Here is a 57,671-nt window from a genome sequence, read left to right on the forward strand (position 1 = left end):
ACCAGTTGAAAACTTTAAAAGAATACACCGTTGCATTGTCTTTTATATATCTGGTGGCTTTCCCTTTCTATATATTTACACCTGTAAAAGTCACAGGTTACACACTTCCGGGTATGACACCATTGCTTTACAATCTCAGTCCATTGATAGCGAATGGTATGAGAACCGTAGATCCTTTCTTTGATAATTGCTTCCCAAGTCTCCATGCAGCTCTTTCTGTTCTTGCAATGTTATTCATAATTCACAGGACAAATAGCAAGAGTCTCAAAGTTGTTGCGGCTTTCACGACACTGGCTATTCAGTTCACGATATTCTATCTTGGAATTCATTGGATAACAGATTTTATAGGGGGCATTATGCTGGCATTATTGAGTTATTATATTGCCACAAAGTATTATTCCCCAATGATCAACAAGTTTCACCATGTAGTTGGGTCGGATAAACAGTAATAGTTTATCCGGTATTTTATACTTTAAACAACAATCAGTGTTACATGAAGGATTCAGCATTGACAAAACCATCAAATACTCACGATAAACTGGATCCTGCACTGTATGTTTTGTCTCTGTCAAAATTATTCAAGGATCTAGGAACCGGAATGCTGGCATTCCTGCTTCCACTTTATATTGTTGGCATGGATAGTGATATCTTTTCAGGAACTCCAATAGTTTTCAGGGCCGGACTTATAGCAACTGTTTTTGGTCTTTCAAATGCTGTCTCTCAACCGTTCCTTGGTCGTTTGTCAGATAGCCTGGACAGAAGAAAACCTTTCGTGGTACTGGGAATAGCAGGCTTTACACTGATATCGTTTATCTATGCAAATACCAGCAATTTTGATTATATGATTTTATTGAGGATAGTTCAGGGAATCACCGTTGGTGCTACGGTTCCTGCCATTGTTGCCATGGTTACTCATCTTTCATCAAAGAGTACAAGGGGAACTGCAATAGGTATTTATTCCACGGTCCGGGGATTTGGATTCGGCACGGGGTCAATTGTAGGTGGTATAATAGCCAGTTACTTCGGCTATGTAACTGCATTTTATGTATGTGCACTACTCGGGCTTGCAAGCTTTATACTCATATCGTTCTTTGTATCCGAAACACATAATGGACAGTTATCATCTGCATCAACACAGGAACCTGCAAGAGGTTTCCAGTTCATTATCCTTTCCATTGCAATGTTCATGATGATGACGGGTATCATGATAATATTCGCCTTCCTGCCGGAGTATGAATCAAGACTTGGAACCGGTGAAATATCGCTGAGTATAGCAGTTTCCGCTTACGTTATAGTAAGAGTGCTGTTCCAGACTCCAATGGGCATCCTTTCCGACAGGTTAGGGAGGAAAAAAATAATTGCAATGGGATTATTGCTGAACATTCCTATTGTTATTGGTCTCGGTTATGTGGAAAACGTAACTCAGCTAATAATTCTGCGTGCGGTACAGGGAATATCCATGGCTTCGGTGGAAACACCTGTAATGGCTCTGGCAGTGGACCTTGCAGGAATATCAGTTAGTTCAAAGGTAAGTTCCATCACTGCATCCCAGGCAGCAGGAATGGCGCTAGGTCCCATAATGGGAGGTATCCTTGCCGGTTATATCTCATTTGAATTACCATTCTATATCTGTGCTGTAATGTTGCTGTTCGCACTCTTGCTTGTAATTGTGGGTATAAAAGAACCGGTGGACTCAGAGGTCAGCACAGCAGCTTAAATTTTGGTAAAACTGTAGGTTTAACTGCAGGATATATCATAACAGCGGAAAGACTGTTCTATCTCTTTTCTCTCTGTTATATCATAAAAGATAATAACGGCACCGATTATCTCGCTTCTCTTATTGGTAACCGGTGAGCCTATAATATCAAGTGGTATACGTGTGTTTTCCTTTGAGATGAGGGTGGTGTTTTCCTCAAGTCCGAAAAAAGCTCCCTCTCTGAAAACTTTTCTGGTCGGGTCTCCAACATCCTTATCACCTTCGCAGACAACCCTGAACACTTCATTGATCCTGCGCCCAAGTGCTTCTTTTTTGGTATATCCTGTAAGAGCTTCTGCAAGCGGATTTATGTATTTGATGTTTCCATTCATGTCTGTAGATATAACCGCATCACCGATATTATCCAGAAGTGAATTGATACAATTCTCATGATTGAATTGCTTTTCTTTTTCCTTTTCCCGTTTATAAAGTGCTATCTCTATATTTGTGCGAAGTTCTCTTTCATCAAAGGGTTTTAGTATATGTCCGAAAGGTTCAGTAAGTTTAGCTCTCTGAAGCGTCTTTTCGTCAGAATAAGCTGTAAGATAAATTACAGGTATACCATAATTTTTGTGTATGGTCCCCGCAGTTTCAATTCCATCCATCTTGCCTTTAAGGACAATATCCATTAAGATAAGGTCAGGTCGGCACTGGTCAATGAACTTGATGGCATCCTCACCACTATCAGCCATGTAGGGTACAGAGTATCCAAAATGTTCCAGACTATCTTTAATATCCAGCGCTACTATTTTTTCGTCTTCGACTATCATTATCTTTTCATTGGTCATCAGTAGTCCCTTCTTTTATAAGATAGTTCTTTATATTTTATTCTGAATTCCGTACCGTTGCCTCTGATAAGCTCTATGCTGCCTTCTATTTGTTCCACTAATGAAACAACTAGTTGCATTCCCAATGAGTCCGTGTTCATGAAATCCAGGTCTTCCGGGAATCCGATCCCGTTATCCCTTATTGTTAACATGTATTGACCATCTAAACCTGGAACTATCTCTATGAATATTTCCCCCTTATGGTCTTCAAAAGCATGTTTCAGGGAATTTGAAACGATCTCATTGATGATAAGCCCAAGAGGTATGGCTGTATCAATATCCTGTGTTACGTTTTTAATCTTTATATTAATTTTGATATTTTCCGGGTCGTAGTCATATGTATTTAGAAGATATTTACTCAGAGTTTCTATGTACGAGAAAAGTTCGATGTTTTCAAGGTCAGTAGACTGGTAAAGTTTCTCATGTGCAATTGCCATTGATTTTGCACGGTTCTGGCTTTTACGGAAAGCTTCAATAGTTTCCCTGTCAGTGAATTTTCGGGACTGAAGACGCAACATGCTGGATATTATCTGGAGATTGTTCTTGACACGGTGGTGAACTTCTTTTAGGAGGATATCCTTCCTTCGCATCTCCTCTGCCTGCTTGATCTCTGTGATATCCTTGACCACTGCAAGGACTTCGTCATCACCAATGACAACGAATCTAACCTCAAAATCTCTCATTTCTCTTTTTACAGGCATTGTATAATGCATTGTATGTGTTTTGTTTGTCCTGAGAGCTTCTTCGATAATATCGAGTTCCATTTCTGCAATGTGTGCCGGAAGCATATCCTCAAGTGTAATATTAAGGTCAGTTTCAGGTGATTCGTATATGCAATTGTCAGTGGAGAGTTTATAGTTGCATATGGTTCCATCCTGCTTTACCTGGAACATCATATCAGGCATGGCCTGCAAAATAGCATTGATGGTTGCATCCCTTTTGACAACAAGTCTCTGTGATTTTTCAAGTGATTCAAGCATTTTATTTATGGAGTCGCTGAGACTTGAAAGTTCGTCACTTCCGCCATTTGAGACTCTTTTTGCAATGTCACTGTTTTTAGCAATTTCTCCAACTTCATTCCGGAGTTTTTTAAGGTGTGAAATATGAGATCGCTCAAGAAGTAGGATAATCACAGCCCCGAATACGATTCCGGTAAGTACAAGAACCACAAGGAAATAGTTAATGGCATTTACTCCCTGCTGATGAATATTTCGAAGCATTCCAATTTCAATGGAAAATGCATTGTTCCCGTATACGTCATTGAAATTCACATAGGAATATATCCGGGTATCATCAGTGACAGTAACAATACTGCGATTTGAAAAATCCTCTCTCAGGAATGAAATGTTTTTGGTAATATTAGTGTTATTTGTGTTAGTTATGTTTTCCAGATTGACAATAAGGTTTGTAGTTTCATGCAGTCTTGTAATTTCATCCTGGTCAATGAACCTGCCCATAATTACAGTTCCGGCTATTGGACCACTTAAATCACTTTTCACAACAGGTTGTGATGTTATCATCAGAGGCTTTTTATCAAATACAAGAAAACCGGTTATTCTACTACTGTAATCAGTATGTTCCAGAAGATATGGATTGCTTTTCAGGTGCTCTTCCAGTTCTATTATTGCTGATGTATTATTGTTTTCAATTGATTTTTCAAAAACCAATGTTCCTGTTTCATTGTAGAAAAACATAAAATCAAGTCTTTGGTTATGAAATGTTTCATCCATGAGGTATTTTTCAGCATAATCGCTGCTGTTTCCCTGAATAAAATAGTATGTTTCATTCCACACAGACCAGTCTGCAGCTTTATTTTCAAGATCCTGACTGTCAAGTATTAACATGTTTTTGACGCAAATGGCGTTCTTAATAGCATCTTCCTCTTCCAGTTTATCATAACTGTCAATGACAATGGAATGTGAACTCAGATATATGAAGAGTATAAGACCGATAAGAGTTGCACCTATAATGCCAAGTGTTTTTTTCTGCAGTGTCGCCATTCGCTTGCCTTTTTAATTGAATACTAATTTTTCATTTATTTAGTATGCTCTGGTTTGTTATATAACTGCCTTTTAATTTATATGACTATATAATTGTTTCCTGCAACTGTGCATTTTTTGGAATGTATCTAAAATGCAGTGTCAATGCACATCTAAAATAAACCGTATTTTTCGTACAAATGCGCAATAATATCCTCAAAAACAGAAAATAATGTAACAAAAAATAGATGGCTTGCAGAAATATTATGTTCCCGCAAGCAGCTATTGAAGTAAGTATTCTAAAAAAACTTAACCAACTACACTCATGTCAGAGACTCTGATGGATGGAGTGATAGTTCCGCCAACCTTGCGAACATCGGTTCCGGCTCCGTTGATATTTTTCAACATATTAAATATATTGCCGGATATCATGAGTGATTTAATAGGCTTGTCCAGCTTTCCATCTTTAATGGTGAATGCATTACGTGCTTCCACTGAAAAATCACCGGATATGGCGTTGGCAGTGTGAGCACCAATTACTGTGTTTACGTAAACACCATTGTCAGTATCAGCTATTATGTCACAACTTGGGAAATCGATAATGAAATTCCTTGACCCTACGGAAGGTGTTGAAAAATATGAATTACGAGAAGCATTACCTGTGCTTTCCACACCATCTTTCCCTGCGGTGTAAGTGTCATACAGATATGACCTGAACACTCCATTATCAATAACAGTTGTTCTGCGTGATGCTACTCCTTCATCATCTGCAATTCCGGTGTCAATACCACCTTCAAGCAGTCCGTCATCGTATATGGAGAGTTTCTCGTTTGCGATGATCTCATCCTTGCTTCCAATAAGGTTCGAACGTCCTTTTTGTACGTTGTCAGCATCAATTGATGGAATGAATGCATTTTCTATGAGGTCAGAGAATGCAAATGGATGTATCACAACTTCTGTTTTATGAGGCTCAATGGAAATAGTGTCCTGTGACTTCTTTGCAAGTTCTGCGGCATTCTTTCCGATTGCTGCAAAATCAATGTCATTCTTACGTGATATTGCAAAGTCATATGCAGTAGACGTTTCACCTGAATTTGTGATCACATCCACAAATCCTGATATACCAGTGCCCTCTTCCGAAACTTCAATTCCGTTGCTGTTCAGTATGAGTCTCTCGCCATGGCTTCGGCTGAAACTTCCGGATGTAACTATGATTTCTGGTGTATTCTTTGCAGCTTCTATCATTTCCATTGTATGGCCGATGCATTCATCGAGTTCCATATTCTGGATATCCCTGTCAAGAATGCCTGCTACAGTTGGATATTTCTGGTTGGAAGGCAGTTCTTTCCAGTCAGGGTCAGCATCCTGTGTTTTTGCAGAGCTAACAGCATTTTTTGCAGCTTCATCAATGTAACTCATAATATTGGTACTGGAAAATCCCACTGCACCATCAACAATAGCACGAATGCCTATTCCAGTTGTGATATTTTCCTTCGCACCTTCTATCATATCTTTCTGGATACTGACAGAGGTCTTCTGGCTTTTCACAATATAAACTTCAGCTTCCTTCGCACCATATTTTGTGGCTGCTTTCAGAGCTTTTTCAGCAAGGTCGTACATTTCATGCACCTCCTACCATTGCTTCGGATATCATAAGGTGCGGGGAACCATCGGTGACAGGCACAAGCTGACCGCCTTTTCCACATCTTCCTGAGTTCATTTTCAGGTCATTACCAACCATTTTCACATTATTGAGAATTTCAAGGATCTTTCCGGAAAGTGAGACGTCCCTGATGAGTGTCGTGAGCTTTCCATCCTCAATAAGGTATCCTTTTTCAGCATTGAACTGGAACACACCTTCTCCAGTGTTCACCTGTCCACCCCTGGAACCGATAAGGTACATTCCGTTTCCAATTTCCTCAAGCATTTCTTCGAATTTTGAGTTTCCGTTGTCGATGTATGTGTTACTCATACGGACAATAGGTCTGGAGTGTCCCTGGGCACGGCAATGTCCTGGTGTTCCTCCAAGTTTTGCGGCTGTTTCTCTGGAGTGAAGGTATGATTTGAGTACACCACTATCTATAATGGTTGTTTTCTCAGTCTGTGAACCTTCATCATCAAATGGGAAATAACCATATTCATGCATGGTAGGATCATCTATAATAGTTACAAGTGGGGAAGCTATTGATTCACCTATGCGGTTCTCAAGGACTGAGCTTCCTTCAAGAACGAGGTCTGCTTCAGAAGCATGTCCAACAGCTTCATGGGCAAAAACTCCAGCGAGTTCAGGGTCAAGTATAACCGGCATGTTTCCACCTTTTGCAGGTTTTGCATCAAGGAGCTGTAATGCACTGTTTGCAGCGTCTTCTGCAAGTTCTGCGGCATTATATTTATCAAATATCTCATAGCCCGTAACACCAAAGCGGCTTTCTCTTCCTGCCTGGTACAGTCCTTCTCTTGAAGCCACAGCACTAATAGCGAATCCAGTACGCACGACATCATATTCTCCTTCAACTCCTGTGGAATCAGTGTACATGACCTTGTATGATGATTCGCTGTACACAGCACTTGTGCTGCTGATGCCTTCTTTTTTAGCATATTTCCCGAACTCTTTCAGGTTGCCGACCTTTTCTTCAAGAGAGATATCAAGAGGATTTTTCTTAACCTTTGGAGTATTAGAGACTACAGGGCTTGCTATATCCTGCATCTTCACCTTTTCTTTTGGTGATTTCTCATTCATGCTCACAGCAAGTTCAGAGGCTGCACGTATGGCTTTTTCAACATCGAAATCTCCGTCTGCGGAAGTGAATCCCCAGGAACCGCCCTTAAGTGCTCTGACGGCTGCTCCTTTTGTAAAATTGACAGATATCTGTTCTATCTTGCCATTATCAAGGACAATAGACGTTGTAGTCCCCTCAATGATCCTTGTATCAAAAAAGTCTACACTATGCATTATTAACTCCTCACTTTGTAAATGAAACAAAAATTTAAATAAATAAGTAACAGCCCCTGCTTACACAGGGACCACTTCAGGCATTTCAGTACCGGTCTTAAGGCTGCTGAGATTCTTAAGTTTCTCAAGGATTCTTTCCTTATCAGGACCGACAAGACTGTGTTCGATAACCTCTGCAATATTGGTTACCGGAATTATCTCTATCTTATCCTTGTATGCATCTTCGATCAGCACGTCATCCTTGTTGGATTCCGGAATAATTACCTTCTTTATGCCTGCTCTTGCTGCAGCTTCTATTTTATAGGTTGCACCACCGATAGGAAGTACATCTCCTCTGACAGATAGTGAACCTGTCATGGCTACAGACTGGTCAATTGGGATGTTCTCAAGAGCTGATATGACGGCAGTAGCAATAGATATGGATGCACTGTCACCTTCCACACCCTCATATGTTCCGATGAACTGGATGTGGATGTCATGGTTGATTATGTCCTTACCTGTTACATTCTTGATAACAGCAGACACATTCTGTACAGCTTCCTTTGCTATATCCTTCAACATACCTGTTGCAATAACCTTTCCTTCCGAGTTTGAAAGTGATGGTGCGACTCCTGCCATAATCGGAAGTACAATACCTGAATCTCCTCCCATTACTGCAAGACCGTTTACCTTTCCAACTTCGTTTCCGTATTTCTTGAAAAGCTGGTAATCGTTCTTGCGTTCAAGGTAACTGTCTGCAAGCTGCTGTTCGATCGACCTTGCCATCTTCTTTGCACCAAGCACATGATTTGCAGTAACAACAGGTGCATCTTCTGAGTGAGCAATGTCACCTGCAACTCTCACAAGACCACCAAGGTCACGGAGTTTCAGTGTGAGATGTCCTTTTCTGCCTGCTCTTCTCTGAGCTTCACGGATAACTTCATCAACAGCAGTCTGATCAAATGGTGGGATATGACCATCTCTCATGACTTCCTGCGCAACGAACCTGACAAGAGTCTTACGGTTTTCCGGATTGTCCTCCATGGATTCTCTCATGAAAAGCTCGTATCCGTAACCCTTTATACGGGATCTGAGCGCAGGATGCATCTTTTCCATTGCATCAAGATTACCTGCTGCCACCATGATAAAGTCACATGGAACCGGTTCGGTCTTGACAAGTGCGCCTGAACTCCTTTCGGATTGTCCGGTTATAGGATATTCCTTTTCCTGGAGAGCTGTAAGCAAGCTCTGCTGAGATTCAAGACTGAGAGTATTGATCTCATCAATAAACAGCACACCCTTGTGTGATTTGTGAATGTCACCGCTTTCTACCCTGTCATGGGCAGGTGTTTCAAGACCACCTGACTGGAAAGGGTCGTGCCTGACATCACCAAGGAGCGCACCTGCATGTGTGCCTGTTGCATCAAGGAATGGTGCATGCTCCTTCTGGTAGTTTGAAACAATGAGCTTTGGAATCATCATTTCTTCTTTTGGCATGAATTGGCGTGTAAGGAGCAATATCATGATCGCCGCAATAATACCCCACAGGAGCTGGCCGACGTAGAATGAATAGATAATGATACCAAATACAAGTATCATCATCAGCATATTACGTGACTGGGCCTTTTTCTGTGCTTCCAGCTTGTGCGCCATTACGATCTCCCTGCCTTTTCCGGCAGGAACAGAACGTATTTTCGGATTATTGTTATCTTCAGGATTGGGGTATGCGAGTATATCCTGTAGTTCTTCTTTTGGAAGAAGTTCAGCCATAGCCTTAGAAAGAAGGGATTTACCCGTACCAGGGCTTCCTATCATCATTACATGCCTTCTCTGGCTAGCTGCTTTTTTTACCACCTCCACCGCATGTTCCTGACCAATTATCTGATCTATTAAAAGTTCCGGAACATCTATGGAGTCTGTGGTTTCGAAATTGTCCTCGTACAGTTCAATCTCTTCACTAGAATCAGTAGTCTCTTTTTCCATAGTCTTCTCGCAAGTTTTGTGGTTTGTTCAAGTTGTACGTACAAAATATATACTTGACGGTTTTTATAATTATGTAAGCCAAATTTATTATATTTAATTGTGAGTAAAGTTAATATGACTATAGTGGCATCAGAATATAAGAAATTATGCCTTCATTTGTTGTTCTGGACTTGATATTATGAAGCTTACAGCATTTCTGATTATAGCACTTATCATGTCTTTGCTTTGGTTTTCGGCCAGCAATGACCTCATCTCTTATGGAGAAGGATATATTCATTTCAAGCAGGTCACAATGCGATTTCAGGATACAGATGTACTAATATCCATGTCCTATGATCTGGATATGTTTTCAAGTATGTATATATTTCTCTTTGGTTCACATAATTTGGAACCTGATATTGATAATTTCTTTTCGGATTTCGATGATTTTGAAGTGCTTGAAATTGACCGCAATAATGCTGTAATATTTGCAAGGAATGTTTCACGTATAAATGGTGCATATTATCTTTATGATTCTCATGAATTGAATGGAACAGTGGATGTTTTGCTCATGGTTCTTCCGAATGGGGACACGAATAGTTTTATAGATGCAAGTTCTACTGAAGCCACATTCTATGATGTATAAAGAATTACATTTTAATCATAGTCTGTCAATTAAAACCGTTGTGTTTGTAAGTCTGGAGTGCACAATTAATGTCAGGGCATAGATGTTCATTTACATGGACATGCCGCAGGTGCTTATTTGGCTAATCCGGTATAATATGAATTATCCTTCTGAATGTTTAATTTTCAAAAGCGCCCATTGATGGTGTATTTTTCAATAGGTTTCTTCAAATGATTCTGGTTTGTTTTGAATCAGACATTTTCTATTAACATCAGAAGATGTTCAGTTGGAGATATGAATTATTGTTGGTGTTGGTCATGGATGCCGTTCTTTATATATAATATCGGGAGTTCAGTCACTTTACCCAAAAGGTTTATTATCTATTATGCATTATGTGGGGTGCTGATAAGCGCCATGGCATGCGATAATAGCACTAAAGTGCTTTTAAGCAGCAAGGTGTTTACAGATATTTGCAAACTGCATAATGGGCTCGTGGTCTAGCTGGTTATGACGTCGCCTTGACATGGCGGAGGTCCGGAGTTCGACTCTCCGCGGGCCCACCAAAACAGTCTGCAACAGTTAAGTTTAAATCTAACAGCAGCATTTAGGTGCTTCGGGTCATCATGCCCAGGTAGCTCAGTTGGGAGAGCGCTGCCCTGAAGAGGCAGTTGTCCCCGGTTCAAGTCCGGGTCTGGGCACCTAAGCAAAAGCACACCAGTAGTGTAGCGGTTATCACCGGGCGTTGCCAACGCTCGAACCCGGGTTCGAATCCCGGCTGGTGTACTGAATACTTTTTTCAAACAAGGTTTTCTACAGAGCCAATGATTTTTGATTTAATATTTCCAGCATTTTCACGATATTTTTGATTTTATTTTCTCAATAGCTTTCTTCAACTCCGCAAGCTGAAGTGGTGCAATTCTAAAGGTCTCAACGATCTTGATATAAGACAGAAAATATGGCTCACATCCAGAACTTCTTCCTTTCCCCTAAGAAAAAGATATTGGCCATAAAAGAGCACATGCACAATTTGATAGGGGAATAAAGTCATCTGACATGCTAAAGCCTTCATCATTTGGACCAACAACAGAATTCACCGGGAAAAAACACTGTAAACGAAAGAATAATGAAATCTTTCTGGAATATGTGCGTAGTTATGACATGATGATTCAAAAAATACCAATCCAATGCATCATTTTGTACTGTAACATGCTGCACCATTTCTTTTCATATCTGTCTTAAGAAATAAATGGAAATTTTACAAAACCATGGCTTTCAGTAGGCATTAGGTGTAAAAGTGCCTCCTTGATGCGATACTGAACAAGAAGGTTCTATATGTACGAGTACTTCCTCGATGCCCTTAAAATTCTCCTTGATGCTATACTGGACAATATATGCAATAGTGTGGGATTTATATGTTGGCATTTCAGGATCAACCTGTATATGAAGGTCAACATAAACATTTCCATCAGGCCCTCTGCTTCTTATATTGTGGCAATTCTGCACTCCTTCTATCCTGCACACAATATCTCGTATATCTTCAGGCTCGATACGCGATTCATCGCAGAGTATTGAAACACTGCTAAACATTATCTCGAGTCCTGCATGCAGAATAACAATGGCTACAATAACTGAGATAATAGGGTCCAGTATGGGATAACCAGCTTTAATGAACACGAGCCCCATCAATACCGACAGAGATACGTATATATCGCTTTTCGTATGGGCAGAATCAGCAAGTAACACCTCACTATTTAATGCTTCCCCATTTCTGCGTTCGTAGGTTGTTACAGCAAAATTCACGATCATTGTGCCCATCATCACAAGAAAACTTATTATTGTGACTTCCGGGTTGGTTCCATTATCAAATCTCTGGAAAGCCGAATGGACGATTTCAAATGCTACTATTCCCAAAATGACTGCAATGAAGATGGATGCAACAGTCTCAAATTTCCTATGGCCATAAGGATGTTCTTTATCAGGGGGTTTGGAGGCGATTTGAATTCCAATTAAGCCCACTATATTGGATATACCATCAAAAAGAGAATGATAGCCATCAGACTGCATACTAAGGACATTTGTTAGCATTCCATAGGCAATCTTTGCAAAGGATACGGCAATGTTCAGAAAGAAGACATTGAGCATGACCTTTTTGATCATCCTGAATCTATTATCATTATCATCCATGACAAAAGGCATTACTCATAACAATATAAATTTTATCATAAACACATCTACTAAATGAAGATGCCTAAAACAGAATTAAATATTTAAAACATGATTATGCAATTCTAGTTTTCATATGTAAGTATATGTTTTTTCTAGTAATTTCTATAAAAAGTGATCAAGCACTCAATTGTCACTTAAATTACTTTTTGAATGCTTTATATGTGAAATTTTGCAAATATAGTGCATATTGATTTGGGTTTAAAACTAAATTCAAATTAAGGCCTGAATTAGTGACATTGCATCTTATATGGTAAAGTCTACTTTTATTGTTTTTATAGAAACGATTTCTAAACTCCTTTCACATCTCCTTTCCAGCACAACATGAAACATGCAATGTTTAAGAGTCCTTTAAACGATGTTAAGTCTTTCATCAACCATACGATGTGGAAAGAATCACAGTAATTTGATACGAATAAGTGTCCTCTAGTATTTAACTTTCTCAAGAAAATCTGTGGACAGATTATGGTACAGAAGAATAAATGTAGGGGGCTATTATGCAATATATACAATTTATAAAGCTAGAAGTTATTGTTTATGGAGTTTGTTGGTTTAATTTGAGATGAGCTTGTTTGCATAATAGCAAACATTATACTATATGTATAATATTTAAAATTTTGCTATGCCTAACAATGATAGTTAGACCTATTTAAAATTATTAAACACCTCTACATATGTTAAAACAAGGAGTGCCACATAAATTTGTTCTTAACTGTAATCATTCATATGGTCACAAAACAAGTAAAACATTGTAAAAGCCATAAGTGCAGGAATCAAAACACAGAGGCTGATTACCAATGAGTTTAACATTACCTAGGTGACTGTCAGCTGATGAGAATAACTTCATTTAGGATCGATTTTTGTTATCTATCACAGTATTTGCTGTGAGAGAACACTCTGGTTTTAGTCTGACCTGTATATCGTAATCTATATATCTGTTTACAATAAAAATAAAGTTAGGACTCGTTTTAGTCTGACCTGTATATCGTAATCTGCAATGAATAATGTAAAAACGAATACCCAATGTTGATAATGAATATTTCGAAATTAATGCTGGGTGCTGATGATACGAAAAAATTAGTTTACAAGCTATAGCAAGGAAGTCAATAGCTCACTGACACAGAGTTAATTTGTTATATCTGTTTTTGAATGCGTGTATGTAACAAAAGTAATAATTTATTTTTGTTTATTTCATTATGTGCATTTTAATATTCATAATGTATAATTTAGTGTTGGCTATTTTGTGTTATCATTTATCGTAATGTTTATTAGGTAGTTATTACGTTCTAATTTCTACGGTTATATTCTAACCGTTGAGATTTAACTCATTTGTCGTATTATCGACACTGAACTGTCAGTGATGAAAACAGATTAAATTAATTTCAGAAATCTAGAATATAGGCAATCGTTGCTATCATCATATTTCATTTACTGAAGATAGATAAAACTCCGGTTGGTGGTGAATCTAAATGAAAGAGATAACAGGAAAATTACTACTTATATTTGTAGTTTCATTTCTTATGTTGATACCTGCAAGTGCGTCAGATGTAACGTATCAATTAAGAAGCAGTGTTTATGACAATACCGATTCTTCTATAAAATCAGGGGACTTCTATTGGGATGCAAACAGTTTTTCAGGATTCTGGTACCAGATAAAACCTGGTCTTTCGAGTGAGGTCCTTTATTTTCATAATAGCGCAAATTCTTCATCCACTTTTCAGCTTGGTGATAAAGTTGTTGAAGATGATCTCTATTATGTGAGTAAACCCCAGCTAAAAACTAGAAAGATAGGTGGCTCGGACGATGCTGCAACTTATATTGTCGATGATGTTGACCTGGAAAAATACTATCTTATGGGTTTCTTTGGTTCCATGTATCTTGCAATGCCCGAGAATCCTTCAGTTTTGTCAGATGGATGTAAACCTGATAAGATTGCAAAAATATTGATGGAGCAGAAAAGTGAAGACAAAAAGCAGATGTTTACAGGGGAGGAATGGAAACTTGCCGGTGGATGGTCTCTTGTAGCACAACAAATAGATGTGGAAGGCAACAAGGTCTGGGTGGAGCTCAAAAAGAATGGTGAAACGATTGACTCTGATGTTATTTCAGCAGAAGTAAATCTCACAAGACCTCAAAGAACATATCTCTACAAGGACAGTGATGATTATCCTGTATTCTATTGTTATGTTGATTCCATATTCATGGGTCAGACTGATGAATTTGTGGTTTTTAAATATGCCTTCTTGAGGGGTGATATCACCTGTATCGAAAGCGGGGGTACCTATGGTGCATTCGATGTTACTGGTTTTGAGGTTCCTGCTGTAATGAACGGCACAAACTATGCCGGAAGTGGTAGTGGAACAGTTCTCAATACAGGTGATGCTGCATTGGTAATGTCCAGTAACAACGATATAACCCTGGATCCTGATAAGATCATCGACCTTTACGGTAACATGTATCTTAAGACGGAAAACACAAAGGGTTCCTGCTTGAAAATGACCCTCTGGAAAACATGCACTATTACAGTTGCAGATTCGGTTGCCAGTGAAAAGGATACTGAAGAAGATACCATTGAAGATGAGGCCGAGGATGTAGCGGTCATAGATATGGCTGCAAAAGAAAGTGAAACATCATCATTTACCTCCAAAGAAAATATCGACTCCGCAACTTCAGAAAAAGAATCTACATCTGATGTAGAAAGTTCCATGAAGCTACCAAGATTTGGATTATTAGTTGGTGCACTGGGGATAATTGCAGTATTGGTATTTAGAAAAAGGATATGAATTGAGGTGGCTAGATGAAATTGAACAAAAAAGTCATTTCATTTTTTTTATCAATGATGCTTATCATTTCTGTGTTCCTCTTGCCGGCAACGGGCTCAGAGAATGAAGAGAAGCAGAACAGAGTATTTACATCAAGCTGGAGTCAACTAACAACGGCAGACTCTGGCTTTCCATCCCCTTTTACATTCTACCCAAGAGGAGATGGTTACATTATGATGAGTTACTGTTTTGACACACTCATATGGCCTGATGAGAACGGCGAATTCATAGGATTGCTTGCGGATTCGTGGGAAAGCTCTGCGGATGGTATTGAATGGACCTTTTATCTAAGAGAAAATGTCACATGGCACGATGGAGAACCTTTCACGGCAAATGATGTTGTTTTTACTATTAATTATATGAAAGAAAAAGCCCATGTTAGTCCAGTCGGTTCAAGCTGGTATAACACAGCGATCATAGACAACGTTAAAGCACCTGATGACCACACTGTTATCATAACGCTCAAGCAACCCTATGCCCCTTTCATGCAACTGGTTCTGGATGTCATACCAATCATGCCTGAACATATATGGAAAGATGTCTCTGATCCCAGTACATACATGGAAGAGGATGCAGTTGTCGGCACCGGACCTTTCATTCTGGAAGACTATGATAAGGAACAGAAATCCTACAAATACTCTGCCAACAAAGATTATTTCCTTGGAGAACCAGTCATTGATACACTTATCTATGTACAGACATCTGATCCTATCCTTTCGCTAAAAACGGGAGAGGTCGATGAGTCCAGTCTTTCGTTTGACCAGGTGCAGGCTTTGTCTGACCAAGATAACCTGAAGGTTATCAGTGGGCCAGGATATCATGTTTACCGACTTAGGTTTAATATCCCTTCAAATGCGATACTCAATGATACTGATGTCCGCAAAGCCATCTATTATTCCCTTGACTGCGAAGATATAATGAGCAGAGTGCTTCATGGAGGAGGAGTTGTGGGCAATCCTGGATATGTACCACCCTACTCTAAATGGTATTATCCCGGTGTCACAAAGTATGCCTATGATCCTGAAAAGGCAAACCAGATGCTTGATGATGCAGGATATCAGAATAAAGATACGGATGGCATCAGAATTGATCCGGACGGTAACAGACTCGAATTCCAGTTATTGTATCCAACAGAACAGCAAAGCCAGAGACTGGCTGAGCTCATTCAGACTTACTTTAAAGAAGTTGGCATAGGTATCATCCTGAAACCCGGGGATAGGATGACAGTGGATGGTCTGGTCGGATCAGGCAATTTTGAAATGGCAATCTACACTCACGCTACAGCCACAGAACCAGGGAATATGCTGAACTCATTCCCCACATCAACTGGATGGAACAATTCTGAATTCATGTCCCTTGCGACTGAACAGATGGTAACAATGGATGAGGAAAAGCGTAAGGAACTCGTGGATCGTATGCAAGTCCTCATAGCAGATAATGTACCTACAATTCCCGTCTTTTACCGGGACATGTACAGCGCCTGCAATCAGGAAAAATTTGACGGTTTCTTCTATACACCTGAGGGTATAGCAGGCGGCATACCGGTAGAATACAACAAGCTTGCATTCATCTACGGAAATTGGAACGGCGAAAGTACTGAAGCTACAGAAGATACCAGCACCAATTCAGCAGACAGTATAGGCATTTTCGGTTCGGTGGCTGTACTTGCATCTGCTTTCTTACTAAGGAAATACAGTCAATCATGAAATAGAAAAATTCAGTAATTACAGGAGGATAAAAATGCAAAAAACTGAAAAAATTATCTCATTAGCACTATCTGTGCTAATTATCAGTTCAATACTCTTCTTACCGGCAACAGCTTCAGAAACCAGTGATGTGCAGCAGGAAAGAGTGTTTACGACAACCATGAGCGGATATACAACATTGGACGGAGGATTCCCCTCTCCTCTCGCATTCAATACAAGAGGGGGAGGTTATGTAATGACAAGCAATTGTTTCGATACACTTGTCTGGCCTGACCAGAATGGGGAATTTATAGGATTACTTGCTGAGTCATGGGAAAGCTCTAAAGATGGTATTGAATGGACCTTTAATCTAAGAGAAAATGTCACATGGCATGACGGAGAACCTTTCACGGCAGAGGATGTTGTTTTTACTATCGATTACATGAAAGACAAATCTCTGGCCACTTCCATTGAGGCAAGCTGGTACTATACACATTTAATAGAAAGTACTGAAGCTCTTGATGAACACACGGTCTTGATAACACTTAACCAGCCTTATGCTGCATTTATTCCATTGGTTGCAGGTGTCATACCCATCATGCCAGAACATATATGGAAGGATATCCCCGACCCGAAGAAATATACGGAAAAGGAAGCTGCCATTGGTACAGGTCCCTTCATTCTTGAAGATTATGATATGGATCAGAAATCCTACAAGTTTTCTGCTAACAAGGATTACTTCCTTGGAGAACCTATCATTGACACGCTTATCTATATTCAAACATCCGATACTTTGCTTTCTCTGAAAACCGGGGAAATTGATGAGTCCAGTCTTACATTTGACCAGGTACAGGCTATTGAAGAATCGGACAATTTAAAAGTTATTAGTGGCCCGGGATATCGGGTTTATCGTCTCAGATTCAATATTCCTTCAAATACCATACTCAATGATATAGATGTACGCAAAGCCATGTCTTATTCCCTTGATTGCGAAGACATAGAAAGCAGAGTGCTGCACGGAGGAGGAACTCCCGGTAATCCCGGATATGTAGCACCGTACTCTAAATGGTATAACCCAAATGTAATGCAATATGCATATGATCCTGAAAAAGCAAACCAGATGCTTGACGAAGCTGGTTATCAGGAAAGAGATAAGGATGGTATCAGACTTGATGCTGAAGGCAACCGTCTGGAATTCCAGTTGTTACATTCTTCTGATCAGCAAAGCCAGAGACTTGCAGAACTCGTACAAACGTATCTGGAAGATATTGGAATCGGTATAGTTCTTAAATCAGGGGATATGCAGACTGTTGAAGGCCTGGTTAGCGAAGGTAACTTCGATCTGGCAATTCATATGCACGGCACAACAAATTATCCTGGAAGAATGTTGAATCCCCTACCCTCAATAACAGGATGGAACAATTCTGAATTCGTGGCTCTTGCAGAAGAGCAAATCGTAACAGTAGATGAGGAAAAGCGTAAGGAACTTGTGAATCGTATGCAAGTTCTCATAGCCGATGAAGTACCCACTATTCCCATAATGTACAAGGACCTCTTTAGTGCCTGTAACCAGGATACGATTGACGGTTTTTTCTATACACCCGACGGCATAGCCGGTGGTTCATTTATGGAATGTAACAAGCTTGTCTTCATTTACGGAACCTGGAACGGCGAAAGTACGGAAGCTGCAGAAGACATCAGCACCAATTCTGCTGATGGCATAGGCATCCTCGGTTCGGCAGCTGTGCTTTTATGTGTCTTTTTATTAAGGAGAGACAAAAAACTGTAAAATGCAAAGGAGACATACGGCAATGAACAGGAAAAAAACAGGATATATATTGTCCAGAGGAATGGAATATGCCTTTACATTCTTTTTGATCATTGCCATTAATTTTTTTCTTCCACGTATAATGCCAGGTGGTCCGTTGCTCATCATCACAGGAAGCCAGAATGCAGATTTGCCGGTTGTTCTGGACGAAGAGACAAAGTACAAACTAATGGACTACTATAACCTCAACGACCCACTTCACATTCAATTCATACATTATCTGGCAGATGCTGCACACCTTGATTTTGGATATTCCTTTTTATACAATGTTCCGGTAATGGATATCATTCTTGGAAGACTGTCCAGGACAATCCTGCTTATGGGGTCAGCATTGGTTTTCTCAACGATTTTTGGCATAGTACTGGGAATTGAATCCGGATGGAAACGAGGAAGTAAACTCGATAATGCATTGCTTACGATAGTGCCCGTATTCAGGTCCATGCCTGCATTTTTCCTTGGAGCCATTATGATATTTATATTTGGATACAGAATGGGGTGGTTCCCATTGTCTGGTGCTCTCACCCCATACATGGATTATGCAGGCATGTTTGATCACGCAAGTGACATCCTTTCCCATCTAACATTACCCATGCTTTGTCTTTCGGCTTTCGAAATGCCAGGAACGTACCTGCTTATGAGGAATGTCTGTGTCCAGCAACTGGAAAGACCTTATGTCCTTATGGCTACTGCCAGAGGACTGAAGGACAGAAGTATCAAAAAACATGTGCTTATCAATTCTATTGCACCTGTGATAAATCAGATAGCTGCTATGCTGGGATTCATGGTAGGGGGTGCTGTGTTCATAGAAACTGTTTTTTCATACCCTGGCATGGGAATGCTTGTCTATAGCTCATTTATTGAGAGGGACTACCCTGTACTTCAGGGAGCTTTCATAGTCATATCACTTTGCGTGCTGGCTTGTAACTATGCTGCAGATATCACATGTTCATATATCGATGGCAGGGCAGGGCAGGGATGAAAATGCACAAAAGAATAATTTCAGAGGGAATTAAAAGTCCAAAAGGAACTGTCGGGCTCATCATGCTATCTTTATTTATTTCAATGGCCTTTGCAGCCCCAATGCTTGCACCCTATTCCCCTTCGGATGTATCAAGCAGCCCTTTACTTGCTCCTGACGGAGATCATCTGTTGGGTACTGACGATGTAGGCAGGGACATATTCAGCAATTTACTCTACGGTGCAAGGACATCACTTACTGTTGCTTTTGTAGTCTCTCTCGGAGTTTTGGTGATTGGTACTCTTGCAGGGGTATTTTCAGGATACACTGGCGGCAAAATTGACAGGGTGATGATGCGGGGAGTAGACATATTCCTGATGATACCTGACCTGCCACTCATCCTCATCCTTGCAGCCTACTTACGCCCTAGCATATGGAACATTATATTCATTCTCACTATCATGGGCTGGCCAGTGGGGGCCAGGATCACACGAGCACAGACAAGGACACTAAGGATATCCGGACACGTTGATTTTGCCAGGGTATCCGGAGCCATGGATTGGTACGTTATCAAAAAACACATAATTCCGGATCTTTACCCGATCATGATCACCACCGTTGTTATGCAATCTATCCGGGCCATTCTCTCGGAATCAGGACTTGCATTCCTTGGTCTTGGAGATCCTTCGTACCCGAGCTGGGGAACAATGATAAAATATGCAATTGCATACCCTTTAGTGTTCTTTACCGATGCCTGGATGTGGTGGCTGCTTCCTGCAGGGATATGCATTACAATGCTTGTTCTGGGCTTTGTTTTCATTGGACAGGCTATGGAAGGTGATAAATAATGACAGTACTTGATGTCCAGGGACTAACAGTAGATTTTTCAACAAAGGGGGGCAAACATCACATTCTAAAGAATGTAGCCCTCAATATTGGTAAAGGCGAGATCGTGGGTTTAATTGGTGAATCCGGCTCCGGTAAATCAACACTTGCTATGACTATTCTTGATATCAATTCCAAAAACAGGGAAATGTATGGAAATATTCGTTTCAGGGGTGAAGAACTCAGCAATATCAGCAAGGAAAGAATGCGAAAATTACGTGGCAAGCATATCGGTTTTGTTCCACAATCTTCTATGAACGCGCTCAATCCCCTTATAAAAATTGAAAAACAGTTCACTGAAACCATAAAAACTCATACGGAAATGCCTGCGCAACAAATGTTTGAGCTGACCAGCAAAACACTGGAAATGGTAGCAATTGATCCATCGAGAACAAACTCATTTCCCTATGAATTTAGTGGAGGGCAGCGCCAGAGAATAATGATAGCACTTTCTATGCTTCTTTCCCCGGAACTTATCATCGCAGATGAACCCACGACTGCCCTGGATGCAACAGTACAGTCAAGAATTATTGATTTGCTGAAAGAAGTTGTAGAGCAAAAACATACTTCAATGCTTGTAATATCTCATGACCTGCATACCATTTCCAGAATTTGTGACAGGATATATATCATGTATGGAGGAAGAATCGTGGAGGTTGGCAGTACGGAACAAATAATTCATCATCCAAAACATCCCTATACGCAAAAACTTCTTTCTTCTAGGATACCCTTGATGGCTGAGCCTGTGAAAGTAAAAGGCATATCCGGAAAACCACCGTCTACCCTGATAAAGCATAGCAGATGTGAATTTCTGGAAAGGTGTGACAGGGCTTCAGTCATATGCGAGGCAAAAAGACCCCCGGAATGCATAGGCAATGTAAGAGTAGCATGTCATTTTGGTGAAGGACATGAATGAGCAAGAACTTATAAGAATGGACAACCTCATCAAAGTGTTCAAAAAGAACTTTTTCTCCAGGAAAAGCTCAGATGTCGTAGCACTTGATGGAGTTTCTCTTTTGTTGAACAAGGGAGAGATACTTGGCATTATAGGGGAAAGTGGATGTGGCAAGACTACTCTGGCAAAATTGTTACTGGGACTTTTAAAGCCAGACTCTGGAACAATAACATTTGCAAATCTCAAGAATGCTGAATATGATGTTCGTAAACCTGTAGTTCAGGTTATCTTCCAGGACCCTTATGATTCTTTGAGTCATTTAATGACCATTGAAGAGATTGTGGCAGAGCCGTGTATCATAAAGCATGGAGAAGCATATGATGCCGATAAAGTGTGCAAGGCTCTTGAATCCGTGGGCCTTACACCGACAGATGAATATCTGAATAAATATCCTCACACCCTCAGTGGTGGGCAGCGCCAGAGGGTGGCAATCGCCAGGGCTATAGTTACTGAACCTGACATTATAATAGCCGATGAACCCATATCAATGCTTGATGCTTCAATTGGAGTGGATATCCTTAATCTCCTTCTTGATATGAATGAGAAAATGGGGGTTACTTTCCTGTTCATTACTCATGATATAGCCGCTGCTGCCTATATCTGTGACAATATCGCAGTGATGAAAGAAGGAAAGGTAGTCGAGTATGGCACACGAAAACAGATAATCTCTGGATGTAGGCATAAGTACACATGCACATTGCTCTCCGCAGCGAGAGGGGAAAATGCGGTAATTTGAAGAACAAAATCAAGTGCTATTATTGGAACAATATGCTGAAAAAGCAAATAGTGATTTTCAATGACACACTTTCTTAAATTGTGCAAATAGTTTTTTCAGGCATAAGATGTTGATTTGAATTAGTAATCTAGTAGGCTGTTTTGCCGGCTCCGTCAAAAAACAAATCTATTTTTCAAACAGAGATTTAAGATGTTATTGCAAATCGCAAGATTTATAATTAAGTTTGTCTATACAAAGCAATAGTTAGTTTCCAACCGTTTGTTTGCAACTGTTTAAGAGTATCAGATACTTTGACCGGCATTCACAAGGAACTATCAGATAAATGCTGAAACCGAACACTATAGCACAGAATCACTCTGGTAAACCTGTGCTATGTAACACTAAGGAATCAAAAAATAACATAAACATTAGATAAGGAAGGTACTATTATGAGTGAAAAAATTGGAATTTTGGCTATTGGACACGGAAGCAGATTACCCTACAACAACCAGGTTGTCACTGAGATCACTAATATGATATCAGAAGCTCACCCTGAATATATAGTAAAGACAGGCTTCATGGAAAACAGCAAACCTACAGTTGAAGAGGCACTAATGTCCTTTGAAGGCACAGGAGTAACAACAATAGCTGCTGCACCTGTATTCCTTGCATCAGGTATCCACATTACTATGGACATCCCTGCAGTTCTTGATCTGGATCCTGAGACAAATGAGGGGGAAGTCGAATTTGATGGACAGAAGGTCAAGATAGTCTATGCCAAACCCCTTGGAAGCGACAAGCTCATCGCAGATATTATCTTTAATAGAGTACAGGAAGCCCTTTAGTTGTGTCGCTTACGCGGCATTCTTTTTTGTTTTGATTATGGTTTTTATTGGAATTCAGATATCAAGGTCAAACAGACCTGATCTTGCACTGGCCATATTTTTCTTAATATTATAAGATTACGCGCAATATCAAGTCGTGTCTGTAATTCACTGACTTTTCTTATAGGACTGCAAAATTATTTTTAATAAGAGAGGACGCAAACACTTTCACAATAAATCAATCACAATTATGTTGCTTGAATTTAATTTGCATTATATTTTGAAAAGAACAAAACTGCTAATAATAATTACCAAAGAAGAAGAGCTTTCTGTAAAGCTGTTTTGCAGTCGATGTAAAAAAACAAACCTATTTTTCATACTGAGATTCAAGATGTTATCACAAATCGTAAGATTTATAATTAAGTATCTCTATACGCAGTAACAGTTAGATTCCAACCGTTTTGTTTTAAACTATTGGTGGATAATGAAAGATAATGTAAGATGCATTAACAAAGAGGCAGAAAATGACAAGTCCTACTCCGAATAATGGAAGAAACACACGTGACTCTGTAGAATTAGATAAGATGCAAGATTCAGATCCAGAATATAGTCTGGGGATTGACATCGGTTATTCATCAGTGAAGATTGCGCTCATTGATGAAGATAATGATGTTGTTCATACGGATTATGTCTTGCATAAAGGAAAGATCAAAGAGAAACTTAATCAAATTATTATAGAACTGTCGGAAAAGTATGATACTGGACCAATAGTAACCTGTGCAGTAACCGGTAGTGAAAGTAAGTTCTTATCTAACTATGGGGATGTAATTCATATAAACGATGTTTCTGCCCTTATCGAGGGTAGCATCTTAACGAATGAGAATATTTGCTCCATAATAGAAATAGGTGGAGAAACTGCGAGATACATCACCGGTTTTGGAAAAAATACCAAATCTAATTTAGAGATTTCAATGAATTCAAACTGTGCTGCTGGAACAGGTTCTTTTCTCGAAGAGCAAGTATCAAGGCTCGGTCTGGACATAGAGGATTATTCTTTTTATGCTGCCCAAAGCAAGTCCGTTCCAAGAATAGCCGGTAGATGCAGCGTTTTTGCAAAAACCGATGTTATTCATCATCAACAGGAAGGTGTTCCTGTAGAAGATATTCTGCAAGGGTTAGCTTACGCAGTGGTGAGAAACTATAAGGGAGCTGTTATCAAGAGACTACCTCTGGAAAAACCACTCATTCTGACAGGCGGTGTAGCATTCAATAGAGCAATTGCCAATGCGTTAAAGGATATCCTGAAGCTTGATGATGATGAGCTTTTCATATCAGAAAAATGTGGAAATATTGCTGCAATCGGTGCAGCAGTGATTGCTAAAGAAAAGGATTTGAGAATAGACATCTCCAAAATACTGAACATCCTAAAGGATATGAGGATTTCTTCTACGTCAAAAGTCCAAACTGTTAATCTGCCTGCATTGGGTCAATTTGGATTAGGTGACAGCGGGAACAAGCACATATGCAAAATCCCTGATAGTTGTAATGATATGACAAACTGCTATCTTGGTGTTGATATTGGATCGACCAGTACAAATCTTGTATTGATCGATGAAATGAACGATATAATAGCTTACAGATATCTGAAAACACTTGGGAATCCGAAAAAAGCTGTAGTTGAAGGTTTAAAGGAATTGAGAGAGGAGTATGGTGACAGAGTAAATATAATTGGGGCAGGTACCACCGGTTCAGGAAGGTATATGATTGCAAAACTTATCGGAGCTGACCTTATAAAAGATGAGATTACAGCACAAGCAAAAGCGGCAGTTTCTATTGATAGCTCTGTTGATACGGTATTTGAGATAGGTGGCCAGGATTCCAAGTATATCAGTTTGAATGATGGCATAGTTACCGACTTCCAGATGAATAAAATATGTGCTGCCGGAACAGGCTCTTTCATTGAAGAACAAACAAACAAGTTCGACATCAATATAGATGAATTCGGTGAGATTGCATTAAAAAGCAATAAACCGGTTTATCTTGGGGAAAGATGCACTGTTTTTATAGAAACAAGCATTGCCGCCCACTTAGCCAGCGGAACCCGGATAGAAGACATTGCATCAGGACTTTGCTACTCGATAGCAAAAAATTACCTCAACAGGGTCGTAGGTCAGAAAAAAATAGGGAACAGGATTTTTCTCCAGGGAGGTATTGCACACAACCAGGGAGTTGTAAACGCCTTCCAGGTGCTTACTGGAAAAGATATTGTCGTACCACCGTTCTTTAGTGTGACTGGTGCCTATGGAGTGGCTGTTTTGACAAAGGAGGAGATCGGATCGGCAAAGACCACCTTCAAAGGATTCAATATAGAGGAAAACTCCCTACAGGTAATTAATCCTGAAAAGCCAAATGTTGAATGCAAGGAGAAATCGGAATTTAATGAAATGGTAAATAAATTGATGTTTGAGGATTATGATGGATCAATAGATCAAAGTAAAAAGACCATTGGCCTTCCGAGAGCTCTTTTTACATATGGGATGTATCCGATGTTCAGTGCCTTTTTCAGGGAACTGGGTTATAATGTCGTTCTGTCTGATCCTACCAGTGAAGAAACGATAAGACTTGGTCAGGAATATTCACTTGATGAAATGTGTTATCCTGTCAAACTGATCAATGGGCATGTTGCAGAGCTGGTAAATAAGAAGGTGGATTATATTTTTTTCCCGGACCTGTATACAGTTGTGCATCCGGGATCTCACACACGTCTGGATTTTGGCTGCCCCTATATGCAACTTGCATTTAAAATAGTTAACAGGGCAATGGAACTTGATAAAAAGGGTATAGAAATGCTTTCTCCTACCATAGGTTTTAGTCTGGGAGAAGAATTCATGAGAAACAGTTTCATGGCTCTTAGTAATCAGCTTGGAAAGAGTCCTGATGATACCATTAGTGCTCTTCAGAAGGGAATGCAGGGATTCCATGATTTTGAGAAGAGGATGGAACAAATGGGAAAGGAAATTGTCAAAGGTCTCAAACCTGACGAAAAGGCGTTTATATTAATATCAAAAAGCTATGGAGTTGCTGATCCGGTATTGAATTTGTCCATCCCTGAAAAGCTTAAGGAGATGGGTTACAGGGCACTTCCATTTTACAACTTGCCCGAAGGCGATGTAGCTAATGAACATCCTAATATGTACTGGCCTTTCGGCCAGCATATCCTTGAAGCAGCACAGGTTGTCAGAAGTCATCCCAATCTTTATGCAATACTCCTTACTCATCATGGCTGCGGCCCAGATACGGTATTTTCCCACTATTTCAGAGAAATAATGGCTGATAAACCCTATCTTAACATAGAGGTCGACGAACATTCTTCAGGAGTAGGTGTTACAACAAGACTTGAAGCTTTCGTGAACAGTTTACAAAATATTCCTACGGAAACAGCAGAAGATATGGATACTTATCTGTCTCAGCTGTCCCATACCGATGCTCGTATAAAAACAAGTTTGTATGGCACTCCGAAAAATGCACAGTTTTATCTCCCTGATCTATACCCTTACTCCCAGCTTATCTGTGAGTTACTGAAAACATACGGGATAGATGCGAAAACACTACCAAAAACAAATGAAAAATCCATAGATGGAGGAAGAAAATACACTGTTACAAATGAATATTTCTCAATGGCTGCTCTGATTGGGGATGTACTTGCTATTCCCGGAATTCGTGATCGGGATGAATATCAGAAGTTTTTACTGGTCCCTCAATCAGAAGGGGCAGAAGTGGATGGACAGTATAACCGCTTTTTGCGAACTGTCCTGGACGAAGAAGGAATCAAAGACGTTAGTATCATCGCTCCGTTCATGGAAGATCTGCTCAATAAGGATGATGTTTTTCTCCAAAATGTTTTCCTTATTCTTATTGCAGGAGACATAATCAGGAACACTCCTTATGTTTCAAGGGATAGTTACATGAAAACAGTTCTTGACAAGATGAAAAGCGGTCAGCTGAGTATTGAAGTGCTGAAATCAGTGCTTAAAGTTGCCTCCGACGAATGCAGATCCAGAAACTTCGAAAAGAATATTTTTGCGATTGGGGAGCCAATGATCTTATATAACGATTTCCTGCATAACCACATTTTCGGGGAAATTGAATCCAGGGGTTATCGTGTAGTATGTGCTCCATTCAGTGAATACATGTGGCAATTATGGAAAGATTTTGCTGATCAGGCAAACGAGGAGAATAGACCAGTATTACAGGCAAAGCTGGATGTGTTCAAAGGCTTTATTTCGGACATCTCTAATTCAATATCTGGCTGTAGTCCCTTTGAAAAAGATCTTGATGATCTGATTGTAAGAGCAGATAATACAATGGGTTACTATGCAGGTGCCTTTGGGAGATATAGGGGGTCGAAAATCCTTGGAGAACTTGAGGGCATGGATGGAGTTATTACAGTTACTTCTATGTATGAGAATACGGGAATCTTGCTCAATACTCTGCACAAAGGGTTCGAGAACGAAAATAACAAGCCTGTCCTCAATTTGACATTTGATGGCAATAAAAACGAAAATGACGAGTCTAGGGTTGAATCATTCCTGTATTACCTGTAATGATAACTCTGAATAAACTGATTTCAAGTATGAATCCGGATATCCCGGATATAGCAGAGAACAAGAATCCAGTATAGTTGCCTGCATGCCAATTATGGATTTGTTCTCTGTTTTCCATTTTAACATATTTACATTCTTGATTGGCTTTTAAGAAAAATGTTTTTTCTCTACGATTATTATCAAGAAGATTCAGAGATGGAGAATAACGTGTGGAAGGGACATCATGAAGGTTAGAATATACAGAAGATACATCAATGATAAAAATATGATTTTGATAGCAAAAAAGATGGCACATCTTAGAAATGATAGCAAAGTTTATTACGCTTCACTACCTATAAGGAACAATGGTTAGATATCAACCGTTTGGTAAAAAACCGTAACCTTATAATATTTGGCAAGTAAGTGTTCAACATGAGTAATATATGGAAATTTACACCGGAAAGTGGGAAGGAAAGGGGACTACTTACAGCTCTGGTTCTTCATTTACTTGAGATGGGGCCAAAATCAGGTTATGATCTGCTAAAAGAAATAGCTGAAAAAACGGGTGGCTCCTGGACCCCAAATAAAGGTACATTGTATCCTCTCTTAAAATCCCTTGATGAAGAGGGAGTTATTCGGGTTAAAGAAATCGGCAAGCGTTCTAAAAGAATTTATGAACTAACGGATACAGGCAAAGAAACCATCACAAATATCAGGAACATGAAGAGTCAATCTACGGCACGCGTAAATTTTTTTAAAGACATGCATTTCGAAATATTTGGTACAGAAAATCAGTCTCTAGTTAGCCTCCTGATGGAAATGAGATTTTATGTGGAAGATCTTCCCCAAGAGAAAAAAGAAAGAGCAATAGAGATTTTGGAGGCTACTTTCGAGGAAATAAAGAAACTTTGAACATAATCACTTGATGTATTTTATTTGTAATGTAATGAGGATTCCAGTATGTCTGAAGAAATAAAGGATAATATGAAATTTAAACAAGATATTTTCATAGTACCTGTAGGGATAATTAAAAATGATCTTAAGGCCCCACCTCTTGTTGCTGGAGATGACGGGTTAAAACTGAATGATGCTTGTGATTCTGCAATTACTAAATTGAATGATTCCAGTGACAGGATATCTGAAATAATCCTTACAGACGTGTCTACTGACCTTCTGGAAGGTATTGAAGATTATTCTCATGCAATGATTATTTACTGGGGACATGAAATCACAGATGCTGCCCGGAAACTTAAGAAAGTCCATCCTGCTGGTCTAAAGGATTATCCATTAAAAGGTATTTATTCCACTTGCAGTCCAGCCAGACCAAATCCGATTCTCATGACAATTGTAAGGATTATAAAAATAACAAATAATGGGATACTTGTTTTTGGTCTTGATGCAATTGACAACAGCCCGGTTTTGGATATCAAACCATATGTGCCTGATTTGTATCCTCAGGAAGATGTCATGATTCCTGAATGGATGGAACAGATTATGGAGAAATTTAGATAAGAGCTTTTACAGGAAGGATTTTTAGTGGTCTATGGAACATACGAAAATACAGGAATGGCTTTTTGTTCAGGAATCTTTAATGATCAGGATATCGAAATTTTGAAAGACAAACCCCGTACTAACTTTACATCGGCGATTAAAAAAATGGATGCTACATCCTGTCTAATAAAAACCGCCGAAATACACGGTCATTTTTGTCCTGGAAGTGCATTGGGCGTAATGGCTTCATTGTATGGTCTGAGTCTTCTCGAAAATGAAGTGATCGAGTCAGATGGTATTATGGAAAACCTGCTTGCGATTGTTGAAGTGAATGCATGTTTTGCTGATGGGATCCAGGCGGTTTCGGGCTGTACGCTGGGGAATAATTCTTTGATTTACCGTGATCTGGGAAAACATGCAGTAACATTTGCAATCCGTGGAAAAGAGAAAGGTGTGCGTGTGAAGGTTCTTCCAGAGTTTAAAGAGTATATAGAAGACTCAGTTCCTGAGTTTTATCCTTTGATGGAAAAGGTTATCGTCAAACGTCAAGGAAGTTCGGAGGATGAAAAAAAATTCAAGGAAACAGCACGAGAGGCTGCATTTTCCATGACAAAAATTCCTTTTGATAAACTGTTTTCAGTTGAGACTACTGTACCGGATATACCAGACTATGCTCCTATAACCGATTCTGTAATATGCCCTGAATGTGGAGAAGTAGTAATGGCTTCGAAAGTTTGCAAGTCGGGATTAAAGAAAGGGATGTGTTTCATGTGCAGTGGGCACTACTCAGAAGTTGAAGGTAAAGGGATTGTTGAAAAATCCTCGGTGATAATAAAAGGCAATGATTGTTAGATGTTCCTTTAGGTAATCTGGAGTTTTTGGATGGGATACAATGAAAATATGTAGAACTCAATGCCCTTCGGAAAGACGTAATTCTCATCACAGAGGAAAGGAAAGTAGTTTTTGGATGCATGATCCTGAACTTATTTTTAATGAACTTGACCTTAAAAAAGGTGAGGTTTTTCTGGATTTCGGATGCGGAACAGGAGATTATTCAATCCATGCTGCCGAAAAAATAGGTGAAACAGGTCTTGTGTACGCTATAGACATTAAAAAAGAATTAATCGATAATCTGGTTCAGAGGACTGAGAAAGCGGGCCTGGAAAATTTAATAGCTATTGTTAGCGATGCCCGCGAACAGCTTCCCTTTGAAGATAAATCTATTGATCTGTGTTTGATTTCTACGGTCCTTCACACAATGAACCTTGAAGATGCAGGAAAGACGATTTTTACAGAAATCGGACGTGTTTTGAAACCGGGAGGCAGGTTGATCATCATAGAATGCAAAAAAGAAGATTCGAAGTTTGGACCTCCGTTAAGCATGCGTATTTCCCCTGATGAAATGGAAGAATACGTTTACGCATCTGATTTTGAAAAGAGCAATATTGTAGATCTTGGATATAACTACATGATTAAATTCGTATCAATGAAAGACAATTCAGGAGTGCACGGCTGATTCATTTATACAGCGAAATATTTTCTCTGGCATTTGTATTTTACAGAGCAGCTGTGAAACTATGTTTTCATAGTGGATATTTCAAAAATTTGGCTTTGTAGATAAACTATCAAAATCAGATCAATTAAATCAAAGTAGTCAAATCTGTTCAATGACAGTCAGTGGTTCAAAATTACTGTTCACTTCGTTTTCTCAGAATTTCGAGGATTTTTACAGAGCCGTTAGCTGCATTAAAAAAGAGGCATAAAATGGTAACAGAAAGGGCAGAAGATTACCTTAAGATTATAAGGAAAATCATAGAAAAAAAAGGGTATGCCCAGGTAAAAGATGTTTCAAGGGAGCTTGAACTGAGTTCTCCCAGCGTGACAGTGATGTTCAGGAAGCTTACCAACCAAGGGTACATCAACTATGAGAAATACGGCGGAGTGACCCTTACTCCTGAAGGTGAGAGAATTGCTAAGTGTACTATTGAAAAACATGGAATCATCAAGGATTTACTGCTGATGCTGGGAATTAATGAGACCATAGCCAATCAGGATGCCTGCAAGATTGAGCATGTGTTAGCCCCCGAAACCTTTGATGTTCTTGCAAAGCTTGTTGAATTTGTCGGTGAAACGAATAACAGGCTCTATTGGATTGAGTCTTTCAGGCATTTCTATGCAACCGGTCAATATATTGACTTCAGTCCTTCGGCAAAAGATACCTGCCCGATAAACGGAAAAGAGACAAAATCAAACTAGGTCTGCATATTCAATAGCAATTTTAAAACAGGGGTAAGTTTCCTGTTTATTTCCATATTTTTAGATTCGGGATTACCTGCATATTTCAGGTAATATAGATGTATCACAAATCAACAACTAATACAAAAAGCACTCAAAAGACAATCAGTAAAAAAAAGAATGCAAGTGCCTGTATAATAACAGACACAAGTTTCAATCAAAATCTTTGTTTATTTGTTCTCTTTCCTGCGTATCAGCATTGCAACAGCGATAAATGCCATTACAGATACAACAATTCCCGGTCCAGGTGTGGATTTTTCAACCTCAAAGGTTGCTGTTGAACTGCCAACCTGTGCCTCATAGGTGCCTGCCTCTTCTTCAGCAATTGTAAAGGTAACTGTAGTTTCCTCGCCAGCATTAAGACTTACACTTTGTGTACTCACAGTTGTTCCATTGACAAGGAGTTCTACATCGGCATCTCCTGCCTCAGTTCCTGTGTTTTCTACGTTAACTGTTACAGTTATATCTTCACCACTGCTTGCAACGAGTGGTGTAACCTGAAGGTTGGTGTAAGAGAACTCAGCTTGCAGTTCAAGAACTTCAAGATTAATTTCTGCTGAAAGGTACTCATCTGCTGATGTACTGATTTCGTGAATGCCTGAATCCGTGACTGTGTATTCCACAGTGCCATCAGAATCCGTTGTTCCAATGAGCTTTCCATCATAATATACATCCACGTCTTCAACATACTCGCCACCAATTGCGGTCATGATGTAGATTGTGATGTCATCGCCATCAACAACAGTGTCAGGTGATACTTCGATGGCAAGCTTTCGAGTTGCATCATCAGCTGCAATAACTTCAACTTCCTCGCTTGCAGAAACATATCCATCCTTTTCAGCAGTAACTTCAAAAGTACCTGAGCTTCTTGGTGTGTAACTAATTGTTCCATCGGTTGATGTTTTACCGATCTCTTCATCATCGAACATAACAACTGCGCCGCTTACAGCAGCGCCTCTAGATGTCACAGTAATATCAACTTCTTCATCCTCTTTAAGTGTAGATGCTATGTCAATGGAAAGTGACTGTGTAGGTACGGTTGAAACTTCAACAAATGGATAGTAACGGACATCACCATCATCAGCAACCTTGAATGAAATATCTCCCATTATGTCAATAGTATTTCCTCTTGAAAGCGTAATTGAGTCTTCATTCTCAAGGACGATTTCATCGGATGAGAAACTTGTAACTTCCATTTTTCCAAAGGTTTCATCAGATGATATCTCTACAAGGTCTTCTGAGATCTGGAACATTCCTTCAATGAATACTGCATTTGATTCAGATCCCTGGAATATGCTAGCAAAGTGAAGAACTATTATAGGTACATCATCTACATCTCCGATATCTTTCTCATACACATAATCATCATCGGCTGATACAATTCCAGTGTCGACCTCATCTCCGTCCTGTCTAAGACTGATCATTACGTCGTCACCATTCAGATCCACTTCGACAATCTGAATTTCGTATCCATCCTCTAATTCCAGCGATGAACCGGCAAATAATGAGGTCTTACTGTCATCATCAATAAGGACTTTTGAGAGATATCCATCGGAAAGAAGACTTACGTCATCTGTAAACTCATTGTCAGGGTAGCCTGCAAAATATTTCTCAGCCATGAAACCAATTACCTGGAACTCTCCCCAGTCATCATATTCAAAGCTTACGTCCAGTGGCGTGCTCTTGTAAATAAGATCTCCGTCATCAATAGTCCTTCCACTGAGGTCTTCAATTTCAAGTGACTCGGTTCCTACTCCTTCATCGAGATTATAATAAAATCCTTCAAAGTTCAGTGGAGTCCATGTAAGTTCTTCATCTTCTGCAACTGTACCCCTTAGTTCATAGGTACCTTCATCTGACATGTCCAGTTCCGGGCCAAATCTCAGGGTGCTGTCATCAGCAACAATGAAGTTCAATTTACCCATAATACTAATGGTATTTCCTTTTCCAAGTGAAATTGCATCAGAGTTTTCCATTGTAATTTCATCGGAACTCAGACTATCGATTTCCATCTTGCCATAGGAGTCTCCTGATTCAAGTTCAATATAGTCTTCTGATATCTGGAAAATTCCTTCTATAAACACTGCGTTTGATTCTGTCCCCTGGAATATGTTCTCGAAATGTACTACAATTATTGGAACCTCATCATCGGTGCCGAGTTCTTTCTCATATATATACTCGTCATTAGAGGATACAATACTTGTATCTATGTCGTCTCCATCCTGTGTTAAGGTCACCATAACACTGTCACCATTCAGGTCCACTTCATCAATCTCAAGCTCATATCCTTCTTCGAGTTCAAGGGAAGAACCACCAAAAAGTGAAATTTTATCATCGTCATCAAGTAATACTTGTGAAAGAATACCATCTGATATCAAACTGATACTGTCATCCGCAAAATCAGTATCATCAGTATAGCCGGCAAAGTATCTCTCTGCCATAAAACCAATTACCTGATATGAGCCCCAATCGCCATATTCAAAATCAGTGTCAATAGGTTTTGTGGAATATTCCAGATCTCCTTCACCAATACTACGGTCACTGTCGCTGTCAAGTGTTATTGTAAGTGTTTCAGAACCCTCGCCTGAATCCAGGTCATAGTAAAAACCTGAATATGTAAGTGCGGTCCATGTGTATTCAAGAGAGAGATTCTCATCTGCATCCCATATTATGTTTCCTGTGCTATTATTTGCTGCCATGGCAGTGCTTGTTAACATGAGCACTGCAATTAACAACAAAAATGGCTTAAAAGCCAAGCTCTTATTCGTTTTATTTTTCATAATCATCATATAATTCCCCCTAATTCAGTTTTTTAGTAAGTATTCAAATTATTGAGTTTTATCTATATCAAATTACTCCATAACTTTTATTAATAAATAATAAACATGCTAAAATTAAAAAAATGAGTCTATTAATGACTCTACATTAAAAAAGAGAGCCAGAGGAGTACTTCAAAACTCAGGAAATGAAAAACAGGATTTATATTATTTTAATTTTAATGACCACGAATTTCCATTTTTGGCCATGCAAATCTTGTCTTCTCTTGAAAGCCATCCAATGGCCATGAATGCAATCTGCTGGTCGTATCCATTTTCCTTGAGATGGCTTTTCAGGTTTGCCATATTTGATTCCCCGTTCTCAAGCAGCCTGTAAACATAACCTGCTGCCTCACCTATATTTAAACACATTTCGTCCATAATATCACTTCATTCAATTTTGTTATAAACATCAACCGTGTTTCTTGCAATGGTATCCCAGCTGAATTTTGTCTTAACAAGTTTCTTTCCGTTGGAAGCCATGCCGGGTGTTCTTGAATCCAGACCGTCAAGGGCATAATTTATTCCCCATGCAATGGATTCAGGATTTCTATAACTCAGGACACCATTCTGGAAATTGTCTACTATATTCACTGCGTCCGTTGCAACCACTGCTTTTGTTGCATCCCATGATTCGAGTACTACTATTCCAAAAGGTTCGTTCCTGCTCGGGACGCAGGTCATGTCGCATGCATTCGTCCAGTCTTTGAGAACATCATCGGATGAATAACCCAGGAAATGACATGAATTACCAATATTCAGGTCATTTGCAAGGTTCTGGCAATATGGTCTCATCTCGCCCTCACCTATGAATACAAAATGAGCTCCCCAGTTGTTTCCATCCAGCACTTTAGGGATAGCTCTAACCAGCATGTCAGGTCCTTTCTGGTAATGCATCCTGCCTGTAAAAAGTACAACCGGTGCATAAGGGTGGATTCCATAATCTTTCTTTATAGAGCCGGCATCAACATCTTTTTCCATTTTGCCAGGAGAGATGCCATTTGGTATAATTGATATTTTGTAATCAGGGATACTGTAGAGATCCTGAACTTCTTTTTTGAAATTATCTGAAGTGATGATAACCTGTGAACTCTCATAACCTCCCAGCCATTCTCTGTGTGAAACTTCATTGGCCGTAGGAGAGTAAACGTGAGCATTTCCATTTCGTCCCCACTCAGTGCTATGGTACGTCATTACGTACTGTTTTCCAAGCTCATATTTGATACGGTTCAGTACATTGATCGGATGCCAGTCATGCCCGTGGATTATATCAAAATCCCCAAATTCTTTTGATACCTGAATGAAGCGCGAATACATTGCATCGCACATCTTGTTCATCTGGGCCAGTATATCCCCGGATTCATCAAAACGACATCTCTGGTAATGAACACCATTTATTTCATCGTAATCCCGATACCAAGCACTACGTGTAAAGATATGTACTTCATGCCCGAGTTTAGCAAGTTGCTCTGATAACTCTGTCACATGGGGTGCCAGTCCACCGACTTTTGCCGAATGGAGACTCTCCCATGAGAACATCGCAATTCTCATTGATTCCATTATTCCCACACACTCTTTGTAATTAAACCCAAAATTACGTATTAAAATGAATTTAAACTCTCTTAAAGATTGCGTGTGAAATACGCCCGGTAATATATTACTACTTATCCGCTATTATATTTTCAGCATAACAACGCATGATCTCAGCTATGCTCCAGGCCTGTGAAACACAGCCATTGGGTTTATGAGGCCAGTCACCGTCAAATACCTCGGATATGCTGCCAATACACGCTTTGTCCAGATGCTCTTCAATTCCCATCAGCAGACTTCTAAGTTTATCCTTAGTTTCTGCTTTATCACTATAGACTTTTGAATATGCAGTGATATAAGGTCCAAGCAGCCATGGCCAGACGGTACCATTATGGTAAGCTGCATCCCTTTCCTCAGTATTTCCCCTGTAAAATCCTATGTACTTGCTATCAACAGGTGAAAGTGTTCGCAGTCCGTAAGGGGTAAGCAGTTCTTCAGCAATTATGTCAACAATTCCTTTTTCAATTTCATGTGGTAGCATTGTATGGGTAAGGGATACAGCAAACACCTGATTAGGTCTTATGGAAGCATCTTTCCAATCTTCACCATTACCTGAAATGCAGTCATAAAGACAGTTTCTTTCAGGGTTATGGAATTTCTCCCTGAAGCTTTTAGCCGTTATTTCAGCAGTTTTTCTAAGAACTGATACATCCTTTCCAAGTTTTGCCCCTATCTCGGCAGCATAAATAAGCGCATTGTACCAGAGGGCAGTGATCTCACAGGCTTTTCCTCTTCTTGGAGTTATTTCCCAGGTTCCTATTTTTGCATCCATCCATGTGAGCTGTCCTTCATGTTCTATCAGTCCGTCATCATCCATTCTGATACCGTAGTCAGCTCCGTTGCTATAGTTATTCACAATTTCAATGATAGTCGGCCAGATTTTCTCAATAAATGTAAGGTCACCGGTATAATCCAGATATCTGCCTGCGGCGTGCACAAACCAAAGGGAAGCATCCACTGTATTATAAACAGGTGAATCCACAGGATTCTCAGGGAAAAGATTGGGTATGAGTCCGTTTCTGCAACTGGCTGCAAATGTAGAGAGCACCGATCTTGCATCATCAAATCTTCCGGTTACAAGTGTCAGTCCAGGTAATGATATCATGGTGTCCCGTCCCCAGTCACCGAACCAGTGATAACCTGCGATGACAGACCTGGCACCTGTGCTCTTTCTGTTAACAATAAAAGAGTCACCTGCAACCATCAGTCTCTGCAAAAACACATCATTTCCGGATTTTGATGCTGCAATGCCCCGAATCCTTTTTTCTTCCCTGCTGATAAATTCATCAATTGTCTGAAGGTCTGTTTTTTCCCATTTCTCCGCGGATTCAGTGCTTGCAAGCACAAAAAATGAGCATTGTTCGTCACTTATTTCAAGTTTAAAATATCCTGGATTAAAATTATCCTCGCGGTAAGGATACCCTCTTGAAAGTTCAACCTCATATTCAAAATCATAATACCAGTGTTCATCTGCATGATATAGCGTGTTTGAGAAAAGACAGAATTGCAGATTATCAGTCTTAATTAAAGTGCTATACTCTTCTGTTTCCTGTAAAAAGGCGATGTCAGAAGCTTTAGTAAGATGATGGATTGACCTGTTGTTGATCAGGGGAAGTATTTTCAGGAAAGCTTTCCTTTTTCCAGGATTCTCAATGTCATATTTTACGATGGTAGTGTTCTCGCCATTTACCATCAAAATTCGCTTCTTGATTATCAACCCGCCAGCATTGTAGAGAAACTCCGGCAGAGGTTCTGTGCTGAAGTTTTTCAGGTATTTGTTTCCATTTGGATGCACTGCGCCCGGATACTTATGAACAGCGAGTTTGTGAACACCATTTTCTGTATATAATTCCTCATCAAGGGAAGAAAGTAAGACCATTCTCTCCACAGGTGGATTCATGGAAGCAACCAGCAGCCCGTGGTACTTTCGGGTATTAGCTCCTATTAAAGTGGAAGATGCGTATCCTCCAAGGCCGTTAGTTATCAGCCATTCCTTTGCTGTCCCTTCATGATAATCTGAATATATCATGTGAACTTCCGGTATGCTCCATTTCCTTTGAGCTGTTGAGTTTTCTTTGTATCTCGTCAAGCAAGAGGATATTGTCCATCATAAGTGCGCAGCTCCAGGACAGGGGGATTGCCCATGCAGGACTACCTGTATACTTGTTCACCTGTTCTGGCAGCATTCCGGCACCAGTTCTTCCTTTGAGTGACCACTGGATGTATTTAAGTGCATCATGAGTAAGTTTTCTATGTTCTTTATTCTCAGTATCCCCATCATAAGGATCAATATCCGATGCCATTTCAAGCATTGCCTTTGAAAGCCAGAGGGTTGTTACTATCCATGGGTTACCCTCTATGTAATTATCATCCACGTATCGCTTAATTCCAAAATGATCATTTACCGGAACTCTTAGATGCTTCTCTATATTTTCCATGATGGATTTTATCATCTCTTTTTCTTTTGGAATTTCAGGTGATAGCATTCCAAAAGGAACAAAAGTACCTATGATACTTGCATCAATGGCAGTATCAAGCTGTCCATTGGTTATCCCTCTTGCGAAATATTCATCATCAAGCCAGAATCTGTCAATAGTAGTTTTCTTAATTAACTCAGCTCTTTCTGTCCATCTGTCAGCAAGTCCTCTTTCATTATAGTCTATTGCTATATTTGCGGCGCTAAGAAGTCCTGCGTAAATTGCAGCATTGGTATAGGTAAAAACACCCGTATGTGTTTCCCAGAGGCCGATGCATGGATCATGCATTCCTTCAGCAGTTCTTCTCATAAGATATTCGGCAGCATTTAGCACGGTAGCCCAGATACTTTCCAGAAACTCATCTTTTATAGGATGCTGAAGTGTGCGGTAATACTGGTCCATTGCAAATATGGTGCTGCCGGTTTCATCTATCTGTGTTGAAAAACTGAAATTTCCCCAGGAGGGTGCTTTATTTCCATCCAGCCAGTAACGCTGGAACCACGAACCGTCATGCATCTGTGTTGCTTTACACCATTTAAAAAAGCGTGAGCAATATTCGGGATATCCCGCTTCCAGCAGAGATGTGACTATTTCCGCACTGTCCCTGTTCCAGCAGTAACCATAACCTCCGCTCATTTCAAATTCATGATCGAATTCCGGAGCTGCTACAAAAGATCCTCTGCCGGGGTCGTTGAGAATGGTCAATGTTAGTAATGAACGGTTAAATGTCATTTGCATCTCAAGTTTGAATTTTTCAAAACCAAGATAGTCAGGCAGTTCAAGCAATTTTTTTCTTGAAAGCCATTTGATCCATTTTTCCTGAGTTTCATTGTAAATGTCCTCGAAATTTTTTTTCTGTACCTGCCTCATTTTTCGGTACAAAGTGTTTCTTCTCGAAGCCGCACCAATAAAAACCGTAAATTCAGCAGGTTTTTCGACATCAATGTTCAGGTCCCAGCCGATGGCACAGTTAAGGTTACCTATATCTTCATGTTTCTTCTGGAGTTTTCCGTCTTCCATGTCGAACTTGGCATTTGTCCACCATATTGTGTCCATTGCCTTTCCGATCTGCCATTCTTTAAATATCGGGTCTGAGCTGATTCCTATATAGTGACTTTTCCAGTACTGCGCAAGCAGTCCTGAATCATAATCACAGAATGCCGAATTCTTCTTTTTTATTTCTCCAACCTGAAGATTGGAGTAGTAGAAGAATTTCCCGTTGAAGCTTCTCTGGGAAGTAATCCTGTATTTCCGCACAAGAACCGGTAATGAAGGATGAACAAAATCCAGTATGTCCATCTGGAGTCCATTGTGGTTTTTCATTTCAGTGCTTACAATATTGGTATTCTCTATGTATTTCTGGTCAGAAACCCATTCGCGTGCATTGGACCATATCAGTTCTTTTCCATCATGTATGCAGGCCTGTGATTCTTCTACATGCTGGGCGAAGTCTCTGCCCGGATAATAAAATCCAAAAATCTCTCCCTTTTTTCCCATGGTGACAAGCAATCTGTCATTCCCGAGGATCGCATTGGGTTGCCGTATCAATGTAATTCTCCCCTGAGTACGTGCTCAATCTTAACACCTGAGGGAGCAGGTGATATTACATGTTCACAGACTCCATCTCCCATACTTTTACATCTGGATTCACGCACCTGCACTGTCTTTTTAAGGCATTCAGATATGTATCCAGCAAGGAATGCACTCATATATGCGCATACGGGAACATCACTTTCTCCAAATTCCTCTGCAAGGAACGAATCAATCACCCGCACATTTCCACTAAGTTCGAAAACATTGATCTCATATTCTATTTTTCCCCATCCTGCAGCCATGAATAGTTCACCCAGAAGATCAAGGAAATTGTCATCATTCATTTCTGCCATATCCTGCATATATCTGGCAGCTCCTGCTCCATTTCTAAGCCCGATAATGGTAATCAGCCCTTCCGATTGGGGAACATGCTCGTTCATAATGTTGATAATATCCACAAAAGTCTTTGCTCTTATAAGGACCGCTCTATCGCCCAAAATTTTCAGGGGGAAATCCACTGACTGAATTGCCCGGTTCTTTGAATAACCCCATTTGACCGAGTGCACAACATCCATATTTTCAAGCTCTTCTGCAATACTATCAATGTCTCTTCCTTTTTCAGCTTCGGTAAACATGACATATTTACCCTTTGTCGGGTCTTCCGAACTATCAAGGTATGCAAACCTGATATCAAGTCCTTTCTCTGCAAAAAAAGAAGTAATATCGGCTTCAGATTGTAATGTGTTCTCATACGCAATTTTAAACCAGACTACATCTGCTTCCTTATTCACTCTTGAGAACATGTAAAGATCTCTTACCATACATAAACTCCCAATGAATTATATGACATTACACAATATTATTATGCTGGTGGATTCAGGCTTCTGAACACCTGAGACTTGAAATCATTAAGAGCTGCCATAAAGTTTACTGCTGCGTCGTATGGTGATTCGTGAATGCTGAAATATGAATGCACATCTCCATCACCAAGCCACTTTGTGCTCATATAGTAATAGTGGTCGGATGTAAGCATATGTTTCCATATCCTTAGAAGCTCAGGGTCCTTTGTTTTCCTGACATAGGGTTCAAGTAATTTCATTTCCTCAAAACAGCGGCGTTGCATATCATTACCCAGCCAGGCGCTGGTATCTCTTTCAATATCTGCCCATGAGATCGTGGAAAAGTCACCTATGTCTATTTCTCCCACGGGTTTGTATGCATCTATGGTCTCTGATGGAGTAAGGAAGCGCATTCCTCTGTCTCTTACTTCTCCCGGTAAAGCCTTTAGGAACTCAAATATTCCGGTGTCTTCCCACTGGTGCTCACCGAATGTTTCGTAATCCATGAAAATGTTTAGTGTTTCCCCATGGTTCCAGGAAGCCCAGTCTGCCCATTTGTTTGCTGTTAATGGATATTCTTCCCACCATCTTGATGAGAAACGATAGCCGATATCATCACTGAGTTTATAGTTACGCATAAGGACTGCAATGTCTGAATATCTTGCCTTGTAGACATGATCAGGTGACCTTCCGTGGAGTATACTCTCAATACCTTCTGTCAGTATGGCATCATATCCCATCTTTGCGGCAAAGTGTGCAACACTGTTGTTGTAGAGCATCTCGGTGTTCCTGAATACTCTTGGTGTCACACCAAGAAGTTCTGATATGAGATCACGATGCTCCTTCACCTCATCCATGAACTCATCCTTTGATTCGAAAAGTGATGCAAGGGAATGGTAACATGTTTCGTCAATGAATTCAATGCACCCGGTCTCAGCAAGGTCCCTGAATGTGTCAAGGACATCTTCTCCCCATTCCATGCATTGTTCAAGCAGGGTTCCTGTGACAGACATACTTGCCCTGAAATAACCATCAGTATTGTCAACAAGTTCAAGCAGTGTCCTGTTTGCAGGAAGGTAGCATTTGCCTGCGACCTTGTGGAAAATTTCTTTGTTGGCAACTTCATCAAAATAGCGGTCAAATCCCTGTCTGTGGTCAGGCCAGAACCACCGCAGTCTGTATGGCTGGTGAACCTCAAAGAAAGGACAGATGGAATTCATTCTGCAGCCTCCTTTTTCCCGGCAGATTTACTCTCTGCAGCTTCAGTTGCTTCTGTTATAATTATTGCCCGCTCAATATCTGAAAGTATGGACAGGTCATTCACTGCTCTTTCATATCCCAGTCTCCTTTCTTCTGAGTTCATTTCCAGGAAAACCTCGCTCTGCTGCAAGTAACGGAATATTCTCATGACCTCTGCTTTTTTCTCATTGTCTTCAAGTTTTCCAAGCATTTCAGCTATGTCTACAAGTTCATGAATGAACAGGTGTTGTGCATGATTTCCAAGCAGGTTGTGCATTCCATAGCGTGCTGTCATCTTTGACTTAAGGGAGGGAAGTTCTTTTCTTTTGAAAAGTTCGACAGCCTCTTCAGCTAAGAGCATTTTCACACCATGTTTTTTCAGGCATATTGGCAGTTCATGAAGTAATTCAAGTATTCCTTCATTGTTCTGAAGGTGAGTGTTGATTGAATCATATTTTATGTAAAGTGTAATGACATCACCTTCCATGCTTGCTATCCATGATGCGAATTTGTCAGCTATCAATGGATATCCTGTCCACCTTTTGTCTGAGAATTTGATCTCCAGGTCCTCGCTCAGGTTTATATGTCGCAGAAGTGTCGGTACTTCATTATCATAAACATGTACGGGGTCATATCCATTCGTGATGTTCTGTGAACCCTCGGAAATAAAGCACTTGAATCCCATTTCATGGATGGTTTTCATTATCTTCTTATCAAAAAGAAGTTCGGTATTCACAAAGGTTTCAGGTTCAGTTCCAAAAACATCCCTGATAATCTTTACATCCATTTCTATCTGTTTTTTGAATTCAGTCAGGTCTGGAAACAGACATGATATGGAGTGATAATAAGGTGAAGCTGCAAATGAGATATTGTCGCTTCCAAGTTTTTTGAATCCATCTATTATCTCAGGTGACCATTTGCATTGTTCAAGGAAAACACCGGATATATCCAGAGTGTATTTACCTCCATTTTCGATAGACTTAGCCAGCGCCTCATTAAGTGTTTCAATGTTTGCTGCAAATTTTGTGAAGTTATGGAATGCTTTTTCCATATCAAAGTATTTTTCAATATGGATTTCTCCGTATCCTTCCCCTGGCCAGTACCAGCGTAGTGGCAAAGGTAGATGTACTTCAAAACAAACGCATACAGCTTTCATTGTTCATCATATCCTGTTTCTGAAATATCTGACATCTTTCTGGTGTTCAGTTCACTGGCAAACCATACTGTTCTTTGTGGGAAGGCAATTTCGATACCATTCTCTTCAAGTGTTTTTTTGATAACCCATAGAAGTCTGGTTTTCATATCGTACCATTGTGTTGCAGGTGCCCATATCCTGACAATAATGTTGACAGCGTTATCTCCCAGTGTGTCTACAAAAATGCTTGGTTCGGGGTTGACAAGTGCAAAAGGTTCCTTCTCAATTATGTCCCTGATGATTTTTATGGCTTCATCGGCACTATCGCTGTATCTGATTCCCACCACATATTCAAACCTTCTTGCAAGATTTGCAACATAATTTGTGATGCTGGTGGTAAAAACAGTTTCATTTGGAAGTCTGATAAATAGGCCATCATAGGTGCGGATTATAGTGGAAATTATCTTTATATCTTCAACAAAACCCAGCTTATTATCGATATTTACCTGATCGCCGATCTTAATGGGTCGTTCTACCATGAGGAAAACACCTGAGATTAAATTCCCCATAATACTCTGGCTGGCAAAACCAAGAACAATACCAACAACTCCTCCTGCAACAAGAAGACCTGAGGTATCAATCTGGAGATATGGGAAAATAACTCCTACTATCGAAATAACAATTGCTCCATAATAAATGGACTTAATAAGGATATTCAGGTGTTCCTTGTCCATTTTGTCCTTAAGAGCCCTCTGTAAATAGATCGTTATGCCTTTTGCCAGTAATATTGTAAAGAAAAGAATAGCAATTACAGTTGTTATCTGAAGCAGCGGATCAGAGAGTGCTGGCATATATGACGTAATTGTGCTGTTGGTATTGCTGTTATTCATATACCAAACTCCATGATTCCCTTTGTGGTTGTTATTGCAAGTTTACGTGTTGTATAGAGCTCCATTGAACGCTTGAATCTTGATGTTGTAGGATAAGTACTGAAATCCGTTTCTGCAAGGAGCTTGTTTATGATTCTCATACTGGCTCTCATTCCAAGTCTTGTGTCCCCAAAATAGAGCTTCATACCATAAGCATTGAATATTGCTTTTGTAATCTCCATCTGATGATTTGATTCATTAGAAATACTCAGTTCAATAAATCCTTCATAGAGGTTATCTGTGTCCGGCTCATCAGTATATATGTCACTTTCCCAATGCCTGCAGATCATTCCCTGTGTATGGCTTCCGTAAAGTGTGTACTTAATTTTGTTTAATGTGAAAACATCAATAACTTCATAATTTTTACCGGATTTGTCAGTAACAAAAACTCCAATTTCTGTGGGAAATTTAAGATATATCTTTTTCTTGTCACCTGGTCGGATTATTGCTGATCTCTTAAATTCTATCAGTAAAAATGATGTGATGCTTTCAGGAAGGTTTACCGGTTCAATAGGATTGATCACTATGTTTCCATCGTTGTTTAACAAAACAAGTTCCTTCTCTTCATCTCCTTTGAACAGGCGTTTATAGATAATGTCATCTCCCTGTTTTTCAACTATAATTTCAGTATCTTCAGTTACTGTGGTAAACGGTGGGTGATATATCTCAAACATTTTGTATCGTTTCTCGTTTTGTTACTTGTTTGTTACTTCTTTTAGATTAAAGCCAGTTCTTCCTGCGGAAATACAGATACATGGAAATGAATATCAATATATTAATTATCCACACGGTAGGGTATCCCCATTTCCATCCCAGTTCAGGCATATAACTGAAATTCATTCCATACATTCCGGCAAGGAATGTCAGGGGGATAAATATGGTTGCGATGATCGTGAGTGTTTTCATCACTTCATTCATCTTGTTACTGACACTTGAAAGATAAACATCCAGTATTCCGGAAAGGATATCCCTGTATGTTTCAATGGCATCTGCAACCTGTATTGTATGGTCGTAGATATCCTTGAGGAATACGAATGTCGTCTCTTTTATAAGATCAGACTCGGATCGGTCCAGCCCGCTGATAACTTCCCTGAGTGGCCATACTGATTTACGCAGGTATATCATTTCCTTTTTCAGGTTGTGTATATTTTGAAGGGTCCCAGGCTCCGGATTTTCAACAAGTTCCTCTTCCAGATCCTCAATGATCTCTCCAAACCTTTCAATGATTATGAAATAATTGTCAATAATGGAATCAATAAGTGCATAGGCAAGGTAGTCAGCTCCCATTTGCCTTATCCTGCCTTTTGAATTCCGTATTCTTTCCCTTACAAAATTGAAAGTATCGCCTTCAAGTTCCTGGAAAGAAAGGACAAAATTATCCCCAAGGATGATGCTTACCTGTTCAGCTTTAACATCAGTATCACCATCATTGAACCAGAGCATTTTCAGGACAACATAGATGTAGGAATCATAGTCTTCCATCTTCGGACGCTGTGTGGTGTGTACAATGTCTTCCATTACAAGAGGATGGAGTCCGAAATGCTTTCCAAGTTTTTCAACGATATCTACCTGATGGATTCCGTCAATGTTTATCCATGAAACAGTAGGATAATCCTTGAAAGGGAAACATTCTTCCACATTTTCAACTACACGTTCCTGATAGTTATCTTTATCATAGTCGATAATGGTTATCTTTGGTTTCTCAGTTCTTTCCTCTCCGATATGTATCAAAGATCCAGGAGCAAGTCCTGCTTTCCTTGAAGATTTATAAAACAATTTACTCATGGTCCCACCCCATATTCATTATCGTTTTACTGATTCTGAACGAGTTTCAATTGCTCGTTATACACATCTGCTGTAGATTCTGCTATGTTGTCCCAGTTGTACCTTGTTCCTATGAGTTTCTGCCCTTCTTTTCCAAGTTCATCGTCAGTATAATTGTTGAATACGTGATTAATTCCCCACGCAATGGAATCAGGATTCTGGTAAACGATGACGCCGTCCTTGAAATTATCTATTAGGGAGATAGCATCTGTAGCAACAATATTTTTTCCTACGTCCCAAGCTTCTAGAAGGATTATTCCAAAAGGTTCGTTGCGGCTTGGTACACATATAAGGTTGCAGGCATTCATCCATTTGTTTTTTACGGATTCATCAACATAACCAAGGAAACGACAACTATCCATGACATTCAATTCATGTGCAAGCCTTTCACATTCCGGTCGCATTTCACCTTCACCGATAATGACACACTTTACGTCCCATCTGTTTGCCAGCACTGCAGGAATAGCTCTCACAAAAAGATCAGGTCCTTTCTGGAAACTCATCCTTCCGACAAAAAGAACAACAGGTGCGTATGGATGTATGCCGTATTCTTCCTTTAGCTTGCCCGGATCTACATCCATCTTAATTTTGCCTCCGTGTATTCCATTGGGTATTATGGTCATCTTGTAGTCAGGGATCTGGTAAAGATATTGAATCTCATCTTTTAGTTTAGTAGATGTAACTATCACTTTTGCGGACTCATAGCCAGCTCTCCATTCCCTGTGGCTGATTTTCATGGCTTCCCACCAGTTGCCATGCTTGTTACCGTTCCTGCCCCATTCGGTACTATGGTATGTCATTATGAAAGGAATTGAAAATTCATCTTTCAATCTGCATACCAGGTTTACAGGATGCCAGTCATGTACGTGTGTAAGGTCAAATTTTCCAAATTTACTGGTGGCTTCGGTAAAAGCGCTGTACATTGAATCGCACATGCTGTCCATCTGCTGGACAATACCACCATCAAGTGCATGGTATACTCTATGATAGTGCACGCTGTTGATGACCTCATAAGGCAACATATCCTTGTTGCGTGTAAAAATGTGAATGTCATGTCCTTTTTTTGCTAGGGCTTCTGAAAGCTCGGTAACATGAGGTGCCAGCCCACCAACAGTTATGGAATTCAGGCTTTCCCATGAGAACATGGCGATTCTTAATTTATTTTCCATCAGATCCCTTCTTAATGCAGGTTCCTTATTCAGGGTTCAGTAAATGCTCTACAGCTATTTCCGGCGGGACGCTATTAATGTATATGTCCGTGTTCTTTTCAAATCCCGCAGCAATTGATGTGATTGGTACAATCCTTACGTTGAAATGATAGCTAAGATCATGTTCTATCTGGAAGAACATGTAATTGTACGCAAGTTCCGGTATTGTCCTGTCAAGCAATTTGACAGCAGTTTGTATGCAGTCTCCAAGAGACATGAGCATCTCGTCAGTGAAAGCAGAAATATGGTTCACATGCTTTTTGGGAAGCATCCACATTTCGTATTGGTTTTTAGAGCAGTATGGTGCAATTAGAATGAAATCATCATTCTCATAGACCTGTCTTTCTTTCCCACTCTCTTTTTCAATGATTCTGCAATAAGGGCAACTGTTCATCTCAGAGATGGCCTTTTTCTCTTTAGCAAGAGATGGCGGCATCAGAGGAACAGCAATAAGCTGTGAGTGGGTATGTTCAAGGGAAGCACCTGCCTTTTTTCCCCAGTTCTTAAAGAGCGATACATATTCAACACCCTCCTGAGACTGATAGTGCATTACCCTGTCCCTGTAGGCTTTCATAAGAAGCAGAAGTTCTTCATCTGAAAAGAGATTAATTCTATTTTCATGAGATGGATTTTCTATTATGACTTCGTGATATCCATAGCCTTTTTGAACTTCAAAACCTGAGTCTTGAATTTCCTTTGCATCAGGGGATAGTGCAGGATAGAGATTTGGTATACACCTGACCTGCCAGTCCTTAACCAGCTTTTCATCAGTGTCTTTCAGTATTTTTCCGTCTTTGTAAACAGCCTGTGCAGGAGGTGTCTGATCTTCATGGCCACCGCAAAATACGCAACTGTCTGTTTTTATTTCCTCACCACAGGCTTTCGGTGCTGATGGTCTTTTAGCCCTGCCTGATGCTATTATGCAGTACTCGTCAAGGAAATAGTGTTTACGTATTTCGGACATGTTCACTCCATCCGTGTTCCTGTTAAAAGTTCATAATACGTCTTTATTGGCTCTTCCCAGTTCATGTCCTTTGCAAGGTGGTTCGCTTCCTGGCAAAGAAGGTTGTACTTTACCTTATCATCGGTGAATGTATCAATGAAGTAATCCATTGCAAGTGCATAGTCTGCAATTGATTCCAGATATGGAATATTGATGTTGTCAACAACAATGACACCTCCCATTCCCATTACAAGTCTTTTGAGGGTCTTAAGAGCATCACTGAATCCGCAGATCTTGCTTACAATACTCGGGGTTGCTTCTTTTCCCGCTTCGAGTCCTGTAAGAAGGAATGGTTCGTATTTTGAAGGGAAAACACCTGCAATACACCCTGACATGAGCTCGTCTGACCTCATATTAAGTCCACCGTCATGGTCAGATATCCACTGGGGATAAAGGACTGCTGAGACACGTCTGCTGCCATCGGTAAGTTTCGAACATTCCAACTCTCTGGCTTTAATCATTTGTTGGAGACGTATTTCTTCGCCCACAAGTGCTTCTTCCGGAAGGTTGATAGGGAAATTTTCAGGTGGATTGGCTTTCGGACCATGAGCTGCTATTATAAAGCAGACAACACGGTATTTATCATCGAGATGTCCTGCATCGATCTCGACCTTGACCATTCTGTCAAGCAGGACAAGTGAATCCAGCAGGTCAGGATAACCTTTGTTCTCGATTTCGATACGTGATATTGAAAAAATCGGTATTATTCTTTCAGGGGGTATGACTTTTCCATCATATACAGCATATAACTTCTCCGAAAGGAAATTCTGTATTCTTTCCCTGCATTCCTTTTTCTTATCCCACTCTATATCGTCACCATCATTATCTATCCCATTACGGACGATAATTGAATCAATTCCATAAAAGAGCTTTATTTCCTTGCGTGTGGAATCACCAACAGCGGTAACAACATCTGCAAATGCTGATAATGATTCCAGCTTTGCAAAATTAACAGGAACTCCGCTATCCCAGGAACTATCATTTTCCCTGATCTTCTGTATGGATTTATGTCCTGAAGATCTTCCGGGGAGTGTTGCATGATATGTTGCAACGCTCTTTACGCTAATTCCAAGTTTCTTAAGTCTTGCAAGTGCGTAGAATACACCAAATTCATGACAGTGAAGTGAAACATGGACTTCAGGCATAAGGGATGCAGCAAATTCGGAAATTGCTTCATCCGTATACTCTTCAGCACTTGTTTCTCTGGATGTGACCAGTGCTTTAACAAACTCAGAAATAGCATACGAAAGGTTAACATAATGACTATACTCCATTCCATTGCCCATGTTTTCATAGGTCATGGAATCAAGGCCGATAAGTTCATAAGCTTCGGCCTTTATAGCACTTGCCAGACACATTTCTGTTCCTTTATAGTCAACACTAACCCTGCAAAAATCGTTTGTCTTGAACATTAAATAGATGACTTTTATGCCATGTATAGTCTCAACACCAGGGAACACTTCAATTCCTTTTGTTTTGAGTTCCTCGATGGCTTCAAAGACAGGGCCTTCAGGTTCAAGCTCTTCCATCTGGCTCATATCAGTTATACGATTCAGTCCTTTATTCCAGTCAGAACCGCTGTAACCGTAGTATGGTCCTGCAACAACTATGGTCGGAGAAGGCACTTCTTCGATGACTCCTTTTGCTATCAGGCTTGCAAGGTTCTTTGCTTCGGCGTCAATTACGTTCCATATACCGCCCATTTTATTGGACTTAGGGCCGGCTTCTTCTCCTGCGATAATTATACATTTGCTTTCCAGCATCATTCCCTTCTCCCTTAATTATCTTCTTTTCTAAATAGAGTTGCGATTATATATGAAAATATCTGAAAGTTCAGAATTGTTAACAGTTGTCTTATTTTTGAAAGTTAACATTACCCACACGATGTTGAAGAGAACCTCTTAAATAAGAATGTCAGAAAAGCTTTTTATTGTTCCTGGAACCATTATCATTAACAATGCTTTTGAAACTGCGTTAGCGGAATAAAACATGAACGAACTAATTACATGGTTTTTGATATTTTTATGTCTGATCCAGTCCGGTATTTTTTCCGGTCTGACCATCGGAATGTTTGGACTCAGTCGTCTTCGTCTTGAGATTGAGGCTGAGGCCAAAAACGATAATGCCCGGAAAGTCCTTGCTCTGAGGCAGAATTCACACATGTTGCTTTCAACTCTCTTATGGGGAAATGTAGGGGTAAATGTACTTCTGGCATTGTTTACGAATTCGGTGCTGACAGGAGCTTCGGCTTTTGTTTTCTCTACAATATTCATTACATTGTTTGGTGAGATTGCACCACAGGCTTATTTTACAAGAAACTCTCTTCGCCTGGGAGCTACCCTTTCACCTCTTGTAAAATTGTATATGTTCCTGCTATATCCGGTAGCTAAGCCATCCTCTATTATGCTGGATATGTGGCTTGGAAAAGAGAAAATGGAATTTTTCAAGGAACGTTCTCTTGGAATAATGCTTAAAAAGCATATAGTTTCAGAAAGCAGTGATATCGATCATCTTGAAGGTCTCGGTGCTTTGAATTTCCTTTCAATTGATGACCTTTATATTAAGCAGGAAGGTTCTGTGGTTGACCCTATGAGTATAATATCCCTGCCAACTTTCAACGGTCTTGTGGTTTTCCCGTCCCCGGATGATCAGGAATTTACCATTCTTCTTGAAAAGATAGCTTCCAGTTCAAAGAAATGGGTCATAATACAGGATGAGGCTGGTGAGCCTGTAATGGCAGTAGATTCTGGTTCATTTCTCAGGGATGCTATTTACAAAAAGGATGATTTCAACCCGTACAAATATTGTCATCATCCAATTATTATCAGTGATCCGGAAGAGAAACTTGGAAGTGTAGTCCATCGGCTGACAGTTTATCCGGTTAATGACGAGGATGATGTTATTGACGATGATCTGATACTCTACTGGAACAGGGATGATCCTGAAAAGATGATTATTACCGGTTCTGATATACTGGGAAGGCTTCTCAGGGGTATTGTGGTAAGGGTGGAATGAGTCCATACACCTTTAAATTAATCACAAAGATGCAATATCATTCAGGAAGTATAAATACAGGCAAAAACAAGTCACATATGGATTTATTTCTGAACAGGGTGGTTGGATGGCAGTGTTACAGGATATTTTAGATAATGTTGATATCTGGGTAAATGCCGGAATAAATATTCTGATAATCCTTTTCCTTCTTTTGGTTATCAATATTTTTTTCACTATTCTCAGAACAAATCTGATGAAAAAAGCAAAGACAAAAAAACAACGTTCTAATATCAAGATATTCGGTCAGCTTTCTAGATATACTCTGTCACTGCTCGTTATTATATTAGCAATTCTTAAAACATCCGGCGCATGGTCCAGTTTTGGTGTGTTTCTTGGTTTGCTTTCAGCAGCCATTGGTTTTGCTCTTCAGCAACCGATTACAGGCGTTGCCGCCTGGATCATGGTGGTTACAAAAAGACCTTTTGATATCGGTGACAGGATTATCATAGGTGATGTAAAAGGGGATGTCGTTGATTTCAACCTTACTCACGTTCATGTGATGGAGATTGGAGGGCTGATTACCGATGAAGAGAATTCCGGCAGACTTATTATGATCCCCAACTGGATGCTCTTTGAGAAGAATATAATCAACTATACATCAAATAACGATTTTGTGTTGCACAGTGTTACCGTCAATGTAACCTATGAAAGCAACCTTGATCGTGCAATAGAGATAGCAGATCTTTCAGCGAGAAAATTCCTTGCCGGAACTATCAGTACCAGTCCGGGCAGTCCAAAGGTGAGGGTTGATTTCCAGGCAAGTGGTATCGATGTTCAGGTAAAGTATTTTTCACCCGCAAGGCAGTTGCATGAATATTCCTCTAAGATCACAAAGGAGATCTTTGACAGGATAAAAGATGCAGATGATGTCGAAATAGCCTATCCTCACACCGAGGTTGTCTTCAGGAAAAAGGCAATGTGAGCGTAAGTATGCATATAAGAACTTTAAAATGGAAATTTGCTTGAAATTACCATTTGAAGAAACGGGTTATAAATGCTGAATCTTTCCTGATTCCATATTTTCTTAGTTCATCTACAGTGAGCAAGAGTATTGCAAATGGCACTGCAATGAGTACATATTTCATGGAGATTGCAGCAGTGTTGAATATCAGGTTCACAAGCGGATTAAATATTATAAATGACAGTATGATAAGTTCACTTGCAATTCCTATTAGAATCATTTTGTTGCTGAAAAATCCTTTTGTGAATACGGATTGTCTTCTTGTTCGTGATGTGAACACGTTTGCTATCTGGCAGATAATAACAGCCGCAAAGAAAGCAGTTATGGCCTGCATGTAAAGGGTGTCTGTGAATGGCAAATCCTGTCCCCATTTCCATCCGCCGTCAAAGAGCACAGCAAAATAACATGCAAATCCGGCAGCAGCTTCTATCGGTCCTTTAATTCCATAAGAAGTTAGCAGTACCTGAGGTGTCAGTAGTTTTTCATCCCTCGAACGTGGTGGTCGTTTCATGATGTCACCTTCACCTTTTTCAACTGCAAGTGACAGGGCAGGGAGTATATCTGTACCCAGGTCGATGGCAAGGATCAGCTGTACATTCATTGGCAATGGAAGTGCCAGCAAAACAAATGCGATGAACGGTAAGATCTCAGGAACATTGCTTGTGAGAATGTAGGCAATGAACTTCTTGATATTGTCAAAGACTGTCCTACCTTCTTCAATTGCGTTGACTATGGTTGCAAAGTTATCATCCAGCAAAACCATGTCTGCTGCTTCTCTTGCAACATCAGTGCCGCTTCCCATGGCAACACCCATGTCAGCATTTTTCATTGCAGGAGCATCGTTCACACCATCCCCGGTCATTGTAACAATCTCTCCGGCTTCCTGGAAAGCCTGCACGATCTTGAGTTTTTGTACAGGGGAGGTTCGGGCAAATACAATGCTTGGTGCTTTTAATCTCTTTGAGAGTTCATCTGTTGAAAGCTCTTCCAGTTCTGCACCTGTTATCAGTACAGGATCGGCATGATCTCTTGTAAGTCCTACAGAAGCAGCAATGGAGCGGGCAGTTACAGGGTGATCTCCTGTAATCATAACTACTTTGATGCCTGCTAAATGGCATTTCCTGATAGCTTCAGTGGCTTCCGGCCTTGGAGGGTCAACAGCGCCTGCAAACCCAAGGAATACGAACCCATCCTCATACTCTTTTACACTATCAGCTTTCCTGTAAGCAAATGAAAGAACTCTCTCTCCACGCTTTGCCATTTCAAGGTGTTCAGCTTCAAGGGTCTTTTTTAAATTCTCATCAAGTGTTTCCTCTTTTCCCTTAACAAAAAGGTGGGTGCACATGTCAAGAATAACTTCCGGAGCTCCTTTCATGTATGCTTCCATAGTTCCTTTAGGTGTCTTGCAGACAACCTGCATTCTCTGCTTTTTGGAATCGAATGGATATTCGGATGCTCTTGGATAATCATCTTTCAGTTTTCCAATATCAGTGAATCCACTGGCATAGACCAGAAGTGAACCTTCAGTCGGATCGCCTTTGTATCCTGGGTTTTCGTCAGTGAGTCTGGAATTGTTACATATGGTAGCAACCCTTAGAAGCATTTCAGGTGGCTCTGCTTTGTTTTCCACATCAAGCATGCCTGAACCTGTGTATACTGAATGGATTGCCATTTTGTTCTGGGTTAATGTGCCTGTCTTATCTGTACATATGACCGTTGTGGAACCAAGAGTTTCAACGGATTCCAGTTGTTTGATAAGAGCGTTTCTTTTTGCCATTCTTTTTGAGGCAAGGCTCAGTGCAAGTGTAACCGTTGGAAGCAGTCCTTCAGGTACGTTTGCTACAATGATGCCTATGGCAAAGATGAGGTTTGCAAGGAATGTGTCCTGTATCAGGAACCCGACAATAAAAAATGATATTCCAAGGAATATGGCAATTGCTGAAATAATCTTGATAAAATCATTAAGTTCTTTGCGTATGGGTGTGTCAACAGATGCTGTCTGTTCGGTTAAGGCTGCAAGCTTTCCTATCTGGGTATCCGACCCTGTTCCGAATATGATAGCTTTTCCGTTACCTGTCTGAACCAGGGTTCCAGAGAAGACCATATTTCTGCATTCAAGTATATTCGGGTGAGTGCAGTCCAGTGATCGTAACTGTGGTTCGGCTTCTCCTGTTATAGGTGAGTTATCTACCTTCAGGGAATTCTCTTCGATGAGCCTGCCATCGGCTGGTATCTTGTCTCCCTCTTCAAGAAATATCACATCTCCAACAACAATATCGGTAGCAAGTATTTCGGTTATTTCGCCATCCCTTAGTACTTTTGTTTTTGGCGGGATCAGGTTCTTGAAACTTGCCATTATTCTTTCGGCCTGATATTCCTGGATGAATGTGAAGGTCCCGTTCAGGATAACTACTCCAAGCAGTGCTATGGCAATGAAAATATTACCCTGTCCAGGGTCCAGCCATTCGGCTATAAATGATAATATTGAACCGAACAATAGTAAAAGTGAAAAGAAATTCTTGTATTGCTTGAAGTATCTGACTAAGAGGCTTTGTTTTCCGGTTTCCTCGAAAACATTCTTACCACAAAGTTCTATTCTGCGGTTTGCTTCTTCTGTAGATAAACCTTCAGTTGTTGCATTTAGTCTTTTCAGAATTTCTTCTAATGAAACGCTGTGTTCATCACCATTGGATTTACACTGGATGTTTGTATCTGTTGTCAATCCTTTCTCCACACTCTAATATAATTGTGAGATAATAGGATAAAATGGTTGTGATTGCTTATTTGCCAGTGCAGATGGATTACTGGAATGATGTGTAAATATTCCAGATACCTACTGCTACGAAATTAACTGCCATGGCTGCAAGCAGCAGTCCCATAAGTCTTGTGAATACAAGCATTCCGGTGTAACCAAGAAGTTTGTATATTCTTCTTGAGAAATGAAAGAGTACCCATGTAGTCGCAAAGGTAAGTATTATCGCAAGCATGACGATCGAACTCTGCAATATTGAAAGAGCACTTCCCATAAGCACTATTATGGTTGTAATTGTTCCAGGTCCGGTTAGAAGCGGAAGTGCGATAGGGAATATCCATACATCGCTACGTTCAATTGATTTATCTATCTCTTTTTCCGTGATACTTTCTCGGGAAACCTTTGCCAGTATCATGTCAAAGGCTACAACAAAAAGAAGTATTCCGCCTGCTATTCTTAATGAGTCAATACTCACGCCAAAGAAATTGAGTATAAGTTTACCTGTGAGCGCAAAAAATAAGGCAATTATACATGCAAGGGTGACTGATTTTGTTGCAAGTGCATTTTTATCTTCAAGTGTCATATCACTTGTCAGTGAAACAAATGTGATGACTCCACCTACAGGACTGACTATTGCAAATAAAGTACTGAATGAATACACGAGAAATGCAATGTTGTCCATTCTTTTTAGTTCTCCCTATAGTCCTTAACTCTTGTTCATACATAAATAATATTTATGGTGGTATCAATGACATATTTGTTTTTTTAGTCAAGTGCGCAACATTATTGTTAACCTTTTATCTGGTCTATTTTTGAAATTGGCATAGTTCTGCTTATATAGTGGTTTACAATACAATGGTCTATTTTGTTACACAATTACAAAATCTACATGCAGTATTTATATTTTGCCGATATGTATTTATACCAGATTTAATAAAACCACAAATTGTCAGAGAACTCCTACTCTGGCGTATCTGCGGATGTGGGTCATTTGAAATCCATCTATCTACCTCCTTCAAACTCACCACATCCACTTCCATAGTTGCCCTGGCTTGCCAGGGTTACTTTCCATTCACAGCTACTTTTTGAATAATATATTTTAATTGAATATGGAAGTTTACGATAAGTGGTTTACATTCATTCGTTTAAAAAGGTGATCCTCAAAAAAGTTCCATAAATATAACATTAGTCTTGAAAATAAGTCTGGTTCTGCAAAATCTGAAAAAGATTATTCATGTTTTTGAAAAAAGAGATGGATTCATATTTTGATAGGCAGTTCAAAGGAGAAAGTACTTCCTTTTCCTGCATCACTTTCAACCCAGATTCTTCCGCCATGTACTTCTATGAGTTCTTTCACGAGTGCAAGTCCAAGACCTGTACCTTCATAGCTTCTGGAAATAGATGTATCTATCTGGCTGAATGGTTTGAAAAGTTTTTTCTGGTCTTCCGGTGAAATACCTATGCCTGTATCAGTAATAGACATGATAACATATTCATCATTGTTACTGACATCTATATGCACATGCCCGCCATTGTCTGTGAACTTAATAGCATTTCCAAGGAGATTATACATTATCTGTTTAAGCTTGGATTTATCAACATTGATAAGTGGTGTAACATCTGACATTTTGACATCAACAGTGATATTCTTGCGGGATGCAAGGCTTTCTGTTATCTTCACTATCTCATTGACCGCATTTCCAATGTCCACCGTTTCCAGATATAACTCCATTTTTCCTGCTTCTATCTTTGATATATCAAGAATGTCATTTATCAGGCTAAGTAAATGGCGACCACTTTCAGAAATACGTTCCAGATAATGTTCCTGTTTATCCTGAAGATCTCCTGTCACTCCATCAAGCATAATTTCGGAGAAGCCGATTATAGAATTAAGAGGTGTACGAAGTTCATGACTCATGGTGGTAAGGAATTCGCTCTTGGCACGGCTTGCAGTATCTGCCACGATCTTTGCCTGCATCATTTCTTTTTCTACTTTGATTCTCTCCGTGATGTCCCTGCAAACTGTCTGAATGATATTTTGCTGCGCTTCTATAAGTGAACCACTGACGTCAAAGTGAATTATTGTTCCGTCAGATTTGAACATTCGTATTTCATTTCGCCATGTTTTGGTATCTTTAACTTTTTCCACTGCTGCAATCGTACTTTGTCTGTCTTCAGGGACTATTATGCTGAGAATATTAAATTTTAATAATTCTTCTTTTGTGTGTCCAAATATGGAACACGCTTTTTCATTTACATCCAGTATATTACCTACAAAGTCATGAATTACAACTGCGTCATTTGATTTTTCAAAGAGGGCTCTGTACTTCTCTTCATTATGTTTCAATTCTTCAACTATTTTATTCTGTGCAGTGATATCCCTGATAATTACCTGAAATACATCGTTATGACCTTCTAACATTTTAGCACTGACATCTACATCTAATATATTGTCCTTGAATGTAACTGCTTTAAATGTAAATCTATTAAGTTCCCCTTTACGGAATTTTTTAAGATATTCTAAGGCGTTACTCTTCATTTCGGAAGGGACAAGGTCTATGATATTCAGTCCATGCAAATCTTCCTCAGTACACTCAAATATCTCAAGGGCTTTACTGTTTGATTCCTGAATACTTCCACCATATTTCAATAGTAATATAGCATCATTTGACTGTTCAAAAAGTGCCCTGTATTTTTCTTCATTTCGCTTTATTTCTTCTTCAGTTTTTTTGCGTTCCGTAATGTTTTCTGCAAAGATTACAATGCCACCAATATTATCTTCAGCTGTTTTCCAGGGACGGGCTTCCCAGTATACCCACTGTCCAGTTTTGTTTGGTAGATTAATATAGTCTTCTTCCCGGATGATTATTTCTCCTTTCAGAGCACGTTGATGCAATTGTTTCATTTCATCATTAATTTCAGGAATAACATCATAATGGGGCATGCCAATTAAATTCTGACCTTCA

At 39.8% G+C, this 57,671-nt stretch carries 43 protein-coding genes and 3 tRNA genes (2 of these 46 running past the window's edge); 22 read left to right on the forward strand and 24 right to left on the reverse strand.

Annotated elements, in window-relative coordinates:
- Both FKV42_RS02975 and FKV42_RS02980 read left to right on the forward strand, forming a co-directional pair.
- On the forward strand, nucleotides 1-449 hold the 3' portion of the coding sequence (locus FKV42_RS02975; protein WP_154808761.1) for a phosphatase PAP2 family protein. It extends 406 nt beyond the left edge of the window; the window shows 449 of its 855 coding nt (coding positions 407-855); its start codon lies off the left edge, out of view; the stop codon is at nucleotides 447-449.
- Nucleotides 450-493: 44 nt separating this feature from the next.
- The gene (locus FKV42_RS02980) at nucleotides 494-1,717 is read left to right on the forward strand and encodes an MFS transporter (protein WP_154808762.1); all 1,224 of its coding nucleotides are present in this window, start codon (nucleotides 494-496) and stop codon (nucleotides 1,715-1,717) included.
- A gap of 20 nt (nucleotides 1,718-1,737) precedes the next feature.
- Here FKV42_RS02980 and FKV42_RS02985 read toward each other — a convergent pair whose 3' ends face one another.
- The 5 genes from FKV42_RS02985 to lonB all read right to left on the reverse strand — a co-directional run bounded on the left by FKV42_RS02985 (nucleotide 1,738) and on the right by lonB (nucleotide 9,477).
- Nucleotides 1,738-2,544, reverse strand: a complete 807-nt coding sequence (locus FKV42_RS02985; RefSeq protein WP_154808763.1) for a response regulator — start codon at nucleotides 2,542-2,544, stop codon at nucleotides 1,738-1,740.
- Nucleotides 2,544-4,583, reverse strand: coding sequence for a CHASE4 domain-containing protein (locus FKV42_RS02990; protein ID WP_154808764.1), 2,040 nt, complete (start codon nucleotides 4,581-4,583; stop codon nucleotides 2,544-2,546). The genes FKV42_RS02985 and FKV42_RS02990 overlap by 1 nt, the downstream gene beginning before the upstream one ends.
- Nucleotides 4,584-4,871: 288 nt before the next feature.
- Nucleotides 4,872-6,182 carry a TldD/PmbA family protein gene (locus tag FKV42_RS02995; protein WP_154808765.1) on the reverse strand — a complete coding sequence of 437 codons (1,311 nt, stop codon included), beginning with the start codon at nucleotides 6,180-6,182 and terminating at the stop codon, nucleotides 4,872-4,874.
- Nucleotide 6,183: 1 nt separating this feature from the next.
- Entirely contained in the window at nucleotides 6,184-7,515 is a 1,332-nt protein-coding gene (locus FKV42_RS03000; protein WP_154808766.1) for a TldD/PmbA family protein, read from the reverse strand.
- 60 nt (nucleotides 7,516-7,575) lie between these two features.
- Nucleotides 7,576-9,477, reverse strand: a complete 1,902-nt coding sequence (lonB, locus tag FKV42_RS03005; RefSeq protein ID WP_154808767.1) for an ATP-dependent protease LonB — start codon at nucleotides 9,475-9,477, stop codon at nucleotides 7,576-7,578.
- A 214-nt stretch (nucleotides 9,478-9,691) separates the two neighbouring features.
- Here lonB and FKV42_RS03010 point away from each other — a divergent pair, with 214 nt between their 5' ends.
- The 4 genes from FKV42_RS03010 (at nucleotide 9,692) to FKV42_RS03025 (ending at nucleotide 10,864) form a co-directional block, all read left to right on the forward strand.
- On the forward strand, nucleotides 9,692-10,102 hold the full coding sequence (locus FKV42_RS03010) for a hypothetical protein (RefSeq protein WP_154808768.1): 411 nt from the start codon (nucleotides 9,692-9,694) through the stop codon (nucleotides 10,100-10,102).
- A gap of 465 nt (nucleotides 10,103-10,567) precedes the next feature.
- Nucleotides 10,568-10,644 (forward strand) — tRNA-Val (locus FKV42_RS03015).
- Between the two features lie 62 nt (nucleotides 10,645-10,706).
- A tRNA-Phe gene (locus FKV42_RS03020) sits at nucleotides 10,707-10,779 on the forward strand.
- Nucleotides 10,780-10,792: 13 nt separating this feature from the next.
- A tRNA-Gly gene (locus FKV42_RS03025) sits at nucleotides 10,793-10,864 on the forward strand.
- 489 nt (nucleotides 10,865-11,353) lie between these two features.
- Here the strand turns inward: FKV42_RS03025 and FKV42_RS03030 are convergent.
- Nucleotides 11,354-12,265: a cation diffusion facilitator family transporter gene (locus tag FKV42_RS03030; RefSeq protein ID WP_154808769.1), complete on the reverse strand. Its 912-nt coding sequence runs from the start codon at nucleotides 12,263-12,265 to the stop codon at nucleotides 11,354-11,356.
- Between the two features lie 1,508 nt (nucleotides 12,266-13,773).
- On the opposite strand from FKV42_RS03030, the gene FKV42_RS03035 reads away from it, so the two are divergent.
- The 9 genes from FKV42_RS03035 (at nucleotide 13,774) to FKV42_RS03075 (ending at nucleotide 27,580) form a co-directional block, all read left to right on the forward strand.
- Nucleotides 13,774-15,087, forward strand: a complete 1,314-nt coding sequence (locus FKV42_RS03035; protein WP_154808770.1) for an S-layer protein domain-containing protein — start codon at nucleotides 13,774-13,776, stop codon at nucleotides 15,085-15,087.
- A 14-nt stretch (nucleotides 15,088-15,101) separates the two neighbouring features.
- The gene (locus tag FKV42_RS03040; protein WP_154808771.1) at nucleotides 15,102-16,832 is read left to right on the forward strand and encodes an ABC transporter substrate-binding protein; all 1,731 of its coding nucleotides are present in this window, start codon (nucleotides 15,102-15,104) and stop codon (nucleotides 16,830-16,832) included.
- A 34-nt stretch (nucleotides 16,833-16,866) separates the two neighbouring features.
- Nucleotides 16,867-18,600 (forward strand): ABC transporter substrate-binding protein, encoded by a 1,734-nt coding sequence (locus tag FKV42_RS03045; protein WP_154808772.1) that lies wholly within the window; start codon nucleotides 16,867-16,869, stop codon nucleotides 18,598-18,600.
- 22 nt (nucleotides 18,601-18,622) lie between these two features.
- Nucleotides 18,623-19,618: an ABC transporter permease gene (locus FKV42_RS03050; protein ID WP_154808773.1), complete on the forward strand. Its 996-nt coding sequence runs from the start codon at nucleotides 18,623-18,625 to the stop codon at nucleotides 19,616-19,618.
- A 2-nt stretch (nucleotides 19,619-19,620) separates the two neighbouring features.
- Nucleotides 19,621-20,445: an ABC transporter permease gene (locus FKV42_RS03055; RefSeq protein ID WP_230375442.1), complete on the forward strand. Its 825-nt coding sequence runs from the start codon at nucleotides 19,621-19,623 to the stop codon at nucleotides 20,443-20,445.
- The gene (locus FKV42_RS03060) at nucleotides 20,445-21,398 is read left to right on the forward strand and encodes an ABC transporter ATP-binding protein (protein ID WP_154808775.1); all 954 of its coding nucleotides are present in this window, start codon (nucleotides 20,445-20,447) and stop codon (nucleotides 21,396-21,398) included. The genes FKV42_RS03055 and FKV42_RS03060 overlap by 1 nt, the downstream gene beginning before the upstream one ends.
- On the forward strand, nucleotides 21,391-22,173 hold the full coding sequence (locus tag FKV42_RS03065; RefSeq protein ID WP_154808776.1) for an ABC transporter ATP-binding protein: 783 nt from the start codon (nucleotides 21,391-21,393) through the stop codon (nucleotides 22,171-22,173). Before FKV42_RS03060 ends, FKV42_RS03065 begins: the two co-directional genes overlap by 8 nt.
- Before the next feature lie 428 nt (nucleotides 22,174-22,601).
- Nucleotides 22,602-22,997 carry a sirohydrochlorin nickelochelatase gene (cfbA, locus tag FKV42_RS03070; protein ID WP_154808777.1) on the forward strand — a complete coding sequence of 132 codons (396 nt, stop codon included), beginning with the start codon at nucleotides 22,602-22,604 and terminating at the stop codon, nucleotides 22,995-22,997.
- 503 nt (nucleotides 22,998-23,500) lie between these two features.
- Nucleotides 23,501-27,580 (forward strand): acyl-CoA dehydratase activase, encoded by a 4,080-nt coding sequence (locus FKV42_RS03075; RefSeq protein WP_154808778.1) that lies wholly within the window; start codon nucleotides 23,501-23,503, stop codon nucleotides 27,578-27,580.
- Here FKV42_RS03075 and FKV42_RS03080 read toward each other — a convergent pair.
- Nucleotides 27,560-27,706, reverse strand: a complete 147-nt coding sequence (locus tag FKV42_RS03080) for a hypothetical protein (RefSeq protein WP_154808779.1) — start codon at nucleotides 27,704-27,706, stop codon at nucleotides 27,560-27,562. The two genes, FKV42_RS03075 and FKV42_RS03080, sit on opposite strands and share 21 nt — an antisense overlap.
- Before the next feature lie 285 nt (nucleotides 27,707-27,991).
- Here FKV42_RS03080 and FKV42_RS03085 point away from each other — a divergent pair, with 285 nt between their 5' ends.
- The 5 genes from FKV42_RS03085 to FKV42_RS03105 all read left to right on the forward strand — a co-directional run bounded on the left by FKV42_RS03085 (nucleotide 27,992) and on the right by FKV42_RS03105 (nucleotide 31,306).
- The gene (locus FKV42_RS03085; RefSeq protein WP_154808780.1) at nucleotides 27,992-28,471 is read left to right on the forward strand and encodes a PadR family transcriptional regulator; all 480 of its coding nucleotides are present in this window, start codon (nucleotides 27,992-27,994) and stop codon (nucleotides 28,469-28,471) included.
- Between the two features lie 48 nt (nucleotides 28,472-28,519).
- Nucleotides 28,520-29,071 carry an SAM-dependent methyltransferase gene (locus FKV42_RS03090; RefSeq protein WP_230375444.1) on the forward strand — a complete coding sequence of 184 codons (552 nt, stop codon included), beginning with the start codon at nucleotides 28,520-28,522 and terminating at the stop codon, nucleotides 29,069-29,071.
- 24 nt (nucleotides 29,072-29,095) lie between these two features.
- The gene (locus tag FKV42_RS03095) at nucleotides 29,096-29,902 is read left to right on the forward strand and encodes an FmdE family protein (protein ID WP_230375446.1); all 807 of its coding nucleotides are present in this window, start codon (nucleotides 29,096-29,098) and stop codon (nucleotides 29,900-29,902) included.
- Nucleotides 29,903-29,942: 40 nt separating this feature from the next.
- Nucleotides 29,943-30,566, forward strand: a complete 624-nt coding sequence (locus FKV42_RS03100) for a class I SAM-dependent methyltransferase (RefSeq protein ID WP_154808781.1) — start codon at nucleotides 29,943-29,945, stop codon at nucleotides 30,564-30,566.
- 248 nt (nucleotides 30,567-30,814) lie between these two features.
- Nucleotides 30,815-31,306, forward strand: coding sequence for a metal-dependent transcriptional regulator (locus FKV42_RS03105; RefSeq protein WP_154808782.1), 492 nt, complete (start codon nucleotides 30,815-30,817; stop codon nucleotides 31,304-31,306).
- 209 nt (nucleotides 31,307-31,515) lie between these two features.
- On the opposite strand, the gene FKV42_RS03110 is transcribed toward FKV42_RS03105, so the two are convergent.
- The 14 genes from FKV42_RS03110 to FKV42_RS03175 form a co-directional block, all read right to left on the reverse strand.
- Nucleotides 31,516-34,125 carry an S-layer protein domain-containing protein gene (locus FKV42_RS03110; protein WP_154808822.1) on the reverse strand — a complete coding sequence of 870 codons (2,610 nt, stop codon included), beginning with the start codon at nucleotides 34,123-34,125 and terminating at the stop codon, nucleotides 31,516-31,518.
- Nucleotides 34,126-34,329: 204 nt separating this feature from the next.
- Nucleotides 34,330-34,542 carry a winged helix-turn-helix domain-containing protein gene (locus FKV42_RS03115; protein ID WP_154808783.1) on the reverse strand — a complete coding sequence of 71 codons (213 nt, stop codon included), beginning with the start codon at nucleotides 34,540-34,542 and terminating at the stop codon, nucleotides 34,330-34,332.
- A 9-nt stretch (nucleotides 34,543-34,551) separates the two neighbouring features.
- Complete coding sequence (locus FKV42_RS03120) at nucleotides 34,552-35,721, reverse strand: glycosyltransferase family 4 protein (protein WP_154808784.1); 1,170 nt, start codon at nucleotides 35,719-35,721, stop codon at nucleotides 34,552-34,554.
- 100 nt (nucleotides 35,722-35,821) lie between these two features.
- The gene (locus tag FKV42_RS03125; RefSeq protein WP_154808785.1) at nucleotides 35,822-37,780 is read right to left on the reverse strand and encodes an amylo-alpha-1,6-glucosidase; all 1,959 of its coding nucleotides are present in this window, start codon (nucleotides 37,778-37,780) and stop codon (nucleotides 35,822-35,824) included.
- Nucleotides 37,758-39,776 carry a glycoside hydrolase family 15 protein gene (locus tag FKV42_RS03130; RefSeq protein WP_154808786.1) on the reverse strand — a complete coding sequence of 673 codons (2,019 nt, stop codon included), beginning with the start codon at nucleotides 39,774-39,776 and terminating at the stop codon, nucleotides 37,758-37,760. The genes FKV42_RS03125 and FKV42_RS03130 overlap by 23 nt, the downstream gene beginning before the upstream one ends.
- Nucleotides 39,773-40,582 carry a V4R domain-containing protein gene (locus FKV42_RS03135; RefSeq protein ID WP_154808787.1) on the reverse strand — a complete coding sequence of 270 codons (810 nt, stop codon included), beginning with the start codon at nucleotides 40,580-40,582 and terminating at the stop codon, nucleotides 39,773-39,775. Before FKV42_RS03135 ends, FKV42_RS03130 begins: the two co-directional genes overlap by 4 nt.
- A gap of 41 nt (nucleotides 40,583-40,623) precedes the next feature.
- Nucleotides 40,624-41,820: a glycoside hydrolase family 57 protein gene (locus tag FKV42_RS03140; RefSeq protein WP_154808788.1), complete on the reverse strand. Its 1,197-nt coding sequence runs from the start codon at nucleotides 41,818-41,820 to the stop codon at nucleotides 40,624-40,626.
- Nucleotides 41,817-42,995, reverse strand: a complete 1,179-nt coding sequence (locus FKV42_RS03145) for a polysaccharide deacetylase family protein (protein WP_154808789.1) — start codon at nucleotides 42,993-42,995, stop codon at nucleotides 41,817-41,819. Before FKV42_RS03145 ends, FKV42_RS03140 begins: the two co-directional genes overlap by 4 nt.
- Entirely contained in the window at nucleotides 42,992-43,864 is an 873-nt protein-coding gene (locus FKV42_RS03150) for a mechanosensitive ion channel family protein (RefSeq protein ID WP_230375450.1), read from the reverse strand. Before FKV42_RS03150 ends, FKV42_RS03145 begins: the two co-directional genes overlap by 4 nt.
- The gene (locus FKV42_RS03155) at nucleotides 43,861-44,577 is read right to left on the reverse strand and encodes a DUF432 domain-containing protein (RefSeq protein ID WP_154808790.1); all 717 of its coding nucleotides are present in this window, start codon (nucleotides 44,575-44,577) and stop codon (nucleotides 43,861-43,863) included. The genes FKV42_RS03150 and FKV42_RS03155 overlap by 4 nt, the downstream gene beginning before the upstream one ends.
- A 46-nt stretch (nucleotides 44,578-44,623) precedes the next feature.
- Nucleotides 44,624-45,688, reverse strand: a complete 1,065-nt coding sequence (corA, locus tag FKV42_RS03160; protein WP_154808791.1) for a magnesium/cobalt transporter CorA — start codon at nucleotides 45,686-45,688, stop codon at nucleotides 44,624-44,626.
- A gap of 26 nt (nucleotides 45,689-45,714) precedes the next feature.
- Complete coding sequence (locus FKV42_RS03165) at nucleotides 45,715-46,896, reverse strand: glycosyltransferase family 4 protein (RefSeq protein ID WP_154808792.1); 1,182 nt, start codon at nucleotides 46,894-46,896, stop codon at nucleotides 45,715-45,717.
- A gap of 25 nt (nucleotides 46,897-46,921) precedes the next feature.
- Nucleotides 46,922-47,899, reverse strand: coding sequence for a galactose-1-phosphate uridylyltransferase (locus FKV42_RS03170; RefSeq protein ID WP_154808793.1), 978 nt, complete (start codon nucleotides 47,897-47,899; stop codon nucleotides 46,922-46,924).
- A gap of 2 nt (nucleotides 47,900-47,901) precedes the next feature.
- Nucleotides 47,902-49,701 (reverse strand): glycosyltransferase, encoded by a 1,800-nt coding sequence (locus tag FKV42_RS03175; protein ID WP_154808824.1) that lies wholly within the window; start codon nucleotides 49,699-49,701, stop codon nucleotides 47,902-47,904.
- 226 nt (nucleotides 49,702-49,927) lie between these two features.
- Between FKV42_RS03175 and FKV42_RS03180 the strand changes: the two genes are divergently transcribed.
- A complete protein-coding gene (locus FKV42_RS03180) occupies nucleotides 49,928-50,953 on the forward strand; it encodes a DUF21 domain-containing protein (protein ID WP_154808794.1) in 1,026 nt (341 codons plus the stop codon).
- 106 nt (nucleotides 50,954-51,059) lie between these two features.
- Nucleotides 51,060-51,914, forward strand: coding sequence for a mechanosensitive ion channel family protein (locus tag FKV42_RS03185; RefSeq protein ID WP_154808795.1), 855 nt, complete (start codon nucleotides 51,060-51,062; stop codon nucleotides 51,912-51,914).
- A gap of 46 nt (nucleotides 51,915-51,960) precedes the next feature.
- Here the strand turns inward: FKV42_RS03185 and FKV42_RS03190 are convergent, their stop codons facing one another.
- The 3 genes from FKV42_RS03190 to FKV42_RS03200 all read right to left on the reverse strand — a co-directional run.
- A complete protein-coding gene (locus tag FKV42_RS03190; RefSeq protein WP_394348038.1) occupies nucleotides 51,961-54,687 on the reverse strand; it encodes a cation-translocating P-type ATPase in 2,727 nt (908 codons plus the stop codon).
- Nucleotides 54,688-54,754: 67 nt separating this feature from the next.
- Nucleotides 54,755-55,387 carry a MarC family protein gene (locus FKV42_RS03195; RefSeq protein ID WP_154808797.1) on the reverse strand — a complete coding sequence of 211 codons (633 nt, stop codon included), beginning with the start codon at nucleotides 55,385-55,387 and terminating at the stop codon, nucleotides 54,755-54,757.
- A gap of 576 nt (nucleotides 55,388-55,963) precedes the next feature.
- Nucleotides 55,964-57,671 carry the final stretch of a PAS domain S-box protein gene (locus FKV42_RS03200; protein ID WP_154808798.1) on the reverse strand. Its footprint extends 2,213 nt past the window's final position, so only the last 1,708 of its 3,921 coding nucleotides appear in the window; its start codon lies beyond the right edge, outside the window; it ends in the stop codon at nucleotides 55,964-55,966.

The sequence above is a fragment of the Methanolobus vulcani genome, assembly GCF_006546655.1.
In the GTDB taxonomy this organism is placed as follows: Archaea; Halobacteriota; Methanosarcinia; order Methanosarcinales; family Methanosarcinaceae; genus Methanolobus; species Methanolobus vulcani_A.

Bases quoted from the DNA above. Each gene is read 5' to 3' on its own strand.
- FKV42_RS02980 (WP_154808762.1), top strand. From the start codon at position 494: ATGAAGGATTCAGCATTGACAAAACCATCAAATACTCACGATAAACTG.
- FKV42_RS02985 (WP_154808763.1), bottom strand. From the start codon at position 2,544: ATGACCAATGAAAAGATAATGATAGTCGAAGACGAAAAAATAGTAGCG.
- FKV42_RS02990 (WP_154808764.1), bottom strand. From the start codon at position 4,583: ATGGCGACACTGCAGAAAAAAACACTTGGCATTATAGGTGCAACTCTT.
- FKV42_RS02995 (WP_154808765.1), bottom strand. From the start codon at position 6,182: ATGTACGACCTTGCTGAAAAAGCTCTGAAAGCAGCCACAAAATATGGT.
- FKV42_RS03000 (WP_154808766.1), bottom strand. From the start codon at position 7,515: ATGCATAGTGTAGACTTTTTTGATACAAGGATCATTGAGGGGACTACA.
- lonB (WP_154808767.1), bottom strand. From the start codon at position 9,477: ATGGAAAAAGAGACTACTGATTCTAGTGAAGAGATTGAACTGTACGAG.
- FKV42_RS03010 (WP_154808768.1), top strand. From the start codon at position 9,692: ATGTCTTTGCTTTGGTTTTCGGCCAGCAATGACCTCATCTCTTATGGA.
- FKV42_RS03030 (WP_154808769.1), bottom strand. From the start codon at position 12,265: ATGGATGATAATGATAATAGATTCAGGATGATCAAAAAGGTCATGCTC.
- FKV42_RS03035 (WP_154808770.1), top strand. From the start codon at position 13,774: ATGAAAGAGATAACAGGAAAATTACTACTTATATTTGTAGTTTCATTT.
- FKV42_RS03040 (WP_154808771.1), top strand. From the start codon at position 15,102: ATGAAATTGAACAAAAAAGTCATTTCATTTTTTTTATCAATGATGCTT.
- FKV42_RS03045 (WP_154808772.1), top strand. From the start codon at position 16,867: ATGCAAAAAACTGAAAAAATTATCTCATTAGCACTATCTGTGCTAATT.
- FKV42_RS03050 (WP_154808773.1), top strand. From the start codon at position 18,623: ATGAACAGGAAAAAAACAGGATATATATTGTCCAGAGGAATGGAATAT.
- FKV42_RS03055 (WP_230375442.1), top strand. From the start codon at position 19,621: ATGCACAAAAGAATAATTTCAGAGGGAATTAAAAGTCCAAAAGGAACT.
- FKV42_RS03060 (WP_154808775.1), top strand. From the start codon at position 20,445: ATGACAGTACTTGATGTCCAGGGACTAACAGTAGATTTTTCAACAAAG.
- FKV42_RS03065 (WP_154808776.1), top strand. From the start codon at position 21,391: ATGAATGAGCAAGAACTTATAAGAATGGACAACCTCATCAAAGTGTTC.
- cfbA (WP_154808777.1), top strand. From the start codon at position 22,602: ATGAGTGAAAAAATTGGAATTTTGGCTATTGGACACGGAAGCAGATTA.
- FKV42_RS03075 (WP_154808778.1), top strand. From the start codon at position 23,501: ATGACAAGTCCTACTCCGAATAATGGAAGAAACACACGTGACTCTGTA.
- FKV42_RS03080 (WP_154808779.1), bottom strand. From the start codon at position 27,706: ATGTTAAAATGGAAAACAGAGAACAAATCCATAATTGGCATGCAGGCA.
- FKV42_RS03085 (WP_154808780.1), top strand. From the start codon at position 27,992: ATGAGTAATATATGGAAATTTACACCGGAAAGTGGGAAGGAAAGGGGA.
- FKV42_RS03090 (WP_230375444.1), top strand. From the start codon at position 28,520: ATGTCTGAAGAAATAAAGGATAATATGAAATTTAAACAAGATATTTTC.
- FKV42_RS03100 (WP_154808781.1), top strand. From the start codon at position 29,943: ATGAAAATATGTAGAACTCAATGCCCTTCGGAAAGACGTAATTCTCAT.
- FKV42_RS03105 (WP_154808782.1), top strand. From the start codon at position 30,815: ATGGTAACAGAAAGGGCAGAAGATTACCTTAAGATTATAAGGAAAATC.
- FKV42_RS03110 (WP_154808822.1), bottom strand. From the start codon at position 34,125: ATGAAAAATAAAACGAATAAGAGCTTGGCTTTTAAGCCATTTTTGTTG.
- FKV42_RS03115 (WP_154808783.1), bottom strand. From the start codon at position 34,542: ATGGACGAAATGTGTTTAAATATAGGTGAGGCAGCAGGTTATGTTTAC.
- FKV42_RS03120 (WP_154808784.1), bottom strand. From the start codon at position 35,721: ATGGAATCAATGAGAATTGCGATGTTCTCATGGGAGAGTCTCCATTCG.
- FKV42_RS03125 (WP_154808785.1), bottom strand. From the start codon at position 37,780: ATGATATATTCAGATTATCATGAAGGGACAGCAAAGGAATGGCTGATA.
- FKV42_RS03135 (WP_154808787.1), bottom strand. From the start codon at position 40,582: ATGGTAAGAGATCTTTACATGTTCTCAAGAGTGAATAAGGAAGCAGAT.
- FKV42_RS03140 (WP_154808788.1), bottom strand. From the start codon at position 41,820: ATGAATTCCATCTGTCCTTTCTTTGAGGTTCACCAGCCATACAGACTG.
- FKV42_RS03145 (WP_154808789.1), bottom strand. From the start codon at position 42,995: ATGAAAGCTGTATGCGTTTGTTTTGAAGTACATCTACCTTTGCCACTA.
- FKV42_RS03150 (WP_230375450.1), bottom strand. From the start codon at position 43,864: ATGAATAACAGCAATACCAACAGCACAATTACGTCATATATGCCAGCA.
- FKV42_RS03155 (WP_154808790.1), bottom strand. From the start codon at position 44,577: ATGTTTGAGATATATCACCCACCGTTTACCACAGTAACTGAAGATACT.
- corA (WP_154808791.1), bottom strand. From the start codon at position 45,688: ATGAGTAAATTGTTTTATAAATCTTCAAGGAAAGCAGGACTTGCTCCT.
- FKV42_RS03165 (WP_154808792.1), bottom strand. From the start codon at position 46,896: ATGGAAAATAAATTAAGAATCGCCATGTTCTCATGGGAAAGCCTGAAT.
- FKV42_RS03170 (WP_154808793.1), bottom strand. From the start codon at position 47,899: ATGTCCGAAATACGTAAACACTATTTCCTTGACGAGTACTGCATAATA.
- FKV42_RS03175 (WP_154808824.1), bottom strand. From the start codon at position 49,701: ATGCTGGAAAGCAAATGTATAATTATCGCAGGAGAAGAAGCCGGCCCT.
- FKV42_RS03180 (WP_154808794.1), top strand. From the start codon at position 49,928: ATGAACGAACTAATTACATGGTTTTTGATATTTTTATGTCTGATCCAG.
- FKV42_RS03185 (WP_154808795.1), top strand. From the start codon at position 51,060: ATGGCAGTGTTACAGGATATTTTAGATAATGTTGATATCTGGGTAAAT.
- FKV42_RS03195 (WP_154808797.1), bottom strand. From the start codon at position 55,387: ATGGACAACATTGCATTTCTCGTGTATTCATTCAGTACTTTATTTGCA.